Source organism: Leisingera sp. F5 (assembly GCF_001593695.1).
Map to the genome: position 1 here is coordinate 1 of NZ_LUKH01000014.1, position 55,110 is coordinate 55,110.

59 protein-coding genes (1 of these 59 only partly in view) are annotated in these 55,110 nt (G+C 62.0%); 23 read left to right on the plus strand and 36 right to left on the minus strand.

Annotated elements, in window-relative coordinates:
• Window positions 1-3: 3 nt before the first annotated feature.
• From A2I95_RS11530 to A2I95_RS42535, 3 genes are all read right to left on the minus strand, one after another.
• The gene (locus tag A2I95_RS11530; RefSeq protein WP_291729898.1) at window positions 4-465 is read right to left on the minus strand and encodes a transposase; all 462 of its coding nucleotides are present in this window, start codon (window positions 463-465) and stop codon (window positions 4-6) included.
• A 318-nt stretch (window positions 466-783) separates the two neighbouring features.
• Window positions 784-1,137, minus strand: coding sequence for an IS66 family insertion sequence element accessory protein TnpB (tnpB, locus tag A2I95_RS11535; protein WP_291729899.1), 354 nt, complete (start codon window positions 1,135-1,137; stop codon window positions 784-786).
• Window positions 1,076-1,690, minus strand: coding sequence for a transposase (locus A2I95_RS42535; RefSeq protein WP_367151358.1), 615 nt, complete (start codon window positions 1,688-1,690; stop codon window positions 1,076-1,078). Before A2I95_RS42535 ends, tnpB begins: the two co-directional genes overlap by 62 nt.
• Here A2I95_RS42535 and radA point away from each other — a divergent pair.
• The 12 genes from radA (at window position 1,678) to A2I95_RS11595 (ending at window position 13,840) form a co-directional block, all read left to right on the plus strand.
• Window positions 1,678-3,039: a DNA repair protein RadA gene (gene radA / locus A2I95_RS11540; protein WP_291729900.1), complete on the plus strand. Its 1,362-nt coding sequence runs from the start codon at window positions 1,678-1,680 to the stop codon at window positions 3,037-3,039. The genes A2I95_RS42535 and radA overlap by 13 nt on opposite strands.
• Before the next feature lie 42 nt (window positions 3,040-3,081).
• The gene (locus tag A2I95_RS11545) at window positions 3,082-3,636 is read left to right on the plus strand and encodes a CvpA family protein (RefSeq protein WP_291729901.1); all 555 of its coding nucleotides are present in this window, start codon (window positions 3,082-3,084) and stop codon (window positions 3,634-3,636) included.
• Window positions 3,637-4,022: 386 nt separating this feature from the next.
• Window positions 4,023-4,709 (plus strand): Hint domain-containing protein, encoded by a 687-nt coding sequence (locus A2I95_RS11550; RefSeq protein ID WP_291729902.1) that lies wholly within the window; start codon window positions 4,023-4,025, stop codon window positions 4,707-4,709.
• A gap of 300 nt (window positions 4,710-5,009) precedes the next feature.
• Entirely contained in the window at window positions 5,010-6,410 is a 1,401-nt protein-coding gene (locus A2I95_RS11555; RefSeq protein ID WP_291729903.1) for a selenium-binding protein SBP56-related protein, read from the plus strand.
• Window positions 6,411-6,425: 15 nt separating this feature from the next.
• Entirely contained in the window at window positions 6,426-7,082 is a 657-nt protein-coding gene (locus tag A2I95_RS11560; protein ID WP_291729904.1) for a hypothetical protein, read from the plus strand.
• A gap of 369 nt (window positions 7,083-7,451) precedes the next feature.
• Entirely contained in the window at window positions 7,452-8,972 is a 1,521-nt protein-coding gene (gene purF, locus A2I95_RS11565; RefSeq protein ID WP_291729905.1) for an amidophosphoribosyltransferase, read from the plus strand.
• A 158-nt stretch (window positions 8,973-9,130) separates the two neighbouring features.
• Window positions 9,131-9,673, plus strand: a complete 543-nt coding sequence (locus A2I95_RS11570) for a DUF2199 domain-containing protein (RefSeq protein ID WP_291730018.1) — start codon at window positions 9,131-9,133, stop codon at window positions 9,671-9,673.
• Between the two features lie 124 nt (window positions 9,674-9,797).
• Entirely contained in the window at window positions 9,798-10,058 is a 261-nt protein-coding gene (locus A2I95_RS11575) for a hypothetical protein (RefSeq protein WP_027258460.1), read from the plus strand.
• A 117-nt stretch (window positions 10,059-10,175) separates the two neighbouring features.
• The gene (locus A2I95_RS11580) at window positions 10,176-10,823 is read left to right on the plus strand and encodes an SDR family oxidoreductase (RefSeq protein WP_291729906.1); all 648 of its coding nucleotides are present in this window, start codon (window positions 10,176-10,178) and stop codon (window positions 10,821-10,823) included.
• Window positions 10,824-11,051: 228 nt separating this feature from the next.
• Complete coding sequence (gene surE / locus A2I95_RS11585; protein WP_291729907.1) at window positions 11,052-11,846, plus strand: 5'/3'-nucleotidase SurE; 795 nt, start codon at window positions 11,052-11,054, stop codon at window positions 11,844-11,846.
• Window positions 11,843-12,490: a protein-L-isoaspartate(D-aspartate) O-methyltransferase gene (locus A2I95_RS11590; protein WP_291729908.1), complete on the plus strand. Its 648-nt coding sequence runs from the start codon at window positions 11,843-11,845 to the stop codon at window positions 12,488-12,490. The genes surE and A2I95_RS11590 overlap by 4 nt, the downstream gene beginning before the upstream one ends.
• Window positions 12,491-12,592: 102 nt before the next feature.
• Window positions 12,593-13,840 carry a peptidoglycan DD-metalloendopeptidase family protein gene (locus tag A2I95_RS11595; RefSeq protein WP_291729909.1) on the plus strand — a complete coding sequence of 416 codons (1,248 nt, stop codon included), beginning with the start codon at window positions 12,593-12,595 and terminating at the stop codon, window positions 13,838-13,840.
• An 86-nt stretch (window positions 13,841-13,926) separates the two neighbouring features.
• Here A2I95_RS11595 and A2I95_RS11600 read toward each other — a convergent pair whose 3' ends face one another.
• Both A2I95_RS11600 and A2I95_RS11605 read right to left on the minus strand, forming a co-directional pair.
• Complete coding sequence (locus A2I95_RS11600) at window positions 13,927-14,769, minus strand: ATP-binding protein (RefSeq protein WP_291729910.1); 843 nt, start codon at window positions 14,767-14,769, stop codon at window positions 13,927-13,929.
• Window positions 14,770-14,838: 69 nt separating this feature from the next.
• Complete coding sequence (locus A2I95_RS11605) at window positions 14,839-15,387, minus strand: winged helix-turn-helix transcriptional regulator (RefSeq protein WP_291729911.1); 549 nt, start codon at window positions 15,385-15,387, stop codon at window positions 14,839-14,841.
• Between the two features lie 39 nt (window positions 15,388-15,426).
• Between A2I95_RS11605 and A2I95_RS11610 the strand changes: the two genes are divergently transcribed.
• On the plus strand, window positions 15,427-15,804 hold the full coding sequence (locus A2I95_RS11610) for a VOC family protein (RefSeq protein ID WP_291729912.1): 378 nt from the start codon (window positions 15,427-15,429) through the stop codon (window positions 15,802-15,804).
• Window positions 15,805-15,898: 94 nt separating this feature from the next.
• Here A2I95_RS11610 and tatC read toward each other — a convergent pair whose 3' ends face one another.
• The 3 genes from tatC to A2I95_RS11625 are packed head-to-tail and all read right to left on the minus strand — an operon-like array spanning window position 15,899 to window position 17,499.
• Window positions 15,899-16,801 carry a twin-arginine translocase subunit TatC gene (gene tatC / locus A2I95_RS11615; RefSeq protein WP_291729913.1) on the minus strand — a complete coding sequence of 301 codons (903 nt, stop codon included), beginning with the start codon at window positions 16,799-16,801 and terminating at the stop codon, window positions 15,899-15,901.
• Window positions 16,798-17,277, minus strand: a complete 480-nt coding sequence (gene tatB, locus A2I95_RS11620; RefSeq protein ID WP_291729914.1) for a Sec-independent protein translocase protein TatB — start codon at window positions 17,275-17,277, stop codon at window positions 16,798-16,800. Before tatB ends, tatC begins: the two co-directional genes overlap by 4 nt.
• Before the next feature lie 6 nt (window positions 17,278-17,283).
• The gene (locus A2I95_RS11625; RefSeq protein ID WP_291729915.1) at window positions 17,284-17,499 is read right to left on the minus strand and encodes a twin-arginine translocase TatA/TatE family subunit; all 216 of its coding nucleotides are present in this window, start codon (window positions 17,497-17,499) and stop codon (window positions 17,284-17,286) included.
• 224 nt (window positions 17,500-17,723) lie between these two features.
• Here A2I95_RS11625 and A2I95_RS11630 point away from each other — a divergent pair, with 224 nt between their 5' ends.
• On the plus strand, window positions 17,724-18,032 hold the full coding sequence (locus A2I95_RS11630; RefSeq protein ID WP_291729916.1) for a hypothetical protein: 309 nt from the start codon (window positions 17,724-17,726) through the stop codon (window positions 18,030-18,032).
• 80 nt (window positions 18,033-18,112) lie between these two features.
• A complete protein-coding gene (locus tag A2I95_RS11635; protein WP_291729917.1) occupies window positions 18,113-18,793 on the plus strand; it encodes a YafY family protein in 681 nt (226 codons plus the stop codon).
• A gap of 60 nt (window positions 18,794-18,853) precedes the next feature.
• Here the strand turns inward: A2I95_RS11635 and A2I95_RS11640 are convergent, their stop codons facing one another.
• The 5 genes from A2I95_RS11640 to A2I95_RS11660 all read right to left on the minus strand — a co-directional run bounded on the left by A2I95_RS11640 (window position 18,854) and on the right by A2I95_RS11660 (window position 24,182).
• On the minus strand, window positions 18,854-19,705 hold the full coding sequence (locus A2I95_RS11640; protein WP_291729918.1) for a GNAT family N-acetyltransferase: 852 nt from the start codon (window positions 19,703-19,705) through the stop codon (window positions 18,854-18,856).
• Between the two features lie 42 nt (window positions 19,706-19,747).
• Entirely contained in the window at window positions 19,748-20,854 is a 1,107-nt protein-coding gene (locus tag A2I95_RS11645; RefSeq protein WP_291729919.1) for an ABC transporter ATP-binding protein, read from the minus strand.
• A 79-nt stretch (window positions 20,855-20,933) separates the two neighbouring features.
• Window positions 20,934-21,983: a methyltransferase domain-containing protein gene (locus A2I95_RS11650; RefSeq protein WP_291729920.1), complete on the minus strand. Its 1,050-nt coding sequence runs from the start codon at window positions 21,981-21,983 to the stop codon at window positions 20,934-20,936.
• Between the two features lie 287 nt (window positions 21,984-22,270).
• The gene (locus A2I95_RS11655) at window positions 22,271-23,392 is read right to left on the minus strand and encodes a hypothetical protein (protein ID WP_291729921.1); all 1,122 of its coding nucleotides are present in this window, start codon (window positions 23,390-23,392) and stop codon (window positions 22,271-22,273) included.
• A 10-nt stretch (window positions 23,393-23,402) separates the two neighbouring features.
• Window positions 23,403-24,182 (minus strand): SDR family oxidoreductase, encoded by a 780-nt coding sequence (locus tag A2I95_RS11660; RefSeq protein ID WP_291729922.1) that lies wholly within the window; start codon window positions 24,180-24,182, stop codon window positions 23,403-23,405.
• A gap of 204 nt (window positions 24,183-24,386) precedes the next feature.
• Here A2I95_RS11660 and A2I95_RS11665 point away from each other — a divergent pair, with 204 nt between their 5' ends.
• The 3 genes from A2I95_RS11665 (at window position 24,387) to A2I95_RS11675 (ending at window position 27,824) form a co-directional block, all read left to right on the plus strand.
• Window positions 24,387-25,400: a Hint domain-containing protein gene (locus A2I95_RS11665; protein ID WP_291729923.1), complete on the plus strand. Its 1,014-nt coding sequence runs from the start codon at window positions 24,387-24,389 to the stop codon at window positions 25,398-25,400.
• 149 nt (window positions 25,401-25,549) lie between these two features.
• Window positions 25,550-27,352, plus strand: a complete 1,803-nt coding sequence (locus A2I95_RS11670; RefSeq protein WP_291729924.1) for a CHASE domain-containing protein — start codon at window positions 25,550-25,552, stop codon at window positions 27,350-27,352.
• A gap of 16 nt (window positions 27,353-27,368) precedes the next feature.
• On the plus strand, window positions 27,369-27,824 hold the full coding sequence (locus tag A2I95_RS11675; protein ID WP_291729925.1) for a response regulator: 456 nt from the start codon (window positions 27,369-27,371) through the stop codon (window positions 27,822-27,824).
• 116 nt (window positions 27,825-27,940) lie between these two features.
• Here the strand turns inward: A2I95_RS11675 and A2I95_RS11680 are convergent, their stop codons facing one another.
• The gene (locus tag A2I95_RS11680) at window positions 27,941-29,548 is read right to left on the minus strand and encodes a PAS domain-containing sensor histidine kinase (RefSeq protein WP_291729926.1); all 1,608 of its coding nucleotides are present in this window, start codon (window positions 29,546-29,548) and stop codon (window positions 27,941-27,943) included.
• Window positions 29,549-29,746: 198 nt separating this feature from the next.
• Between A2I95_RS11680 and A2I95_RS11685 the strand changes: the two genes are divergently transcribed.
• From A2I95_RS11685 to A2I95_RS11705, 5 genes are all read left to right on the plus strand, one after another.
• The gene (locus A2I95_RS11685) at window positions 29,747-31,354 is read left to right on the plus strand and encodes a peptide chain release factor 3 (RefSeq protein WP_291729927.1); all 1,608 of its coding nucleotides are present in this window, start codon (window positions 29,747-29,749) and stop codon (window positions 31,352-31,354) included.
• Between the two features lie 42 nt (window positions 31,355-31,396).
• On the plus strand, window positions 31,397-32,152 hold the full coding sequence (locus tag A2I95_RS11690) for a hypothetical protein (protein ID WP_291729928.1): 756 nt from the start codon (window positions 31,397-31,399) through the stop codon (window positions 32,150-32,152).
• A complete protein-coding gene (locus A2I95_RS11695; RefSeq protein WP_291729929.1) occupies window positions 32,142-33,086 on the plus strand; it encodes a glycosyltransferase family 2 protein in 945 nt (314 codons plus the stop codon). Before A2I95_RS11690 ends, A2I95_RS11695 begins: the two co-directional genes overlap by 11 nt.
• A gap of 181 nt (window positions 33,087-33,267) precedes the next feature.
• Entirely contained in the window at window positions 33,268-34,650 is a 1,383-nt protein-coding gene (locus A2I95_RS11700) for a DEAD/DEAH box helicase (protein ID WP_291729930.1), read from the plus strand.
• A gap of 213 nt (window positions 34,651-34,863) precedes the next feature.
• Window positions 34,864-35,043, plus strand: a complete 180-nt coding sequence (locus A2I95_RS11705; protein ID WP_027258435.1) for an RSP_7527 family protein — start codon at window positions 34,864-34,866, stop codon at window positions 35,041-35,043.
• Between the two features lie 201 nt (window positions 35,044-35,244).
• On the opposite strand, the gene A2I95_RS11710 is transcribed toward A2I95_RS11705, so the two are convergent.
• The 22 genes from A2I95_RS11710 to A2I95_RS11815 all read right to left on the minus strand — a co-directional run.
• Window positions 35,245-36,912 (minus strand): ribonuclease J, encoded by a 1,668-nt coding sequence (locus A2I95_RS11710; protein WP_291729931.1) that lies wholly within the window; start codon window positions 36,910-36,912, stop codon window positions 35,245-35,247.
• Complete coding sequence (locus A2I95_RS11715) at window positions 36,909-37,691, minus strand: type III pantothenate kinase (RefSeq protein WP_291729932.1); 783 nt, start codon at window positions 37,689-37,691, stop codon at window positions 36,909-36,911. Before A2I95_RS11715 ends, A2I95_RS11710 begins: the two co-directional genes overlap by 4 nt.
• 12 nt (window positions 37,692-37,703) lie before the next feature.
• Window positions 37,704-38,450 carry a biotin--[acetyl-CoA-carboxylase] ligase gene (locus A2I95_RS11720; protein ID WP_291729933.1) on the minus strand — a complete coding sequence of 249 codons (747 nt, stop codon included), beginning with the start codon at window positions 38,448-38,450 and terminating at the stop codon, window positions 37,704-37,706.
• Window positions 38,451-38,518: 68 nt separating this feature from the next.
• The gene (gene nuoN, locus A2I95_RS11725; RefSeq protein WP_291729934.1) at window positions 38,519-39,958 is read right to left on the minus strand and encodes an NADH-quinone oxidoreductase subunit NuoN; all 1,440 of its coding nucleotides are present in this window, start codon (window positions 39,956-39,958) and stop codon (window positions 38,519-38,521) included.
• 15 nt (window positions 39,959-39,973) lie between these two features.
• Complete coding sequence (locus A2I95_RS11730; protein ID WP_291729935.1) at window positions 39,974-41,521, minus strand: NADH-quinone oxidoreductase subunit M; 1,548 nt, start codon at window positions 41,519-41,521, stop codon at window positions 39,974-39,976.
• Window positions 41,521-43,614 (minus strand): NADH-quinone oxidoreductase subunit L, encoded by a 2,094-nt coding sequence (gene nuoL / locus A2I95_RS11735; protein WP_291729936.1) that lies wholly within the window; start codon window positions 43,612-43,614, stop codon window positions 41,521-41,523. Before nuoL ends, A2I95_RS11730 begins: the two co-directional genes overlap by 1 nt.
• Window positions 43,615-43,620: 6 nt before the next feature.
• Window positions 43,621-43,926 (minus strand): NADH-quinone oxidoreductase subunit NuoK, encoded by a 306-nt coding sequence (gene nuoK / locus A2I95_RS11740; RefSeq protein WP_008553673.1) that lies wholly within the window; start codon window positions 43,924-43,926, stop codon window positions 43,621-43,623.
• A gap of 4 nt (window positions 43,927-43,930) precedes the next feature.
• Window positions 43,931-44,533 (minus strand): NADH-quinone oxidoreductase subunit J, encoded by a 603-nt coding sequence (locus A2I95_RS11745; RefSeq protein WP_291729937.1) that lies wholly within the window; start codon window positions 44,531-44,533, stop codon window positions 43,931-43,933.
• Window positions 44,530-44,961, minus strand: coding sequence for a carboxymuconolactone decarboxylase family protein (locus A2I95_RS11750; protein WP_291729938.1), 432 nt, complete (start codon window positions 44,959-44,961; stop codon window positions 44,530-44,532). Before A2I95_RS11750 ends, A2I95_RS11745 begins: the two co-directional genes overlap by 4 nt.
• Window positions 44,958-45,452, minus strand: a complete 495-nt coding sequence (gene nuoI, locus A2I95_RS11755) for an NADH-quinone oxidoreductase subunit NuoI (RefSeq protein ID WP_027258426.1) — start codon at window positions 45,450-45,452, stop codon at window positions 44,958-44,960. The genes A2I95_RS11750 and nuoI overlap by 4 nt, the downstream gene beginning before the upstream one ends.
• Window positions 45,449-46,222, minus strand: coding sequence for a methyltransferase domain-containing protein (locus A2I95_RS11760; RefSeq protein ID WP_291729939.1), 774 nt, complete (start codon window positions 46,220-46,222; stop codon window positions 45,449-45,451). Before A2I95_RS11760 ends, nuoI begins: the two co-directional genes overlap by 4 nt.
• Before the next feature lie 6 nt (window positions 46,223-46,228).
• On the minus strand, window positions 46,229-47,266 hold the full coding sequence (gene nuoH / locus A2I95_RS11765; protein ID WP_129371392.1) for an NADH-quinone oxidoreductase subunit NuoH: 1,038 nt from the start codon (window positions 47,264-47,266) through the stop codon (window positions 46,229-46,231).
• A 6-nt stretch (window positions 47,267-47,272) separates the two neighbouring features.
• Window positions 47,273-47,659, minus strand: a complete 387-nt coding sequence (locus A2I95_RS11770) for a hypothetical protein (RefSeq protein WP_291729940.1) — start codon at window positions 47,657-47,659, stop codon at window positions 47,273-47,275.
• Window positions 47,656-49,674, minus strand: a complete 2,019-nt coding sequence (nuoG, locus tag A2I95_RS11775; protein WP_291729941.1) for an NADH-quinone oxidoreductase subunit NuoG — start codon at window positions 49,672-49,674, stop codon at window positions 47,656-47,658. The genes A2I95_RS11770 and nuoG overlap by 4 nt, the downstream gene beginning before the upstream one ends.
• Window positions 49,675-49,677: 3 nt before the next feature.
• On the minus strand, window positions 49,678-50,082 hold the full coding sequence (locus A2I95_RS11780) for a DUF5333 domain-containing protein (RefSeq protein ID WP_027258422.1): 405 nt from the start codon (window positions 50,080-50,082) through the stop codon (window positions 49,678-49,680).
• Between the two features lie 101 nt (window positions 50,083-50,183).
• Complete coding sequence (locus tag A2I95_RS11785; protein WP_291729942.1) at window positions 50,184-50,513, minus strand: hypothetical protein; 330 nt, start codon at window positions 50,511-50,513, stop codon at window positions 50,184-50,186.
• A gap of 32 nt (window positions 50,514-50,545) precedes the next feature.
• A complete protein-coding gene (locus tag A2I95_RS11790; RefSeq protein ID WP_291729943.1) occupies window positions 50,546-50,962 on the minus strand; it encodes an MAPEG family protein in 417 nt (138 codons plus the stop codon).
• A gap of 3 nt (window positions 50,963-50,965) precedes the next feature.
• The gene (gene nuoF / locus A2I95_RS11795) at window positions 50,966-52,264 is read right to left on the minus strand and encodes an NADH-quinone oxidoreductase subunit NuoF (RefSeq protein WP_291729944.1); all 1,299 of its coding nucleotides are present in this window, start codon (window positions 52,262-52,264) and stop codon (window positions 50,966-50,968) included.
• Between the two features lie 6 nt (window positions 52,265-52,270).
• Window positions 52,271-52,498, minus strand: a complete 228-nt coding sequence (locus tag A2I95_RS11800; protein WP_291729945.1) for a DUF5337 domain-containing protein — start codon at window positions 52,496-52,498, stop codon at window positions 52,271-52,273.
• 44 nt (window positions 52,499-52,542) lie between these two features.
• Window positions 52,543-53,724: an NADH-quinone oxidoreductase subunit E gene (locus A2I95_RS11805; protein ID WP_291729946.1), complete on the minus strand. Its 1,182-nt coding sequence runs from the start codon at window positions 53,722-53,724 to the stop codon at window positions 52,543-52,545.
• 82 nt (window positions 53,725-53,806) lie between these two features.
• The gene (locus tag A2I95_RS11810; RefSeq protein ID WP_291730019.1) at window positions 53,807-55,030 is read right to left on the minus strand and encodes an NADH-quinone oxidoreductase subunit D; all 1,224 of its coding nucleotides are present in this window, start codon (window positions 55,028-55,030) and stop codon (window positions 53,807-53,809) included.
• Window positions 55,030-55,110, minus strand: partial view of a hypothetical protein gene (locus A2I95_RS11815; protein WP_291729947.1) — the 3' portion only. It continues 66 nt past the right edge of the window; 81 of the gene's 147 nt are visible here — the last part of the coding sequence; its start codon lies beyond the right edge, outside the window — the gene reads right to left on this strand; the stop codon is at window positions 55,030-55,032. The genes A2I95_RS11810 and A2I95_RS11815 overlap by 1 nt, the downstream gene beginning before the upstream one ends.

A 55,110-nucleotide genomic window follows, 5' to 3' on the forward strand; every position in this document is an offset into this window, starting at 1 on the left:
GACTTACACTCGGAGCCAGTCCAGACCGCGATAAAGTGGAAAGAGCGCCCGTGTCGGAGCAATTCTACAGATCAGCTTCCAATGTTTCCAAACACTTAAAGAGGAGGTGTATAATGACCATCCGTTCGCGATAGGGCGGATCAGGTTCTCGCACCACTGTCCCGCAGGCGATTGCGAAGCAACCTGCCGGGAGGGGGCATTGGAGCCGGTCCCGACGCGGCCGTCGCGGAGGGAGGTCTGCAGGCCATTCCATTGGCGGTGGATGCAGGCCAGCTTCTCGCCCGGGCGCGACTTCGAGGAGATCCGGCGGCGCTGGAGCTGCAGCCATTGTCCGAACCCGGTCACCAGTGGCGCGGTGCGGGTCTGCCGGGCAGAAAGGCGCTGACCAGGATCCATGCCGCGGATCTCACCTTCGATGCGGTAGCACTCTGCGATTCGGCGCAAGCCTTCGGCGGCGATCGTCATGCCGGAGGCGTGCTTCCAGCACGACGCCGCCGCGGTCGAAGACCTCCTTGAGCTTCCTGCGGGCATGCGTCCAGCAATGCGCGACCGTGACCGGCGCGCCGCCTGTCCGCGAGGAGCCCGTCAGCCGTCTGTCACCCGGCAGGCGCATCCGCAGGATGCTGCCGAGAGGGCAGCTGCAGGATGCCGTCGAAGCCTTGCAGGATTTGTTCCGCGTTCTGCCCGGCACGCCCCGGGGCATAAGTCAGCTGGCGGGGCGCTGGACATGGCCGGATCATACTCTGCTCCGGTCTGCGGCGGGCTGCCTTTCCGCCCCCCGAGTCACTCTGCCGCAGCTGGGCGGCGTGCCTCCAGGGATCGTACCCGCCGCCAGTCCAGCCCGGCAAACAGCGCCCTGGATCGGGCGCGGTTCAATGTCACCGCCCCGTCGCTGATGGCAGGCCAGGTGAAGCTGCTCTTCTCCAGCCGCTTGCAGGCCATGACCAAGCCACTGCCGTCCCAGAACAAGATCTTCATCCTGTCTGCCCGCTTGGCGCGGAACACGAAGACCGCTCCGGTGAACGGATCCTCGGCCGGCGCTGACTGCACAAGCGCGGCCAACCCGTCATGGCCTTTACGGAAGTCTACCGGCTTCGCCGCCACCAGGATCCGGACGCCCTGGGACGGCATCAGCATGGCGGGGGCCCGGGCGCATGGGCAATCTCGGCGATCCGGACTGCGGGCGTGCCGGGCGCCAGCTCAATTCTGACTTGGCCCGAGAGGATCCGGATCTCCTCTTCGGATGCGGCAATGTCCGGTTCCGCCGGCGTCTCCGGCACATCGCGACCACCAACGGGGCGAAAACCGTGCCGTCAGCCTCCGCCGCTGGCAACACCAGTTTTCCCTGCTTTGCCAACCGGCGCCAAGCCGGCAGCTGGCTCGGAAGAACTCCATACCGCGCCGCCATGGCATTCACTGCCGCGCCTGGTTCAAGCGTATCCGCAACGGTCTGCGCTTTCACCGCATCGGGCCAACGCCGGTGACCAGACGCGCAGATCCCGACGCCCGACGATTTGAGAAACGAGTTTGCAGCGCACATTGCGAAACGCACTCCCCGCCATGAGATGGCTAAGATCTCGCAGGTGAGCTCCGCACCCGCAATGCAGGGCCGAGACAACGTTAACTCCCCGTTTGCAGCCCCTTGAACAAAACGGAAACATCTGCCACTGATCCAGCATGGCAAAAACATCTTTCTCCTGCTCGGCCTGCGGCGCGAGCTTTTCTAAATGGTCGGGCCGCTGCGAGGGCTGCGGCGAATGGAACACAATTTCCGAAGACAAGGGACTGAGTTCCGGCCCCTCGAAAAAGTCGCTGGGCGTCAAGCGCGGCCGCACCATCCCGCTGAGCGATCTCGCAACCCGGGAAATCCCGCCGCCGCGCGCCTGCTGCGGTGTGGGGGAACTGGACCGTGTTCTGGGCGGCGGCTTGGTGGCGGCCTCGGCCATTCTGGTCGGCGGTGATCCGGGGATCGGCAAGTCCACCCTCTTGCTGCAAGCGGCGGCGCGGTTTGCCAAGGCGGGTGTCAAAACCATCTATGTCAGCGGCGAGGAAGCCTCGGCCCAAGTGCGGATGCGGGCCCAGCGGCTGGGGCTGGCGGATGCGCCGGTGCAGCTGGCCGCCGAGACCAATCTGCGCGATATCCTGACCACGCTGGAGGCCGAGAAGCCGCAGCTGGCCATCATTGATTCCATCCAGACCATGTGGTCCGACCACGTGGACAGCGCGCCGGGGTCGGTCAGCCAGGTGCGGGCTGCAGCGCATGAGCTGACCACCTTTGCCAAACGCAACGGGGTGTCGATCATCATGGTCGGCCATGTCACAAAGGACGGCCAGATCGCCGGCCCCCGCGTGGTCGAGCATATGGTCGACACGGTGCTCTATTTCGAGGGTGAGCGCGGCCACCAGTTCCGCATCCTGCGGGCGGTCAAGAACCGCTTTGGCCCGGCGGACGAGATCGGCGTGTTTGAAATGACCGGCGGCGGGCTGGCTGAGGTCATCAACCCCTCAGCCCTGTTTCTGTCCGAACGCGGTGAACCGTCGCCCGGCTCGGTGGTGTTTGCCGGCATCGAGGGCACAAGGCCCGTTTTGGTCGAGATGCAGGCGCTGATTGCCCCTTCGCCCCATTCGCAACCGCGCCGGGCTGTGGTTGGCTGGGATTCATCGCGGCTGGCAATGATACTGGCGGTGCTGGAAGCGCGCTGCGGCATCCCTTTTGCAGGTCTGGACGTCTATCTGAACGTGGCGGGCGGCATGAAAATCTCGGAGCCGGCTGCCGACCTTGCGGTGGCCGCAGCACTGCTGAGTGCGCGGGAAGACGTGGCTTTGCCCGCCGATACCGTGGTTTTCGGAGAAATATCGCTGTCTGGAGCCCTGCGCCCGGCCCCGCAGACCGAAAATCGGTTGAAAGAGGCGCAAAAACTTGGTTTCACGGCGGCGATTGCCCCTGGCGGCAGCAAAACCGTGTCGGTGAATGGCCTGAACTTGAGAAAGTCCAGCGATCTGGCCGGTTTTGTTGGCGAATTCTTCGGGGCCGGCTAAGGTCGCAAAAATTTCGAAATCGCAGGCAAACGGGCGAGGGACATGGAAGGTTTCACAATCATCGACGGGGTCGTGGCCCTGGTCATTGTCGTTTCGGCGCTGCTGGCCTATTCACGGGGCTTCGTGCGCGAGGCGATGGCCATCGCAGGCTGGATCGCCGCGGGCGTGCTCGCCTTTATCTTTGCGCCGCAGGTGGAACCCCTGATGGCGGAAATTCCGGTGATCGGCGAATTCATCGCTGACAGCTGCGAATTGTCGATCATCGCGGCCTTTGCCGCGGTGTTTGCCTTGGCACTGATCGTGGTCTCCTTTTTCACGCCGCTGTTTTCCACCCTGGTGCAGCGCTCGGCGCTTGGCGGGCTGGATCAGGGCGCGGGCTTCTTCTTCGGGGTGCTGCGCGGCATTCTTTTGGTGGCGATTGCCTTTTTCCTCTACAATGTGGTGATGACCGGGCAGAGCTTTGCAATGGTTGACGAAAGCCGCTCGGCCGAAGTGTTCGAGCGTCTGATCGGCAAGATTGAGGACCGCAATCCTGAGCAGGCATTGGGCTGGGTCACCGCGCAGTATGAAGCGCTGATCGGATCCTGCGGCCAGTAATACGTAAGGATTACCACCTTAAGACGGACACACGGGCGCTCTTTGGGCGCCCGTTTTGCTTTGATTTCAAAGCGTTCACACAGTTATCCACAAGCAACAGGGCTGGATGGTTAACGAGACAAATTATGGTTAACATCTTGTTAACCAAAAGGAATCACGTGCAAAGCGAACAAAATTCAGATCATCAAACTTGCGGTAAATCTTAACAAATCCTCAGCCCGCACCGTCAATTGGTTAACAATCCCCCTGAAAACACGCCTTTTGTCCCGAAAAAATCACGGCATCCCGAAATGGGACGCACGCCCGCCCCAATTTGGTCCCAATTCCGGGGCCTGATGGCTTCAACGGCAAAACGCCGGGCTAAGACGCTCAGAAGGGACGACACCATGCAGCTGGACCACACCACAGATTTTGCTGACTATCAGCCGGTTGATGTGCTGCTGCTGACCAATCCCCTGCCGCAGAGTCTGACGCCGGCCCCGGCTGCGAAGCGCGCCCGTGTCCGCAGCGGCGGCTTTCTGCCCGCGACCCTGGTGGAAACCGAAGAAGGCTTTAAGCAGGCCCGCGACGTGAAACCCGGCGACATGGTGTTCACCTTCGACGGCGGTGCCCAGGAAGTGAAAGCGGTGCGCCACGCAGTGCCGCGTCTGACAACCTGCATGCACATCCCTGCTGGTGCGCTGGGAAATGACACCGGCCTGATGCTGCCGTCGGACCAGAAAGTAGCGCTGGAGATGGATACCGCTGAACGCCTGTTCGGCCTGCCGGTTGTCGTCGCCAAGCTGATTGCACTGACCGGCTACAAAGGCATTACTGCCGCCGCGCCGGAACGTCTGGGCCGCATCCATTTGGAATTTGAAGAAGAAGAGCTGGTTTGGGCCGAAAGCGGCATGCTGATGCCCGCTGGAGATGCGGCTGAAGATTCGGCCTTTCACCAGCTGTCGCTGACCGAGACCCGCCAGGTGCTGGCCAGCGACGAAGGCCGCGCCCTGTCGGCCACCGGTATGGGCGAGGTCGACGCCCGCCTGCCCGACCCGCTGGACAACCTGCTGGACCGTATTCTTGCGGCCTGATCCCAGGCCCCGGAACCCAAGTCACTCCTCCCCCCTCGGGCCCGCCAATGCGCGGGCCTTTTCTTTTGCGGACCGGCTATTAGCATTCTTTTGCGGACCGGCTATTAGCAAAATGGCAGGCCGTTCCCTGGAGCTTGGAAAAGGGATCCGGAGCTTTTCGGGAGATTTCAGAACGCATGTTCCGGACGCAAGGGAGTTTGGAGAAAAAGTTGCCCGGAAAATCGATGTATGCCAGCATCGTACACAGGCGCAGAATGCACAACAGAACACTTGGCGCCCGTTTCCAGGGAGGATTTAACGATGAACTTGCGGCCCGACCCCACATTCCATGCCACCCCCAAGCTTGCCATGGAAGCTCCGGCCGAGACGCTGGCTTTTACTCTGATGCTCAGCCCCGACGGATCGCAGCCTGATGGGCTGGCGGTTGTTGATGTTGATCCCAAGTCGGACAGCTACGGCGAAATCGTGCATCAGCTGATCATGCCCAACAAGGGCGACGAATTTCATCATTTCGGCTGGAATGCCTGTTCCTCTGCGTTGTCGCCGCTGACCGGCCACGCGTTTCTGGAACGGCGGTATCTGATCATTCCCGGCATCCGCTCCAGCCGCATTTATGTGATTGACGTGAAAGAGCCGCTGAAGGCGAAAATCCACAAGATCATCGAACCGGAAGAGCTGTTTGCCAAGACCGGCTATTCCCGCCCGCATACCATCCATTGCGGCCCCGAGGGCATTTATGTCTCCACCCTGGGCGGCGGCGGCGAGGACGGCACCGACGGGCCGCCGGGCATCTTCATCATGGATTGCGAGACCTTTGACATTCTGGGCCGCTATGAAATGGACCGCGGCGCGCAGGACAAGCATTATGATTTCTGGTGGAACCTGCCGCGCGATTACATGGTGAGTTCCGAGTGGGGCCTGCCGCCGCAATTTGAAAACGGCATCGTGCCTGAGGATCTGCTGAGCAACAAATACGGCCATTCGATCCATTTCTGGAACCTGCGCGAGCGCAAGAATGTGCAGACGATCGATCTGGGCGAAAACCACCAAATGGCGCTGGAAATCCGTCCCGCGCATGATCCCTCCAAGGACTACGGTTTCTGCGGCGTGGTGGTGGATACCACCAACCTGCAAGGCGCGATTTTCACCTGGTGGCAGAAGGATGACGGCACGTTTGAGGCCAAGAAGACCATCACCATCGACCCGCGCCCCGAAAAGCCGGAAAACCTGCCGCCGCTGCTGCAGGGGTTCGAGGCGGTGCCGCCGCTGGTCACCGACATCGACCTGAGCCTGGACGACAAATACCTGTATGTGGCCTGCTGGGGGCTGGGCGAGATGCATCAGTATGATGTCTCTGACCCGATGAACCCTGCACTGGCCGGCAAGGTTGAGCTGGGCGGCATTGCCCGCGGCGCCAAACACCCGAATGGCAAGGGATTTGCCTATGGCCCGCAGATGGTCGAGATCAGCCGCGACGGCAAGCGGGTCTATTGGACCAACTCGCTCTATTCCACCTGGGACGACCAGTTCTATCCCGATGATGAGGGCGGCCAGATGGTGATGGCCAATGTCGGGGCAAACGGCGGGCTGGAGCTGGACAAGGATTTCTATGTCGAATTCCCCAAAGGCTACCGCAGCCACCAGATCCGGCTGGAAGGGGGCGACTGCTCTACCGACAGTTTCTGCTATCCCTCCGTCTGACGGGCTGTCTGACTGGTGGCGGAAATTTCAACGGCGGCGGCCCTGTGGGGGGCCGTCGTAGCGTCGGGGCTCTATCACGGGGTGAACCCGGGGATGGGATGGCCGCTGGCGGTCTCTTCGGCGCTGATGGAACACCGCAAATCCAGCCTGTTCAAGGCGCTGCTGGCGCTGGCCTTTGGCCATTTGCTGGCGATGACCGCGATCCTGCTGCCGTTTTCGGCGCTGCTGTGGCTGACGGAATGGCATGTGGAAATCCGCATCGGTGCGGCCTGTCTGGTGATTGCGCTGGGGGTTTATCTGCTGATCAACCGCCGCCATCCCCGCTTTCTGGCGCGGGTGCCGCCGACGCGGCTGGCGCTGTGGTCGTTTCTGGCGGCGATGGCGCATGGCGCGGGGCTGATGCTGGTGCCGGTCTATCTGGGGCTTTGCGGCCCGGAGGAAGATGCAGGCCACGCCGCCGCCTTTACCCTGATGGGGCGCAATGCCACCATCGCCGCCGCCGTGGCGCTGGCCCATACCCTTGCCATGACCGCAGCCGGCGGCGCGCTGGCGCTTGGCGTCTATCACTGGCTGGGGCTGAAATTCCTGTCCAAGGGCTGGTTCAATCTGGATCTAATCTGGGCGCTGAGCCTTGTTCTGGTGGGGGGTGTTTCATTGCTGACGCTGCATTGATGCGCCCGCCTTGAACCGCCCTCCCCGGCCAGGTTGCCGCAGTGCGGCATCGGATTTGTGATCCTTTGATGACAGGCGCGGCGAAAGGCACTATGTGAGGGCCGAACAGGAAACGGATTCGGAGCCACACCGCCTTGCCGCTGCTGCAGACGCTGCCCGCCTGCCCTTGTGGACCTGACCTGACGCGTTTGGCGCCGGGCTTCGGGGATGCATTCGGCGCTTTGGCTCCGGCCGGCTGGCCGGCATGGCCCCTTGGCGCGGCCCGGTCAACCGGATTGGCGCAAGCAGCGCAAAATGCGCTAGACTTCCATCCGAGCCGCTTCCATCAGCAACCGAACAGCAAAGCCTAAGTGGGATTGGAGCCAGCCAATGTGCGGGATTTTGGGGATCGCAAGCCGGGACACGGATGTCTTTGCGGAGATATATGATGGGCTCTTGATGCTGCAGCACCGCGGCCAGGACGCGTCGGGGATTGTGACCTACACCGGCGAGTTTTTCCGTGAGCGCAAGGAAAACGGCCTGGTCAAGGATGTGTTCGGCCCGCAGGATGCCGACACACTGACCGGCAAGACCGGCATCGGCCATGTCCGCTATCCCACCGCAGGCTCGCTGAGCGCAGCCGAAGCGCAGCCGTTCTTTGTGAACGCACCTTATGGCATCTATCTGGTTCACAACGGCAATATCACCAACACCGCCGAACAGCGCGAGAAGGTGACCGGCAAGTACAGCCGCCATCTGCGCACCACGTCTGATTCCGAAATCATGCTGAACGTGCTGGCTGACAAAGTGGCCGACGCGATCAAGGTCAACGGCAACGCCGAGCCGGTCCGCAACATTTTTGCCGGTGTGAAGATGACCATGGAACGGATCCAGGGCGCCTATTCGGTGCTTTGCATGATCGCCGGTGTTGGCATGCTGGCCTTCCGCGACCCCAACGGCATCCGCCCGCTGTCCGTGGGCAAACGCCCGGCAGCAAGCGGCGGCGAGGATTTCAGCTTTGCGTCTGAGGACGTGGCGTTCGGCATCAACGGGTTTGAGAAGATCCGCGATGTGAAACCGGGCGAGGCCATTCTGGTTGATCTTGACGGCAACATGCATACCTTCCAGGCGGTCGAGGGCAAGCTGACCCCATGCATTTTCGAATATGTCTACCTGGCGCGGCCTGACTCGATGATGGACGGCGTGTCCGTTTACAAGACCCAGCTGCGCATGGGCCAGGCGCTGGCCAAGCAGATCCAGGAGTCGGGGCTGGAGATCGACAGCATCATCCCGGTGCCTGATTCGGCCCGCCCCGTGGCGCTGGAAGTCGCCAACTCCACCGGCATCCGATACCGCGAAGGCCTGGTAAAGAACCGCTATGTGGGCCGGACCTTCATCATGCCGGGCCAGGCAGAGCGGCAGAAATCGGTGCGCCGCAAGCTCAACGCGATCCCGCTGGAGTTCAAGGACCGCAACGTGCTGCTGATCGACGACTCGATTGTGCGCGGCAACACGATCAAGAAGATCGTTCAGATGTGCCGCGAGGCCGGCGCCAAGAAGGTCTATATCGCCTCGGCCTCGCCGCCGGTGAAATACCCGAACGTCTATGGCATCGACATGCCGACCAAGCACGAGCTGATCGCAAATGGCCTCAGCATCGAGGAAATCCGCGACGAGCTGGGCGCCGACGCGCTGTTCTATCAAAAGCTCGAAGACCTGATCTGGGCGGCCCAGGAAGGCAATCCGGATATCCAGGGTTTCGACTGCTCCTGCTTTGACGGCAAGTACATCACCGGGGTTACGGCCGAATATCTGGACGCGCTGGAAGGCAGCAGCCGGGTCAGCGCCAAGATCCAGGACATGCCTGCCCCCGGCGCCTCCTGGAACGCCTCGAAACTGGCCGCCGGCTGAAGGGGCGCGCGCCCGTCATCCATCGGGGTTTGAACTTCCGGCAGCATCCGCGTATGAGGGCCGCCAACAGTGCATGGGGAGGCGCTGGCCAAGACGGCCCGCGCCTTTTCCTATGCTTCCAGATGAAAGGCCGCCTTTTGGACGCGCATCTTGCCCGCATGCTGACCTCTCCGCGCCAGTGCCGCTGCTGCGGCGCCACCTTTGCGCAATTGCTGAGCCTCAGCTGCGACCGGCCCGATATCTGTTCCGAGGATATGGAGGTGGAGGACAACTCTGCCGTCCTGGCCACACGCGGCGACATCCTGACGGATGACTTCTGCCGCCTGGGCGAGCTGCGTTTCATCCGCGCGGTGCTGGCGGTGCCCTTGGCCAACAGCCGCGGCGAGGAGTTCATTCTGGGCACCTGGGCCAGCCTCAGCCGCGATGATTTCGATGCTTATCTCGACCTGTTTGAAATGCGCGAGACCGAAAAACTGGGCGACCGCCCGGCCTGGCTGGCCAATGCGATCCCGCCCGACATGCCAGTGCCTGCGGGCTGCATGCTGGAAATGCGCCCGGACGGCCAGTATCCTGAGCTGAAGGTCACCGAGCAGAATCACCCGCTGTATCCGTTGCAAAAGGACGGCGCCGATCTGGAGGAGCTGCTGGAGCTGCTCTATGCCTATGGGCACGACCTGCCGTCGCTGGTGTATGACGCCTGACACAAGCGGCCATCGGCGCACATCTTCTTACCTTCCTGCAGCTTTCCGCCGATACGGTTTGCGGTGCCTTGCAGCTTGCCCTGCCCGGCCCCAGATACCAGCCGGCAATCGAAGGACGGACAAGATGGCGAACGAACAGACATCTGCCAAGGTGGCAGGGCTTGCGACCCAGACCAATGCAATGAACCGCGGCAACCTGAGCTTGCTGGGGCTGTTCGGACCCGAGGACAGTATGACCGCGCTGATCCGGCTGCCGTCAGGCCGCACCCGCAAGGTGTCGCGCGGCAGCCGCCTGTCATCGGGCCAGGTGGTGGCAATTGACGCCAAGGGGCTGATCCTGAATTCCAAGGGAGAAAGCAAGCGCCTTTCCATGCCTGGCGGCTGAACCGGCCGGCTCTGCGGCACAAATTTCTTCAAAGAAATTTGCCAAGAATTTTCCAAAATTCTTGGTCTGCGCCGCCGCCTCTTGACCTGCCTGCGCGCGCGGCCCACAAGACGTGCCATGACAGACAAAATCGCTCTCATCACCGGCGCATCGCGCGGCCTTGGCAACGCCTTGGCCGAGGCGCTTGCGCCCACCCATCACATTGTTGCCGTGGCCCGCACCACCGGCGCGCTGGAAGAGCTGGATGACCGCATCAAGGCCGCAGGCGGCTCTGCCACTTTGGCGCCGATGGACATCACAGTGCCCGAGGCGATGGCAACGCTCTGCCGCGGCATCCATGACCGCTGGGGCAAGCTGGACTTGTGGCTGCACACCGCGATCCACGCAACCGCGCTCTGCCCGGCGCCTTCAGTGGCCGCCAAGGACTGGAGCAAGGCCGTGGCCATCAACGCCACCGCGACCTCGGTGTTGATCCCCTATGTCGCGCCGCTCTTGGGCCAATCAGGCCGCGCGGTGTTCTTTGACGATGCACGCGCGGGCGAGAAGTTCTACGGCACCTATGGCGCCACCAAGGCAGCGCAGATGGCGCTGGCCCGCAGTTGGCAGGCAGAGACCGAACGCACCGGCCCGCAGGTGCGCATCCTGGAACCGCAGCCGATGGCCACCGCCCTGCGCGCCCGTTTCCACCCGGGCGAGGACCGCGACGCGCTGGCAACCATCCAGGAAGAGGCCGCGCGCCTGCTGCCGCAGATCCTGGCAGACTGACGCTGACTGGCGGCCCGCGCCGCGCGCCAGCGCGGCGCTATGCCCAACACCCGGGACGGCATCTGAGATGCAGGCTCGGAGGGCGGGAGCCTGCCCCGGCGGCTTCGCCTGTTGCCTCCCTGCCCCGCTTTGCGGCTGATCCCGCTTCCATCCGCGAAAACCTTGCCCCGTTCCGGCACAGGTCCTATTCAATCGAAAACCCGGTTGAACACGGCAGGCGGACACCCCATGCGCATTCTGATCACCAATGACGACGGCATCAGCGCCGAAGGACTCACCATTCTCGAGGCCATCGCCCATGAGGTCGCAGGCCCGGACGGCGAGGTCTGGACCGTGGCCCCGGCGTTTGAGCAATCCGGCGTCGGCCATTGCATCAGCTACACCCGCCCCACGATGCTGAGCCAACTGGGGCCGCACCGCTTTGCCGCCGAAGGCTCCCCTGCCGACTGCGTGCTGGCGGGCATTCATGTGGTGATGCAGGGCGCAAAACCCGATCTGGTTCTGTCCGGTGTGAACCGCGGCAACAATTCGGCTGAGAACGCGCTGTACTCTGGTACTTTGGGCGGCGCGATGGAAGCCGCGTTGCAGGGCATCCCGGCAATGGCGCTGTCGCAGTATTACGGCCCTGCCAACCGCGAGACCGCAAACCCGTTTGAAGCGGCCGCCGTGCATGGCGCCGCATTGGTGAAGAAGATACTGGACGCCCAGCCGCAGGACAGCCAGGACTACCGGCTGTTTTATAATGTCAACTTCCCGCCGGTCCCGGCAGCGGACGTCAAGGGCACCCGCGTGGCCACCCAAGGCTTCCGCCGCGGCAGCCATTTTTCCGCGGAAGAACAGCTGTCGCCCACCGGGCGCCGCTACCTGTGGATCCGCGGCGGCAACCAGCAGGTCGAGACCGCTGCCGGTTCGGACGCCGCGGTCAACCTCGACGGCTATATCTCCGTCACCCCGATGCGCGCCGACCTGACCGCGCGCGATGCAATGGACGCGCTGAAGGCAATTGAAAGAGCCGGCGCATGAGCGGACCCGATGCGGAAACCAAAATGCAATTCCTCTACTCTGTGCGCTCGCGCGGGGTGACGGACAGCCAAGTGCTGGAAGCGATCGAACAAATCGACCGCGGCATGTTCGTGCGCGGCATCTTTGCGGAACGTGCCTATGAGGACGTGCCGCTGCCGATTGCCTGCGGCCAGACCATCTCGCAGCCGTCCGTGGTCGGCATGATGACCCAGGCGCTGCAGATCTCCCCGCGCGACACGGTGCTGGAGGTCGGTACCGGCTCTGGCTATCAGGCGGCAATCCTGTCGAAACTGGCACGCCGGGTCTATACCATCGACCGCCATGCAAGGCTGGTGCGCGAGGCGCGGGCTGTGTTCGAGCAGCTGCAGCTCTCCAATGTGACCTCGCTGGTCGGCGACGGCAGCCACGGCCTGAGCGAACAGGCGCCGTTTGACCGCATCATCGTGACCGCCGCCGCCGAGGATCCGCCAAGTCCCCTGCTGGCGCAACTCAAGACCGGCGGCATCATGGTGCTGCCGGTAGGGCAGTCCGACCATGTCCAGACCCTGATCCGGGTGCGCAAAACCGAAGACGGGCTGGACTATGACGAGCTGCGCCCGGTGCGGTTTGTTCCGCTGCTTGAGGGATTGGGCAAGGACACGTAAACTACCGGCGGATTTCAGCCGCCCCCCGGACGGCATGGGCTATAGTGATTGACGCGAGCGAACCCCCGCGAAAAAGGGGAAGCGTGTTTTGAGGAGAGCAAGATGACCCGGACCACCCCCACCCGGACCGCATTCCGCGGCCTGCCCCGTGCAAGGCTGCTGGCCGTATTGCCCCTGGCCGGGATGCTGACCGGGATGCTGGCCGCCTGCCAGGGCCCGCTGGACTACGATCTGCGCGGCCAGCTGGGCGCCTTCAACACCGCCGGCGCGGCACAGACTGCTACCGCGAACCGGCCCTCGCCGGATGCCCGCGGCCTGATCTCCTACCCCTCGTATCAGGTGGCTGTCGCCCAGCGCGGCGATACTGTTTCGGACGTTGCTGCCCGCATCGGCCTGCCGCCGGCCGAGGTGGCCCGGTTCAACGGCATGGAAACCGGCGACAAGATGCGCCAGGGCGAAGTGCTGGCACTGCCGCGCCGCGCGCCGGACAGCCTGCCCGCAGGGGCCGGCTCCACACCGGGCTCGGTTGATATTGCAACACTGGCCGGCCAGGCCATTGACACTGCTCCTTTGACCTCGCCTAACCCGGGGTCGGTAACCCCCACCGCGATCCAGCCGGTGCCCAAGCCGCAGCCGCCCAAGGTGCAGGCAGGCCCCGAACCGGTGCGCCACAAGGTGAAACGCGGCGAAACCGCCTACACCATCTCAAGGCTTTACCAGGTGCCGGTGAAATCGCTGGCGGAATGGAACGGCCTGGGCAGCGACTTTGCGGTGCGTGAAGGCCAGTTCCTGCTGATCCCCTTGAAAGAAGAGCCCGCGCCCCGGCTGGCCCCGGCGGCCGCTGCCGTGACCGTCACCGAACCGGGGGCCGGTTCTGAAACGCCGGTGCCACCAAGCGCCAGCCAGCCGCTGCCGGAAGAAAAGGTCGAACCCGCCGCAGTCAAGCCTGCGGCGGAAACCCTGCCCAAGCCGGAGCTGCCCAAGCCCACCCGCGCCAGCAGTGCTGCCATGGCCTATCCGGTGCAGGGCAAGATCGTCAAAACCTACTCCAAGGGGCGCAATGATGGTATCGACATTGCTGCCGCTGCCGGTGCGCCGGTGAATGCTGCCGAAGCGGGCACCGTTGCCGCCATCACCAAGGATTCCAACAATGTGCCGATTGTGGTGATCCGCCACAGCCAGAAGCTGCTGACCGTCTATCAGAATGTTGGCAATATCACCGTGAAGAAGGGCGAGAGCGTGGTCCGCGGCCAGCGCATCGCCTCGCTGCGCGGCGGCGACGACGCCTATGTGCATTTCGAAGTGCGCGACGGTTTTGAGAGCATCGACCCGCTGAGCTACCTGAACTGACGGCGGTAAGGGTCTGTGAACAAACGAAAGCCCGGCAAAATCGCCGGGCTTTTCTAATTTCGGGCCATTGCGGGGGCCGTTGCGGCCTATCGCAGCGCCACCCCGTGCCGCCCGGCCAGATCGGTAAAGAACTGCCAGGCCACCCGGCCCGACCGCGCGCCGCGGGTCGCCTGCCATTCAATCGCCCCGGCGCGCAGTTCTTCCGCATCCGCCTCGACGCCGTAGGCCGCGCAATAGCCCGCGATCATCGCCAAGTATTCGTCCTGATCGCAAGGGTGGAAGCCCAGCCACAACCCGAAGCGGTCGGACAGCGAGACTTTCTCCTCCACCGCTTCCGACGGGTTGATGGCGCTGGAGCGCTCGTTCTCGATCATGTCCCGCGGCATCAGGTGGCGGCGGTTGGAGGTGGCATAGAACACCACATTCTCGGGCCGCCCCTCGATGCCGCCGTCCAGCACCGCCTTCAGGCTCTTGTAATGCTGGTCGTCATGGCTGAACGACAGGTCATCGCAGAACAGGATGAACCGGTGCGCAGAGCCGCGCAGATGGTTCAGCAGGCGGGCAACGGAGGGCAGGTCCTCGCGCTGCAGCTCCACCAGTTTCAGCTGCGGATGATCCCCTGCCAGCGCCCCGTGCACGGCCTTGACCAGGCTCGACTTGCCCATTCCCCGTGCGCCCCACAACAGCGCGTTGTTGGCGGCAAACCCCTGCGCAAACCGGCGGGTGTTATCCAGCAGCGTATCGCGCGAGCGGTTGATGCCGACCAGCAGGTCCAGGTCAACCCGGTTCACCTGTTCGACAGGCTCCAGCCGTTCCGGCCCTACATGCCAGACAAAGGCGCTGGCGGCGTTGAAATCGGGTGCTTCCAAAGGGGCGGGCGACATCCGCTCCAGCGCCTCGGCAATGCGGGTCAATGCGATCTGATCCATGGGGGCCTCCGTCCGTCAGTTGCCAGTTTTCAAAACACGTTCAAGGCATGGCGGCAAGGGCCAGGTACCTTACCGGAGCGCAGATGTGACCGCTGCTCCGGCGATACGGCTGAGTAACCCGCCGGTGTTGACCGCCCGGTAGAGAGCGCGCGGCGGGCGTGCCGCTGCGCTGATGCTGCGTTCGATCCAGCTGCGCTGCTCCATCGATTTGAGCGACTGCGACAGGGCGCGGTCGGTGATCGTCAGCAGGCTGCGGCTGATGTCGTTGAAATACTGCGGAGATTGCAGAGACGCTAGCACCGGCACCGTCCATGCGCGGCGCAGCAGATCCTGCCCGCCCGCGCCAGCCGCCCGGTGTAGTCGGCTGGCGGTTTCCGCCGCCCGCTGCCCTGCCGGTGTCAGCCGGAACTCAGGCCTCAGCGGATGGCCGTGCCCGGGATTGCGCTCCACCAGCCCGATACGAATCAAATGATCCAGGCTTTGCCCCAGCGCAGTGCGGCCCGCGCCAGCGGCCTGCAGCAGCGCTGCCTGGCGTCCGGGCACGCCTTCGTGCAGATGCGCCAGAACCGGCAGCGCCCAGGCCCGGGCAGTGATATTGACAAGCGCGTTTATGTCCATAAAGTATAGTTAGTATATTTTCAGACAAAGGAAAAGATCATGCCGCTCATTTCACTTGAAGACACCATCACCATCGCCCTTTCGGTCAAAGACCGGCACGCCAGCGCGCGCTGGTATGAGGACATGCTGGGGTTCGAGGCGCTGTATCACGCCGATGAAGCGGGCTGGTCGGAGCTGCAGACACGGACAGCCGGCGTGACCTTAGGTCTGGGCGAGCAGGCCAAACCCGCCCCTGGCAACTGCGTGCCGGTCTTTGGCATTTCCGGCTTGGACGGCGCGCGGCACGCATTGGAACAGGCTGGTGTCGCCTTTGACGGGGACACCGAGGTGGTCGAAGACATGGTAAAGACCGCTACATTCTACGACCCGGACGGCAACGCCTTGATGCTGGCCGAAGACCTGAGCGGCGGCGCCTGAGCCGCCCGCATACCGGACATCTGCGCCCGATGTCTGCTGCGGACGAAAAAGCGCGCCCTTTCAGGCGCGCTTTCTGTTTCAAACCGTCACCGGCCTACTTATCCTTGCCGTCCTCAGCCTCGAACTCGGCCATCATCGGATCGTCAGGATGGGCGTCCATCCCGTCTTCATCGTCGTAATAGCCCTCGGCGCGCAGTTTGGCTTCGCGCTTGGCCTCGACACGGGCCACCAGGAAGATCGAGATCTCGTAGAGGCCATAGACCACCACAAACAGGATAACCTGGGTGATCACATCCGGCGGGGTCACCAGCGCGGCCAGCACCAGAATCGCCACCACCGCATATTTGCGGACCGCACCCAGCCCTTCGGCACTGACCAGCCCGGCCTTGCCCATCAGCGTCAGCAGCACCGGCAGCTGAAAGCACAGGCCAAAGGCGACGATGAACTTGATCGTGAGGTTCAGATACTCCTGCGCCGAGCCCTGAAACACCACGCTAAGCCCCTGGTTCACCTCTTCGCCGGTGACAGCCTCGCCGCCGGTTCCAAATTGCTGGAACCCAAGGAAGAAATCATAGGCCAGCGGTGTCACCACGTAAAAGGCAAAGCTGGCGCCCAGAATGAACATGAAGGGCGAGGCGATCATGAAAGGCAGAAACGCGCCCTTTTCATTCTTGTACAGCCCCGGCGCCACAAACCGCCACATCTGGAACCCGATATAGGGAAACGCCAGGATGAAGCCGCCCAGGAAGGAGATCTTGATCGCGACAAAGAAACCCTCCTGCGGGCTGATGAAGATCAGCGCACAGTCCTGGCCGCCTTCGGCCAGAACCTGACACAGAGGCGCGGTCAGGAAATTGAACACCGGTGTCGCCACGGTGAAACAGATCACCATGCCCACAATAAAGGCCGCAACCGAATGGATCAGCCGGTTGCGCAGCTCGGCCAGATGCTCGATCAGCGGCGCGGTTGAGTCGTCGATCTCATCCGTCTTGCTCATGATTTGGCCTCTTCTTCCGTTTGCGGCGCCGCAGGTTTCAGCGCCGCCTCGGCCTCTTCCGCCTTGGCCAGCGCTGCCTCGGCCTCACGCGCCTTGCGCTCGGCTGCGGCGCGCGCTGTGGACGCCTGGATCTTCTTGGCATCCTCGGCCCGCTCAGCGGCCAGCTTGCCGGTCTCGCTTTCGGGATCGAATTTGGTCGGGTCGATCGATTTGGCCATATCCTGCGCTGCCTGTTTCACCCCGTCCATGACAGAGCCCATGGGGTTCGATGCAGCCTTCAGCCCCTTGGCCATGTCATTGACCCCGGCCTCATCCGCCGCGTCATGCATCGCCCGGCTGAATTCCCGCGCCATCCCCTTGGCCTTGCCCACGAACCGCCCGACATTGCGGAACAGAACCGGCAGGTCCTTGGGGCCGACCACGATCAGCGCGACCACGCCGATGACCAGCAGTTCGGTCCACCCAAGATCGAACATCCGCGCTTAGGCCTTGTCTTTTTCGGTCTCGGGAGTGACGTCCTTGGCCTCGGCGGCCGAATCTTCCTCCAGCTCCTTGCTGCCTTCGCTGATGCCCTTCTTGAACGAAGTGATGCCTTTGCCGACTTCGCCCATCAGCGAAGAAATCTTGCCGCGGCCGAACAGGACCAGAACCACGACAGCGATGAGCAGAATGCCGGGAAGGCCGATATTGTTGAGCATGAGTATCTCTCCTTCTAGTTCCGGCACGGATCAGCGGCGCCGGTGAATTTGTTCACTACGGGTTTAGCGCGGGCAGCACTTTGAGCGAAAGCAACAGGCCCCGTGCAAAAGCTCCGCAAAGTGCAGAATCCGCGTTTTTTGCAGCGCACCCGCACTCAACTGACAGGTATATGTCAGTTGCGCCGCGGTAAATCCAGCCCATCACAGCACATAGGAGAAACGTGATGCGCAAACATGTGGCCGAAATCGTGACCTTCAAACTGGCCGAGGGCGTGAGTCCGGCGGAATTTGTCACCCTCAGCCAGGCCAGCGAAGCCTTTGTCCGCGCCCAGCCCGGCTTTCTGCACCGGCAGCTGAGCTGCGGCGAAGACGGGCACTGGACCGACTATGTCATCTGGAAGGACATGGAAACGGCGCACAGCGTGGCCGCCGAATTCCACAAGCAGGACTTCTGCGCGGATCTGATGAAGGCTATCGCGCCGGACAGCGCCAAAATACGCCACGAAGAGGTGCTGTGGGACATGGCCGCCTGATCTGACCCCGGCCGCGCCCGGCACCTCCGCCGGGCGCGGCCCTTGACCTTTGACCCTGCTCCGCGCCAAGGGTGGTTCCCATGCGCCGCACCGACCGCCTTTTCGAAATCATCCAGATCCTGCGCGACGGGAAGCTGCACCTTGCCCGGGACATTGCCGAGCGGCTCGAGGTGTCAACCCGCACCATCTACCGCGACATGGACACGCTGACGGCCTCCGGCGTGCCGGTGGAGGGCGAACGCGGCGTCGGCTATATGGTGCGCGAACAGATCAGCCTGCCGCCGCTGACCCTGACACCGGAGGAGCTGGAAGCGCTGAACCTCGGCATGGCCATCGTGGCCGAGGCGGCAGACCCGGACCTCAAATCCGCCGCGCAATCGCTGGCGGCCAAGGTGGATGCGGTGCTGCCGGAACAGACAATCGCCGAAGCCGACGCCTGGAAATTCGCGGTCTACCCGTTTTCGGACGCAGCGCGCGCCCTTGCCCATATGCCAGCCCTGCGCGCCGCCATCAAAGCCCGCCAGAAACTGCAGCTCAGCTACCGCCGCATCGACGGCACCCTGACAGACCGCAAGATCCGTCCCTTGCACATGGAGTACTGGGGCCGGGTCTGGACCCTCACCGCCTGGTGCGAGACCCGTGGCGCTTTCAGGGTGTTCCGCGTCGACCTGATCGAAGAGGCCAGCGCCCTGCCCGAGCTGTTCGTCGACGAACCCGGCAAGCGCCTGCAGGACTACGCCCCTTACGGGGACGAGGACTAAGCCTCTTCATCTTTTTCCAAATACTCGGGGGGAGGCCCGCAGGGCCGGGGGCCGCGCCCCCTACCCGAGTTCGAAACTGGTAACACCGAAAATCAAACCCGTCTCCAGACGCGGCGCAGTCCCGCGATACATCCGGGCGGTTTCAAACACCGGCGCCAACCCCATAGAACGCGCCAGATCCACCGCTTCAGCATGGGGTTCCGGCACATCCAGAAACACTTCCTGCCCTTCGGGCAGTTCTTGCAGCAGCCGCGCCAGCACCGCCTCTGCCGCCGGACGCGACGTGGCAACAAGCGGCCCGATCTTGCAGCCTCTGCCGCAGGGGCGCAGGGTGCCGAAGCCTGCGAGACTGCCATGCTGATACGCGGCACAGGAAACATGTCCCTCAGCCCCCAGCCAATGCTGCCAGAACACCCGGCGCGGCGCTGGGAAGACGCGGGCATCCAGCGCCTCCAAGCCTGCCCCCGTTTCTGTCAGCGGTGCCGCTTCATAGTCCTGCGAAACTGCCAGCCCTCCAGACGGCACCCCGCCAAAGCGGATGTTGCGGTACGCGAGCTCAAATCCGGAGCCACGGTAATTCCCTTGCTGGTCCACCACGCCATCGAGGCCGACACTCCGGCTCTCAGCGTGCTCCAGCGCCTTTTGCCACAGGGCATAGCCATAACCCTGTCCGCGGCAGTCCGGCACGACGATGTAGAATCCGAGGAAAGCAAAGGCGTCACTGTAGTTCACCACCGAAATGCAGGCGATCATCCTCCCGTCCAGAAAACCGCCCCAAAAGCCTTGCGGGTCAACAGCGCCAAAGCAAGCCGCATCCCAAGGACCGGGGTTCCAGCCCTCTCGCGCAGCCCAGTCCACGGCGGTCTGGATTTCCGCGCTGGCCAAGGGTCTGATTTGATAGCTGCCTTGCATCTGCACCTCCTGTTTCATCAGGTGCAGAATGACCCCTAGACGTCAGGCAGGAAAGACAAAACAGCGGTTACGGCGCACAGTCAGCCACATCACCCGGCCCGGCTCCGGCAGGAACACATTGGGCACCGTCGCCCTCAGAACTGAGCCGTCGAACTCCATGCGGAATTCCACCAGGCTCTCGCTGCCCAGGAACCGCGCGCGCTCCACCACCGCGCGGGCCGGCACACCGTCGCTGGAGGTGGGCAGCGGCCCCTGGCCGCCGCGGTCGAAGTCGATGCGCAGATGCTGCGGGCGGAATACGATCTCCACCGCGGTGCCGTCCGCCACACCCGGCGCCAGGAACTCGCCAAAGGCGGTCCGCGCCAAGGCTCCGTTCACCTCGGCCTTCAGCACGTTCACGTCGCTGAAGAAGGAAACCGCAGCCTTGTCCGCCGGGTGGGTATAAACGTTGTAGGGCGCGCCCTGCTGGACGATTCGGCCGCCGCGCATCAGCGCGATTTCATCCGCCATGCGCATCGCCTCTTCCGGCTCATGCGTCACCAGCAGCACCGCGGTGTCTTGTTCCTTCAGCAGGCTCAGCGTCTCGTCCCGGATGCCGTCGCGCAGACGGTTGTCGAGGCCCGAAAACGGTTCATCCATCAGCATGATACGTGGTCTGGGTGCAATCGCACGCGCCAAAGCCACCCGCTGCTGCTCGCCGCCCGACAGCTGGTGCGGGTAGCCGTCGATGAAGCGTTTCAGCGCCACCCGGTTCAGCAGCTCCTCGACCCGCGCGCGTTTCTCGTCCTTGCTGCCCTTCAGGCCAAAGCCGACGTTGTCGGCGACGCTCAAATGCGGGAACAGGGCAAAGTCCTGGAACATCAGCCCGATTTCGCGCCGCTCCGGCGGCACCCGGAACACGGTGTCGCAGATCAGCCTGCCATCGACAAAAATCTCGCCGCTGTCCTGCATCTCCACTCCGGCGATCATCCGCAACGTGGTGGATTTGCCGCAGCCCGATGGCCCCAGCAGGCAGGTCACTTGCCCGGCCTGTATCTGCAAGGAGACATCATCCACCACCGCGCGCCCTTCGAAGAAGCGCTTGATGTTGCGGATCTCCAGACGCGGCGGCGTTTGCGTGCTGATCAGGTCGGCGGGGGCAGTGTTCATGGGGCCTCGGGGCTGTTTCCGAGCAAAACGCTAGGGGTCACGCCGGGATAGCAATACCGCCCTTTGGCTGCAAGCGGCTCTAGCAGCAGCCCGGCGCAGCACCGTCCTGCTCCAGCCCGTTGAAGGGGGAATTGCCGCCGCAGCCGGCAAAGATCCCGTAATGTGTATCGAAATTGCCGATGAAATCGAAATGCGGCGCCAGACGGCTGTCCTGCAGCATCATCCAGGTGTTGCCGCAAACCGGAAACACCTTGCCCGTCTCGATCACGTGGTGATCATCCAGCGCAAAGACATGCGGTGCGTGTTCAATGGTCCCTTTGTAGATCACCGCTTGACCGTAATCCTCGCAGGCCGGTTCCAGAGCGGGCAATTTGAACAGCCGGTACGTCGCCGACAGGAAATTCAGCGGTTGCACCCGCTGTTCCAGCGCCGGATTCTCGATGGTCAGCAGTCGAGACGTCACCATCCGCGGGTCCTTGAACCCCGATGCCTTGGCAATCGACAGAAAGTCGTTCCAATAAAGCGCCCCGGACAGGCATTCGCCGTAGAGCACCTCATCCTCCGCCATTGCCTGCGGCACCCGGCGGTCCGCATAAACATCCGAGAAATACATCTCGCCGCCCTCTTTCAGCAGATGATACGCCCCGCGCAGCACCGCGCCCTTGTCGGTGGCCAGGTTGATCACGCAATTGGAAACAATGATGTCGAACGAGCCCGGCTCCAGACCCAGTTCCTCCAGCTGCTCAATGTAGCCGTGGTGGAACTCCGCATTGGATTTGGCATAGCCGAAGGCCTCGGCGTGGTAGTCCTGATGACGCCGCGCCACCTCCAGCTGGGCCGGGGTCATGTCGACGCCCACCACCTTGCCATGCTCGCCCACCAGCGCCGACAGCGCATAGACATCGCGGCCCGCGCCGCAGCCGAGGTCGAGAATTTTCGCACCTTCCAGCGCCTCCGGCGCAATCAGGCCGCAGCCGTAATAGCGGGTCAGCACCTCGTCATGGATTTTCGACAGAACCGCCTTCACATGGTCCGGCATGTCATCCGGCGTGCAGCAGGCGTTGGTCTGGAGGTCGTCGCTGCCCTGCAGCACCTCGCCGTAATAATTCTGCACGTTTTCATGTTTCATGGGGCCGCCTTTCCTGATGGTTCCACGCCAATGGGATACCGAGGCGCAGGCATCCCGGCAATCCGGGCGGCGGGTGGCCTGACGCAACTGTGATGGAGCGTGCGAACCAGTGCTGCAGTCAGCCGCAGGTCTCAATTGGGGAACGTGGATCAAACACTACCGACTGGCCCGGCGGCACGCCGGGCAGCGCCCGACCCTCCCCACGGGAGGGCGCTTCGCACCCGCCCAGGGGCGGGCGCTGCCCTCAGTTCATTGTTCCCGGCCTGCGAAAAGGCAGGTCAATTGACCTACCCCTCCGGCAGCAACTCAAACGCCGCCTCAGCCCGCACCTTGCCGTTCACCATCAGCTCGATCCGGTGCGGCCCCGGCACCAGCTTGAAGGTCGTCGCATTGCCCTTCAGCTTGTGCTTCTTGCCCAGCTCCAGCGTGCCGCCAGTGATCTTCGCCTGTTTCAGCTTGAACACCTTGGCCGAGGCCTTGCCGCCAGGGCGCTGAAAATGCAGGATATAATCCACCAGAACCGGCGCGCCCGCCGCCCCCTCCAGCCGGCAGGAGAAATCCAAGGCTTCGCCGATGCGCACCCGGTCCGGCGCCTGAATCAACGCCTGCAGCGCCAGATCCGGATCAAAACCCAGCATCGCCATCGCCCGCGGATGCCCCGCCTTGACCAGTCCGCGCAAGGCGTGCGAGGTCATCCAGTCCAGCTCCTTGCGGTCCTGCACCCCGGCCTCGCGCCAGCCCTCCAGCCGGTCCATCACCAGATCCGGATCCTTCTTGGCAATGTCGTTCAGATGGTTGGCAACCGAGCGGGTGACATAGCGGGTGCCGTCCCCGTGCAAACGGTCCACCAATGGCAGCGGCTCTGCCAGCTGCAGCCCGACCGCCTCGCCCCAGGGCAGCCGCGGCCGCGTGCCCTCGCTCACCAGCCGCCGCACATGATAGCTGGAATGCCCGGCCCAGGCCTGCATCCGCGCCAGCACTTCGGCAGGCCAGCGGTTCAGAAAAGGGCGGATCGCCCATTCCATGGAAAACCGCTGGGTGATTTCCTCCAGCAGGTCCAGCGACAGATCCCGGTGCGCCTCAACGCCGCGCGTAGCGACGTACTCCCCCAAGGGGGCAAAGATGAAATCGCCGAAGTCATCGTCCGTTTTGTCCGGGTCCAGCGGCGGCGGCAGCGCCTTCAGCAGGACCGGCGCGGCCTCCGGCAAGGCTTCGGGCAGATGGCCTGCCAGCACCTCAGCAATCAGCGTGATCCGCTGCTTCAGCTCCAGCGCCGGCAGCTCCGCCATGACCTGCGCTTCGAACGTATCTGCATCAAACCCAGGTTCAGCCGCGGAAAAAAGGCCCGCCAGGTAGCGGACCTTATCGCGGTTGAACAGCTGGTCCTTCAGGGAGAAACCGCTGGCCATGCTGCGCTCCTTACATCGTGGTGTTGGTGGCGCCGCCGTCCAGCAGGATGTTCTGCCCGACCATGAAGCCCGCGTGCTGCGAGCACATGAAGGCACAGGTGGCGCCGAATTCAGCCCGCGTGCCGTAACGCCCCGCCGGGATGGTTGCGCAGCGCTGCGCCTTGGCTTCCTCGGGCGTGATCCCCTGCGCCTTGGCCGCGCCGCCGTCCAGCGACACGGCGCGGTCGGTGGCATGAATGCCCGGCTGCAGGTTGTTGATGACGACACCCCGGCCCGCCACCTGCCGCGCGGTGCCCGCGACGTAACCGGTCAGGCCCGCGCGCGCTGCGTTCGACAGCCCCAGCACCGGGATCGGCGATTTGACCGACACCGAAGTGATATTGACCACCCGGCCCCAGCCGCGGTCGATCATGCCCGGCACCAGCGCCTTGATCAGCGCGATCGGGGTCAGCATGTTGGCGTCCAGCGCGCTGATGAAATCCTCACGGTCCCAGTCGGTCCACATGCCCGGCGGCGGCCCGCCCGCATTGGTGACCAGAATGTCCACGCCCTCAGCCGCATCCAGCACCTGTTGCTGCCCCTCCGGCGTGGTCACATCGGCGGCAACCGTTACCACATCGACGCCATACTGATCGCGGATCGCCTGCGCCGAAGCCTCCAGCGCCTCCGCCCCGCGGGCGTTCATCACCAGGTTCACCCCGGCCTCCGCCAGCGCCTCGGCGCAGCCCAGACCCAGCCCCTTGCTGCTGGCACAGACCAGCGCGCGCTTGCCTGAAATACCCAGATCCATTGTCGTCCTCCCTCGGGAATCTCCACCGTTCGCGCGGAGCTTGCACCGCCCGGACGCCGATGGCCAGCCCCGCGCGCCCTGCCCCAAACGTTAACCCGCCGGAAAATCAGCCCCTTCCGGACCCCTTTCCGCCACATTCTCACGGCAAATCTATTGGACGGGCTGCCCTGCGCACCCACATATGGACTCGAACAGCCGCCGCCCATGGGACAGACATTGACTGCCAGCCTCTCCTCCGTCCAGGCCTACCCGGCCGAACGCTTCCGCGTCGAATACGGCGCCAACATGGGCGACCCGCTGGGGGTGCTCGAGGATCTGGTGCTGGACGACATCTACATGCTTGCCCTGGCCCAGCCGCCGCGGCGGCTGGGCATCGCCGCCCACCATGACGGCAGCTTCCGCATCGCCGATGACACCGCTCTTGGCACCCCCGGCGCCGCGCTGCATCTCGACTGCCTCTTGACCCTGATGCCCGACAGCGGCCCCAACACCGAGACCCTGGTGATGGTCGAGGCCGACGCCGAGGGCTATATCGCCGTCATCTACCTGGTGCCGCTGGCGCCATTGCAGCCGCAGATGCCCTATACCCTGGTCAAGGCCGAACGAGAGCCGGCCCGGCGCAAACTGGCGCAGTCGGCCTGCGTCTCCTTTACCCGCGGCACCCGCATCACCCTGGCCACCGGCGCGCAGTGCCCGATCGAGGACATGCGCGCAGGCGACCGCGTCCTGACCCGCGACGACGGCATCCAGCAGGTGCGCTGGGTCGGCCAGTCTACCTTACGCGCCGTTGGCGACCTCGCCCCGATCCTGATCCGCAAGGGTGCGCTCAACAACGCCAACGACCTGATCGTCAGCCCCGCCCACCGCCTCATGGTCTACCAGCGCAGCGACGAGATCGGCGCCGGCGCCCCCGAAATCCTGGTCCGCGCCCGCGACCTGGTGAACGGCGATACTGTGGTGGTCCTGGACGGCGGCTTTGCCGACTATTTCCAGATCCTGTTCGACCGCCACCACATCATCTATGCCGAGGGGATAGCAGCTGAGAGCACCTTCCTTGATCCTGTGACACGCCCGGCTCTGCCGGAAGAATTCTGGTCCCTGCGCCCCGGCACCCTGCCCGCGCAGCACATGCGCGGCGCCCATGGCCTGGATGTAAGCCGGTCGCTGCTGGACAGACCCGACGCGGTAGGTCTGCTGAAACGGGCCTCGCTGCGGTAGCGGCCCTCTGCTTCGCGATTGCCTGGCACAGGCAATCGCAGCCAGGATTGCACCGACTGAACCTCACACAACCCAAGTGCGAATTTATCAATTGTTAAGGGCTGCAGAAGCAGAGTAAACCGGACGCATAGCGGGTTGTGAGTACACTGATGAAGACGTTTCTCAATCTTTACCAATGGCGCCGTTTCTTTCAGAACAGCCACCTCTCGCTGATCCATGCGCTGGTCATTGTCCTGTCGCTGACGATGACCATCGGCGCCTGGCTTTATGCCAGTGCACAGACGCAAAGCCGTGTCGAAAACGCCTTTAACGCAGCCCGCGACCAGGCCGCCGGCTTAATTGCAGCCCGTATGGAAAAATACGAGGACGCCCTGTGGGCTGGTGTATCCGCCATCCAGTCCAACGATGGCGACATGAGTTACGAGCAGTGGAAAACCTTCGCGCACTCCTTGCGTGTTGATGAAAGGTATCCGGGAATAAACGGGATCGGCGTCATCCATCATGTGGCTCCTTCGCAACTTGACGACTACCTGCAGACCCGGCGCGAGGAACGGCCGGATTTTTCAGTCTACCCGGCTCATGGCAACAGCATTTATTTGCCAATCTCGTTCATTGAACCGGAAAATTTGAATGCTGCAGCAGTGGGTTTGGATGTCGCCCATGAACTCAACCGGCGGGATGCCGCATTGGCCAGCCGTTCAACAGGCGAAGCCAGGATTACCGGTCCCATTGTTCTTGTGCAGGACGAAAGCAGCACGCCGGGTTTCCTGTTCTACGCCCCCTTTTATTCCGGAGGAGACGCTGACAGCCAATCAGAGCGCGAGAAGCGCTTTGACGGGATGGTCTATGCGCCGTTCGTAGTCCGGAAGCTGATGGCCGGATTGCTGTCCAAGGAGCTGAGGAATGTGCGGTTCAGCATCAGCGACCAAGGAGAGCGGATCTATGATGAGCATGATCCGGCAGATCCCCAATTTGATCCTGCTCCCAAATTTGCAGAGAAGGTGTTGCTGGAAGTTTACGGCAGGAAATGGACCATTGATATCCGCACCAACCTTGGGTTCCGCCAGGCAAATTCCTATTCTCAGCCGACGCTGATACTGATTGCCGGCCTGGTGATCGAAGCCCTGGTCATTTCGCTTCTGTTTTTCATGAGCCGGTCAAACCAGCAAGCCCGGGCTTATGCGGAAAGGGTTACAGCCGACCTGAAGGAGGAGACCGCGAAGCTGGCCAAGGCCAACGCGGAACTGGAGCAGTTTGTCTACATCACGTCCCATGACTTAAAGACGCCGGTTCGCGGCATCAGCACGCTGACTGAGATGATCCAGGAAGATCTGGAAGACTATTTTCAATCCGCGAATGCAGACCCCGAGGTTGCCGCCAATCTGGCGCGGATCACTGAACGCGTGGGCCGGATGAACGATCTGACCCAAGGTGTGATGGAATTCTCGCGCATCGGAAAACACGGGGAAGCTGAACAGGCACTCAACCTTGGCGAGGTGATTGAAACACTGATATCGGACTTCGGCCTTTCCGAAGGTCAGCTTGAGCGGCTAGGAGACGTGGAAACCATTGCCACGGACACATTCAACTTCCGCCGCGTCCTGGAAAACCTTGTTGGAAATGCGGTTAAGTACCATCCCGCACCGGACACCGCGAAGATATCCATCAGTATTGTGGACGCAGGCGACCGGTATGACATATCGGTCAGGGACGATGGTGACGGCATTGCGCCGGAGTTCCACACGAAGATTTTCGAAGTCTTTCAAACTCTGCGGCGCCCGAACCAGGCTGAGAGCACTGGCATTGGCTTGGCTATTGTGAAAAAAACGGTCGAACAGCATGGGTTTGAGGTCGAGTTGAAATCCGAGGTTGGACACGGCGCTGAATTCAGGTTTAGCTGGCCGAGCAATGGGGCTGAACACTCCTCTGCAAATAAAGAGAAAGCCGCCTGACGTGGAGAGCACGAAAATGAATATCCTTCTGGTCGAGGACAATGACCTGGATGCGCTTATCTTGGAGCGCACACTGAAGAAACTCTCCCCTTCTGCAAAAATTGTCCGGGCATGCGACGGGCTGGAAGCGCTGGAAATCCTGACCACCGACAAGCTGCAGGACATTCCGCACCCTTTTTTCATTCTGCTGGACATCAACATGCCGCGCATGAACGGGCATGAGTTTCTGGACGCCCTGAGGGCAAAGGAAGAGATTTCCAGTAACATCGTATTCATGTTCACGACCTCCGAAAATCCAAAAGACATATCGCGGGCCTACGCCCGAAACGTGAGCGGCTACATTGTAAAGCCGATCTCTTCAGCCGGTACACGGAAGGTATTGGGCGCGTTGCAGGATTTGTGGGATATCTGCACACCTCCTATCTGCGCAATGCCTAGTCCGGACGCACCGGACCTTCGGCAGGACAGCTGAATGTCTTCTGCCGCGGACGCTCGGCCTCATGGCGTGCCCTTCCCCTCACTGCCCCAAATGCTGGTGGTCCGGCCCAAGAAATAGCGCGCCGGCTCCTTTGCTGTACTGCAGCCCGCCTAACGCAGGATCCGCGCCAAAAGCTCGGCCTTGCGAAAGGGTTTGGACAGGAAATCGTTCATCCCCGCGGCCATGCAAGCCTCCACGTCGCTCGGCTGCGCATTGGCTGTCAGCGCAATGATCGGGCATTCCGGCAGCGCGGCGCCCTGCTCATACTGGCGGATTTTCCGGGTGGCTTCGAGCCCGCCCAGGACGGGCATCGACAGATCCATCAGAATCAGGTCGCAGCCAGCAGATATGTATGCCTCAAAAGCGAGCTGCCCGTTCACCGCAAACTGCAGGTCAGCGCCAGTGGGTTTCAGCATCTTCTTGACGACCAGCTGGTTGGTCTTGTTGTCCTCGGCAACAAGGATCCTCATCCCCTTCAAGGCCTCTGCCGGCAGCTCCAACGGGGTGCTTGCGGCCTGTGTGTTCAACGCCATTCTTTGATCCTGGACGCGGGGGGCGCCGTCTTCCTGGCTGGCGGCGCAATCCTTTGCATCCACCTGTTGCAAATCCAGATGGACCGTAAAGACCGCCCCCTGCCCGGGCGCCGATGCCACGTCGATCCTGCCGCCCATCCGCTCAACCAGCGCCCGGGTGATCGCCAGCCCCAGGCCGGTCCCCTCTACCACCCTAGTGGTTTGGCGGTTGACCTGTTCGAACGCAGAAAAAATCTGTTCGATCTGCGACGGATCAATCCCTGGGCCGGTGTCGCTGACCGAGATGCGCAGCGGCAGTTTCGCAGCGCCAGGGTCATAGGATGCACTGACGGTGACATGCCCGGCGCCGGTGAACTTGATCGCATTACCCAGCAGGTTCATCAGGATTTGCCGGATCTTGCTGGCGTCACCGACAAACTCCCACGGAGCGTCCGCCGGGTAATCGGTGCGAAGATCGAGCCCCTTGTAGGCCGCCTTTGCCCACAGCAGGGTTCCCACATCCTGGACAAGGTCCAACAGGGAAAACGGCGCATCCCGCAATGAGATCTTGTCCGCCTGAATTTTGGAAAAATCCAGAACATCGTTGATCACGCTCAGCAAGGCGGTGGCCGAATTGAAAATCGTGTCCGCGAACAAAGCCTGCTGGTCATCAAGTTCGGTTTCTTTCAGCAATTCACACATCCCGAGTATGCCGTTCATCGGGGTTCTGATTTCGTGGCTCATATTGGCCAGAAAACGCTCTTTTGCCTGGCTTGCCTCCTCCGCCTTGTCCAAGGCCAGCCGGGTGAGTTCCAAAGCCTCGTCCCGCTCGCGCTCAGATGTGATATCAGTGGAGGAGCCAACGAGGTAGACCAGCCTGCCATCATCATTGAAGACAGGCCGCAATGTCGTGCTGAGGTACTTTGTTTCCTGAACAGCCGGAAGGACGATGTCGTAGGTGGCTTCCCTGCCTGCGGCTATGACGTCAAGGTGATGGTTCAAGGCGCGGCGGCCAGTCGCCCCGCCATAAAGCTCAAGCGCGGTTTTACCGGAAAAATCGCCGAACCCGAGCTTGGTGAATTCCCGCGCCTTTGCATTCATCGCCACATAGCGCGGAAGGCCGTCGCCTCCCACTTTCAGGACGATCACTGCAATTTCAACCGAGTCCAGAACTTCAAAATGATCGGAAAATTCATTCTGTTGCACGTGTTGTTCCTGCAGTGGCAAAGTTTTCAAATCCGGTTGCCCGCATTCATTCAAATAGACTTACAAGATATTCGTTAGCGAAACATAGGCAAACCGGAATTTGGGTCTGCCCGCTGACCTTCTGTTGACCAGCGGCTTGTCCGGCGGCGGCCCCTGTTTTCCTTGCCACGCTTGCGGATTGTGGATACAGCCACCCCCATGTTGGACACCGCTTCGAACCACCCCGAACTGCCGCCCGAAATTGCCCGGCGCCGGACCTTTGCGATCATTTCGCACCCGGACGCCGGCAAGACCACGCTGACTGAAAAATTCCTGCTGTATGGCGGTGCGATTCAGATGGCCGGGCAGGTGCGCGCCAAGGGCGAGGCGCGGCGCACGCGGTCGGACTTCATGCAGATGGAAAAGGACCGCGGGATCTCGGTTTCGGCTTCGGCAATGTCGTTTGATTTCAGCGGCTTCCGGTTCAACCTGGTGGACACGCCCGGCCACAGCGATTTCTCCGAGGACACCTATCGCACCCTGACAGCGGTGGATGCAGCGGTGATGGTGATCGACGGCGCCAAAGGCGTGGAAAGCCAGACCCAGAAGCTGTTTGAAGTCTGCCGTCTGCGTGATCTGCCGATCCTGACCTTCTGTAACAAGATGGACCGCGAAAGCCGGGACACCTTTGAGATCATTGATGAAATCCAGCAGAACCTGGCCATTGACGTGACACCAGCCAGCTGGCCGATCGGCGTGGGCCGTGAATTCATCGGCTGTTATGATATGCTGCGCGACCGGCTGGAACTTATGGACCGCGCCGACCGCAACAAGGTTGCGGAAAGCATTGAGATCAACGGCTTGGATGACCCCAAACTGGCTGAACATGTGCCGGAACACCTGCTGGAACAGCTGTTGGAAGAGGTCGAGATGGCCCGCGAGCTGCTGCCGGCCTTGGATCCGCAATCAGTGCTCGAAGGCCACATGACCCCGATCTGGTTCGGTTCGGCGATCAACTCGTTCGGTGTGAAGGAGCTGATGGACGGTATCGGCGCCTATGGCCCCGAACCGCAGCCGCAATCCGCCCAGCCCCGCCAGGTGGCGCCGGAAGAAAAAAAGGTCGCGGGTTTCGTTTTCAAGGTCCAGGCCAATATGGACCCCAAGCACCGTGACCGGGTGGCCTTTGTCCGCATGGCGTCGGGGCACTTCAAACGCGGCATGAAACTGACCCATGTGCGCACCAAGAAGCCGATGGCGATTTCCAACCCGGTGCTGTTCCTGGCCTCTGACCGCGAACTGGCGGAAGAAGCCTGGGCCGGCGATATCATCGGCATTCCGAACCACGGCCAGCTGCGTATTGGCGATACCCTGACCGAGGGCGAAGCGATCCGGGTGACCGGCATCCCGTCGTTTGCTCCGGAATTGCTGCAAGGTGTGCGGGCGGGCGATCCGATGAAGGCCAAGCATCTGGAAAAGGCGCTGATGCAGTTTGCCGAAGAAGGGGCTGCCAAGGTGTTCAAGCCCTCGATCGGCTCCGGCTTCATCGTCGGCGTTGTCGGCCAGTTGCAGTTCGAGGTTCTGGCCTCACGGATTGAGATGGAATACGGACTGCCGGTACGGTTTGAGGCCAGCCAGTTCACCTCGGCCCGCTGGGTCAGCGGTGACCGAGCGGCGGTGGACAAGTTCACAAACGCCAACAAGCAGCACATCGCCCATGATCACGACGGCGATGTTGTGTACCTGACGCGGCTGCAATGGGACATCGACCGGGTGGTGCGCGACTATCCGGACTTGAAACTGACCGCGACCAAGGAAATGATGGTCTGACAGAAACGCCGCATTTTTGAAAACAGCGCATTGAAGCTCGCCATGGATCTGGATCAAGAGAACTACCCTGGCGGTTTTTTTGCGCTGATGCGGCGGCTGGAGACGCGCGAAACGCCTTTTGACGATCCGCTGTCGGTGCTCCCGCCACCGGACGTTGATCTGAATGCACCTAAGGCAACGTTGGTTTCCTGCGCACCTGACATGAACGGCGTGCAGGAAAACCGCAGGAATGCGTCGCGCAAACAGGCAGTTATACGCGCTGAGTTTCTCGGCCAGTCTGAACTTTGGGCGCTTCATGCAGTTTGCATTGCCATTCTGCGCAGGCGCGCCGCCCCGCCGCAAGCGCGGCAGTTGTTTCTGCGGATCTGGTCGGAACAGGGCGACGCGCTGGCTCGCGAACTGCCAGTGCGCTGGATGATATCGGCAGCGGCCACATTTGCCGATCATGGGGAAACCCTGGACCAGCGCTTGGGCGGACAGGGGCTGATGCTGCTGTTCGACCTGATCAAGCTGCACGACAGTGAGCGCCGTCAGAGTGGATGGAAAAACAGCGTTGGCTTTCCCTGGACCCGCGGCGGTTCAAAGCCGGATGATTTGGGTTTTGGTTTGGAACCCTATTCGCTGCCAAACGGGGATTTGGACAGGAACATGCTGGCCCTGCTGTGGCGCTATGCCGAGAATGACGCGGTTCTTCGGCCTTTGGGAACACGCATGCTGCAGATGGTCATGGCCGACCCTCGCAGCATCTTCGCCCGCATTCAACGCTACAAGGTCAGGCCCGCTTCTGATGAGCAGTGAGCAGATCAAATGGGGCATCGTCAGCACCATCAAAGCAGACGCAAGCGATATCCTGACCTTTGCGGCCCATTACCTTGAGGCCGGGGCGCACAGGCTGTTTCTGTATCTGGACGCTCCCTGCCCGGACGCTTTCCCGCATTTGAAAGCACACCCGAAGATCCGGATCACCGAATGTAACGAGACTTACTGGCGGCGGATGGGCAGACGGCCGGTCAAGCACCAGGTGCGGCAATCGGCAAACGCCAGCCGCGCCTATCATCGTCAGGCCGGGGATGTGGACTGGCTGTTGCATTGTGACGTCGACGAATTTCTGTGGTCTGCTGAATCCGTTGCCACCCGGCTGGCTGCGCTGCCGTCTGACGTCTGCTGTGCCCGGGCGCGCCCGGTTGAAGTGCTGGCGGGCGGCGACGGCACGGCTTTCAAAGGATGCGTCCCGGCCGCTGGCCAGGACGCCCGCGCGGCGCGGCTGTACCCGCAGTTCGGCAAGCATCTCAAGGGTGGCTTTCTGAGCCATGTCCAAGGCAAGCTGTTCACCCGTACCGGCATCGACGGCCTGGAGATTCGGATTCACAATGTATTGCAGGGCAGCGGCACGAACCCTGGCCAGGCCGAACTGGACGGCATGGATTTGTGCCATTTCCATGCCGCAGACTGGCACAACTGGATCAGCCACTACCGGTACCGGCTGCAAAAAGGCTCTTACCGGGCCGGGCTTGCCCCCTTCCGGCCCCGTAGCACTGGGGGAATCACTGTGCATGAGCTGCTAAGCGCCATCGAAGCTAACCAGGGCGAAGCCGGTTTGCGCATCTTTTTTGACGAAGTTTGCGCCGACAGCCCAAGCCTGCGGGACCGCCTGCGGGCTGAGGGGCTGCTAAAGATCCGAAAACTGGATTTGGCCTCAAAACGGCGGAAACACTTTCCGGAATTCGTCTGAATTGTCTCTCTGTTACAAAGGACCGGGACAAAAGCACTGCAAATTCCGGCATTAATTGACGATCGCACGGGATTTTGCTATGCCGCCCACGAGCCGGCAGCTGCCATCCCGCATGACCTTTGCGGAGCCGGCTGCAACACACACGCGCGGGCCAGGTCAGTGTCCGCAATGACGGATGCATATGACAAAATTCACCGATCTGAACCTCAATCCCAAGGTCCTCAAGGCTATTGAGGAAGCTGGATACGAAACCCCCACCCCGATTCAGGCGGGTGCAATTCCGCCTGCGCTGGAGGGCCGCGACGTGCTGGGAATCGCCCAGACCGGCACCGGCAAGACGGCGTCTTTCACGCTGCCAATGATCACAATGCTGGCGCGCGGCCGCGCCCGCGCCCGGATGCCGCGCAGCCTGGTGCTGTGCCCCACCCGCGAGCTGGCGGCCCAGGTGGCGGAAAACTTCGACACCTATGCCAAGCATGTAAAGCTCACCAAGGCGCTGCTGATCGGCGGGGTTTCGTTCAAGGAACAGGACGCGCTGATCGACAAAGGCGTCGACGTGCTGATCGCAACCCCTGGCCGCCTGCTGGACCATTTCGAGCGCGGCAAGCTGCTGCTCACCGGTGTGCAAATCATGGTGGTGGACGAGGCCGACCGGATGCTCGACATGGGCTTCATCCCGGATATCGAGCGGATCTTCTCGCTGACGCCGTTCACCCGTCAAACGCTGTTCTTCTCAGCCACCATGGCGCCGGAAATCGAGCGGATCACCAACACATTCCTCTCGGGTCCGGCCCGGATTGAAGTGGCCCGCCAAGCCACCGCGTCGGAAACCATTGAACAGGCTGTCGTGCAGTTCAAAGCGTCCCGCCGCGACCGCGAAGCAACCGAAAAACGTCGGGTTCTGCGCGCGCTGATTGACGGCGAGGGTGACAAGCTCACCAATGGCATCATTTTCTGCAACCGAAAAACGGATGTGGATATTGTAGCCAAATCGCTCAAGAAATACGGTTACGACGCCTCTCCGATCCATGGCGATCTGGATCAAAGCCAGCGGACCAGGACATTGGACGGTTTCCGCGAAGGGGCCTTGCGGATTCTGGTCGCGTCGGATGTGGCCGCGCGCGGCCTTGATGTGCCCAGCGTCAGCCACGTGTTCAATTTCGATGTGCCTGGCCATGCCGAGGACTACGTCCACCGGATCGGCCGTACCGGACGCGCCGGCCGCGAGGGCAAGGCCATCACCATCTGCATTCCACGCGATGACAAGGCTTTGGATGCAGTGGAAAAACTGCTCCAGAAAGAGATCCCGCGCCTGGAAAACCCGGTGAAGCCGGAACCCAGGGCGGAAAAACCCGCCCGCGCAGCCAAACCGGAACCGGAAGCCCGCGAGTCCCGCAAGGAGACGCCCCGCAGCCCCCGCAAGGACGAAAAGCCTGCGCAGAAACCCGAACGCGCTTCTGGCCGCGGGAAATACGGCAAACGCGACGACAAGTCCGTGGTCGGCATGGGCGACCACCTGCCCAGCTTCATCGCCCTCAGCTTCGCGGAACGCCGGGCCAGCTGACCAACACCCCCGCCAGACGCGTTACAGGCCGTTCCATTCTGGAGCGGCCTTTCTTTATTGCAGCTACAAAAGGGCGGATCACCATGCAGCTGCCGCATGGCGACCTTTGCACTTGCAGCATAACGGGTCTTCGATCTTGGGTGGCGTCAACCTGTGCAAACAGGCGTATTGCATCCGCAACACTGTAACGCGCCATTGAAATTGGGCCTCGCCATGAACACCACCGAAACCAATACCCTGACCATTGCACAATTCCAGGCCATCGAAGCCCGCGCCCATGAGCTGCGCGCCGAGGCTTTTGCCAACGTGATGCGCCGCCTGTTCCGCGCCCTGTTCAGCGCCCCGCGCAAGGTGGTATCCTGCCCCAGCTGCGCTCGTCCGCTGCACGGCTGAACCTGCTGCCGGCTCCACAGGGCCAGCCCCCGAATTGACAACGCCGCGTGCCCTAAGGGCCGCGGCGTTGTTGTTTCGTGCGGTGCTGTTCAGCGGCAGCGCCGCGGACCCGTCAGGGTGCGCGGCGCTTGGCCCAACGGGGCCCGCTGCATCTTTGATGCCGCTTGAGCCGGGCGGGAGCACCGCCCTGCCCTCGCTGGGTCAGCGCATGCGGCTGACCACCACCGTCACCTCGGGCTTCTTGCCGATCTCGCTGTGCGCGCTCTGGCGGGCGATGCGGCGCAACTCCTGTTCCAGCTTGTCCTCATCGCGCAGGGTCTTGGCGCCCGCACGCATCAGGAACTGGTTCAGATCCGCTTCCATAATCTCAACCAGGGCGGCGTTTGAACTGCCGGTCTCGGGCAGGCCCTTGACGTCGCACCAGGGTTCGCCCAGCGGCTCGTCTTCCTCGTCCAGCAGCACCGTCACCACCACATGGCCATTCAGCGCCATGCGGATGCGGTCGCGCACGACGCCGTCCATTGCGCCGTATTTGACCGAACCGTCCAGATAGGTGCGGCCGGTATCGACATAGCCGGCACTCGTGGGCGCATCGCCGGTCAGATCCATCATCATGCCGTTGACCACAACCGCGCTGGCAATGCCTTTTGCCTCCCCCAGACGGGCGTGCTGGCGCAAGTGACGGTGCTCGCCATGCATCGGCACCAGCATCCTGGGCTTCAGCAGATTGTGCATGGTTTCCAGATCCGGGCCGTTGGCATGACCGGACACATGGTAAAGGCCGGAACTGTCATCGACCACATCCACACCCATTTCCGAGAACTGGTTGATAATGCGGATCACGCCTTTTTCATTGCCCGGGATGGTCTTGGAGGAGAACAGGAAGGTGTCGCCCTCCTTCAGCTCCAGCCCGCGGTATTTGCCGCGCGCCAGCTGTGCAGAGGCGGCGCGGCGCTCGCCCTGGCTGCCGGTTGTGATCAGCATCAGGTTGTCGCGCGGCACATTGTTGGCATCTTCGGGGCTGATCACCTTGGGGAAATCCACCAGCACGCCGGTTTCCGTCGCAGCCTCGATCATCCGGCGCATCGCACGGCCCAGCAGCACAATGGACCGCCCGGCCCGCACCCCGGCCTCGGCCAGGGTTTTCACCCGGGCAACGTTGGAGGCAAAGGTGGTGGCGGCAACCAGGCCCTTGGCTTCGGAAATCAGTTTGGTGATCTCATCCGGCAACTCTGATTCCGAGCGGCCCGGATGGGTCGAGAACACATTGGTGGAATCGCAGACCAGCGCCTGAATGCCGTCTTTGGCGATCTCTGCCCACATGTCCGGATCGAAAGGCTCCCCGACCAGCGGATTGGAGTCCAGCTTGAAATCGCCGGTATGCACCACCCGCCCTGCCGGGCTGTCGATCACCAGTCCGCCGCTTTCGGGGATGGAATGGCTCATCGGGGCGACGCCGATGGTGAAAGGGCCAAGTTTGGTCACTTCTGGCCAGGCCTGCACGATGTGCACGTTGGCCGGGTCGTGGCCTGCTTCCTCCATCTTGCGCCGGGCCAGGTTGGCGGTGAAGGCGCGGGCGTAAACCGGCACGTTCAGGCTGGAATACATATGGGCGATAGCGCCGATATGGTCTTCGTGGCCGTGGGTGACGAAAATCCCCTCCAGCCGGTCCACCCGCTCTTTCAGCCAGGTCATGTCCGGCATGATCAGGTCGACACCTGGGGTGGTGTCCATGTCGGGGAAGGTCACGCCCAGGTCGACCAGAATCAGGCGTTCCTTATCCTTCGGTCCGTAGCCGTAGACATAGGCGTTCATGCCTATTTCACCCGCCCCGCCGAGGGGCAGATAGATCAATCTTTCACTGCTCATGCGTCAGTACCATTATCCTTGTTGTATTTATGAATGATCTGCAGCCCATGCATGGTGAGGTCATCCTCAAATGCGTCAAACAGATCAGCGGATTGCTGGAACAAAGGCGCCAGCCCGCCTGTCGAGATTACTTTCATCGCTACGCCGCGTTCCGCTTTGATCCGGGTGCAGATCTCGCGGACGAGGCCGACATAGCCCCAGAACACGCCGGACTGCATGCAGGCGACGGTGTTGGTTCCGATGACATTTTCTGGTTTGGAAATGTCCACATGCGGCAGCGCGGCGGCGGCCTGATGCAGGGCTTCCAGGCTCAGGTTCACGCCTGGCGCAATTACCCCGCCGACATAGGCGCCGTCCTCGGCCACCACGTCGAACGTCGTTGCGGTGCCGAAGTCCACCACGATCAGATTGCCGCCGTGGGCGTCGAAACCGGATACCGTATTGACCAGCCGGTCGGGGCCAACGGCGGTGCCTTCGTCCACCCGCACCGCGACGGGCAGCAGGCAGCCGGGCTTACCCACCACCAGCGGCCGGGTGTTGAAATAGCGGTCCGCCAGAACCCGCAGATTGAACACCACGCGCGGCACAGTGGAGGAGATGATCATGTCGGTGATATCCGCCTCGATCCCCTGCAGCCGCATCAGCGTGTTCAGCCAGACAAAATACTGGTCAGCCGTGCGCTGCCAGTCGGTGGCGGTGCGCCACAGGCCGATGAACTTCTCGCCGTCGTAGATCGAGAAGACGGTATTGGTATTGCCGCAATCAACTGCCAGAAGCATTGCTGCCCCTTCCTAGAAATAGATGTCCGCAGCGGGAATGCTGACACGGCCCTTGGCGGTGTTTAGGACAAGGTTGCCGCTGCCGTCCACCGTTTCAAAGGTGCCTTCGGTTTCGGAGTTTGCAGTGCGGGCGGTGATCACCTCGCCCAGCTTGGCTGCGCGCGCCAGCCAGGCGGTGCGTATCGGCTCGAACCCGTAGGTGCTGAACTGTTGCTCAAAGCGGGCAAAGGCGTCGGCCACGGCTTCCAGAAACTCCTCGGGCGTGACCTGCACGCCGGTTTCCGATAGCAGCGATACCGGCCAGACCGCTCCGGGCTCCAGCCATTCCTTCATCGGGGTTTCCACCAGGTTGACGCCGATGCCGACAAACAGATGGTTGACCCCCTGCCCGTTGCCTGCGCTTTCCAGCAATATGCCGGCCAGTTTGCCGCCCTTCAGCAGCACGTCGTTGGGCCATTTCAGCGACAACCCCTCGCTGCGCCCCGTCACGGCGACGCAAGCGTCATAGACGGCAAGTGCGGCGACAAAGCTGCGCAGCGCGGCCTGGTCCGGGGCGCCCTCGGGCCGCATCACTAGAGTCGCGGCGAAATTGCCCTTTGGGTCCTTCCAGTCACGCCCCCGGCGGCCGCGCCCCTGGGTCTGGCGCAGCGCCAGGATCCATTCCGGGCCTGCCAGCTCACCCGCGATGCGGGACGCCTCGTTCAGGGTGCTGTCCACCTCGTCGAGCACCCGTTTTCCATATCCTGCTGGCCAGCTCATGTGTGCTCCTTAGATGCGGAAAGGCCCGGTCGCAAGACCGGGCCTTTTCAGCCTGCCTGAAAAGCAGATCAATTTACAAGGGTTGCTGCGGCGGCAGCCGCGGCGCCGTCGATGCCGAACTGGTAAACCACGCCAACCAGCATCAGCGCGGCAGAGGCCATCAGCGCCACGCCCAGGATCGGTGAGCCCTTGGCTTCAACGTCGTCCTCGCCAGTGCCGAAGTACATGTAGAAGACAATGCGGATGTAATAGAACGCACCGATGACTGAGGCCACGGCGGAGGCAATGACCAGCCCCATCAGCCCTGCATCAACACCCGCCTGCCAGACGCCGAGCTTGGCAAAAAAGCCCAGCATCGGCGGCACACCGGCCAGCGAGAACATCAGGATCAGCACCGCCAGCGCCTTGCCCGGCTCGCGGGAGGCAAACTGGTTCAGCGCCATGATGTCCGTGACCGGCTTGCCGTCCTTCTCCAGCATCAGGATGAAGGAGAAAGTACCGATGTTCATGGTGACGTAGATTGCAAGATACACCAGCATGGCGGTGACGCCCTGTTCAGTGCCCGCTGCGAGGCCGATCATCGCATAGCCCATATGGGCGATCGAGGAGAAGGCCATAAGGCGTTTGATATCGCGCTGGCCGATTGCCGCGATGGCGCCCAGGAACATCGACAGGACCGACAGCACGACGATGATCTGCTGCCAGTCTGCCACTGCACCGCCAAAGGCGTCATGCAGCACCCGGGCGAACAGACCCATCGCCGCCACCTTGGGCGCGGTGGCAAAAAAGGCCGTTACCGGCGTCGGCGCGCCCTCATACACATCCGGGGTCCACATGTGGAAGGGCACAGCAGAGACCTTGAACGCCAGGCCGGAAATCATGAAGACCAGGCCGAACAGCATGCCGATGGACATATGGCCCTGCTCTGCAACCTGGATGATGCCCGCGAACTGGGTGGTTCCGGCAAAGCCGTAGACCAGCGAGGCACCGTACAGTAGCAGCCCCGAAGACAGCGCGCCCAGCACGAAGTATTTAAGGCCCGCCTCGGTCGACTTGACGCTGTCGCGGCGCATGGCGGCCACGACATAGAGCGACAGCGACTGCAGCTCCAGCCCCATGTAAAGGGACATCAGGTCGCCGGCGGAGACCATCATCATCATGCCGACAGCGCTGAGCGCCACCAGGATCGGGTATTCAAACCGCAGCATGCCGCGGCGCGCCATGTAGTCCTGACCGATCAGCAGCACCGCAGCTGCACCCAGCAGCAGCGCCACCTTGGCAAAGCGGGCAAAGCCGTCATTGATGAACATGCCATTGAAGGCAGTCTGGGTCGCCGCCGGGCTTGCCGCGATCCAGAAGGCAAGTGCCGCCAGCAGCGCGGCAGTGCTCCAGACCAGCGGGGCGGCCAGTTTGTCCTTGCTGGTGTAGACCGCGCCCAAGAGCGCGCCCATTGCATAAAGTGCCAGAACGATCTCTGGCAGGACTACGGTAAGATCAGCTTGGATCATCTGCCTGATGCTCCCTTAATGCGAAGCAATCTGGGTGGCTGCCGAGGTGTCGGCCGCTGCCAGAGATTGGTTGAAGTTTGCAATCAGCGCCTCGGTCGAGGGGGCGATGATGTCGGTGACCAAAGACGGGTAGACGCCCAAGAGCAGGGTCATGACCACCAGCGGCGCAAAGACGAAACGCTCGCGGGCGGTCATGTCGCGGATGCCGGCCAGGCTGCCCTTGATCAGGTCGCCGAATACCACCCTGCGGTAAAGCCACAGCGCATAGCCGGCCGAGAAGATCACCCCGGTTGCCGCCACTGCAGTCACCCAGGTGTTTTTCTGGAAAGCGCCCATCAGGGTCAGGAATTCACCGACAAAACCAGAGGTGCCCGGCAGGCCGACGTTGCCCATGGTGAAGAACATGAACACAAGCGCATATGCGGGCATCCGGATCACCAGGCCGCCATAGGCCTCGATATCGCGGGTGTGCATCCGGTCATAGATCACCCCGACACACAGGAAGAGTGCTGCGGAGATGAAGCCATGCGACAGCATCTGGAAGATTGCGCCGTCGATACCCTGCTGGTTGGCGGCAAAGATGCCCATGGTGACAAAACCCATGTGCGCCACTGAAGAATAGGCAATCAGCTTCTTCATGTCTTCCTGCACAATCGCCACCAGCGAAGTGTAGACAACCGCGATGGCCGACATCCATAGGACCACATCGGTCATCACATCCGCACCCACCGGGAACATCGGCAGGCTGAAGCGCAGGAACCCGTAGCCGCCCATCTTCAGCAGGATCGCCGCCAGCACCACGGAGCCCGCGGTCGGCGCCTGCACGTGCGCATCCGGCAGCCAGGTGTGCACCGGCCACATCGGCATCTTCACCGCAAAGGAGGCAAAGAACGCCAGGAACATCAGCGTTTGAGCGCCGCCCACGACGTGAACCCCCAGCACGTCAAAGGACGCCGCCGAGAAACTGTGGGTCAGCAGGACCTCGATATCGGTGGTGCCGGCGTCCACATACATGAAGACCATTGCCACCAGCATCAGCACCGAGCCGAAGAAGGTATAGAGGAAGAACTTGAAGGAGGCGTAGATCCGCTCCTTGCCGCCCCAGATGCCGATAATCAGGAACATCGGAATGAGGCCCGCCTCGAAGAACAGGTAGAACAGCACCAGATCCAGCGCCATGAAGACGCCCAGCATCAGGGTCTCCAGCAGCAGGAAGGCAACCATGTATTCCTTCACCCGGTCAGTAACCGACCAGCTGGCCAGAATTGTCAGCGGCATGATGAAGGTGGTCAGCATCACGAACAGCACCGAGATGCCGTCAACGCCCATCTTGTACTTGAGGCCCAGGATCCAATCCCGGTCCTCGACGAACTGGAAGCCTGTGTTGGCGGGGTCGAACTCGAAATAGATGCCAAGGCTCACCAGAAAGGTGACCGTGGTGGCAAAGAGCGCAACAAACTTGGCGTTGCGCTGCGCCGCCTTGTCCTCGCCGCGCAGGAACAGGGCCAGAATGCCTGCTGCAAGCGCCGGGATGAAGGTGACAATAGAAAGGAGATTGTCCATCAGTGCGTTCCTCCGCCGATCGACATCCAGGTGACCAGGGCTGCGATGCCCAGCACCATCCAGAAGGCATAAGTGAAGATGTACCCGGACTGAGCGCGTCCGGCGAGGCGGGTGAAGAAGGGCACAACGCCCATGGCCAGGCCATTGAGGAAGCCGTCAATGGTGCCCCCATCGCCGCGTTTCCACAGGAAGCGGCCAATGGCCAAAGCGGGTTTCACGAAGATCACATTGTAGATCTCGTCAAAGTACCACTTGTTCAAGAGGAACAGATACAGCGGGCGCTGCTGCTCGGCCAGACGCTTGGGCAGCGACGGGTTCCAGATGTAGAACCACAGCGCCAGCACCAGGCCGCCCAGCATCGCCATGAACGGCGACAGCTTCACCCATTTCGGCGCCGCATGGGCATCCTCCAGGATGTGGTTGTCCTTGCCGATATAGATCGCGCCCTCGCCCGGCTGGCCGGCAAACACATAGTGATGCTCGCCTTCTGCCGCAGCGTCGCCATGCGAGGCTTCTTCGCCATGACCCTCGGCTTCGCCATGGGCGTCCGCCGCGGCCTCTGCCACCGGGATGCCGTAGAACTTGCCGACCTGATCGGCGTGGCCGAAGAAGCTGCTGTACCAGATCATGCCCGCGGTTATAGAACCCACCGCCAGCACGCCCAGCGGCACCAGCATGGTCCAGGGGCTTTCATGGGCGTGGTCGTGGGTGTGCTTGTCACCGCGTGCCTCACCATAGAAGGTCATGAACATCAGGCGCCAGGAATAAAACGAGGTCATGAAGGCCGCGATCACCAGCGCCCAGAAGCCGAACATCGAGCCGCCTGCATAGGCGCTTTCGATGATCGCATCCTTTGAGACGAAGCCGGCAAAGCCAACCCAGCCGCTCAGCGGGATGCCAACGCCGGTAATGGCCAAAGTGCCGATCATCATCGCGGCAAAGGTATAGGGGATCTTCTTGCGCAGCGCGCCATAGTTCCGCATGTCCTGTTCGTGATGCATCGCGTGGATCACCGAACCGGCTCCCAGGAACAGCATCGCCTTGAAGAAGGCGTGGGTGAACAGGTGGAACATCGCCGCCGAATACATGCCGACGCCAGCCGCCACGAACATGTAGCCCAGCTGCGAGCAGGTCGAATAGGCGATCACGCGCTTGATGTCGTTCTGCACCAGACCCACGGTTGCCGCAAAGAAAGCAGTCGCAGCACCCAGCACGGTGATGAAGGCCGCGGCCTCAGGCGCGAACTCGATCAGCGGCGACATGCGGCAGACCAGGAACACGCCCGCGGTCACCATGGTTGCGGCGTGGATCAGCGCCGACACCGGGGTCGGGCCTTCCATCGCGTCCGGCAGCCAGGTGTGCAGGATCAGCTGCGCCGATTTGCCCATCGCGCCGACAAACAGCAGGAAGGCAATCAGGTTCGCCGCGTTCCATTCAGACCACAGGAATGAGACCTGGGTTTCCGCCAGCGTGGGCGCCGCGGCAAATATGTCCGCCAAGTTGATGCTGTCGGTCAGGAAGAACAAGCCGAAGATCCCCAGCGCAAAGCCGAAGTCGCCGACGCGGTTGACGATAAAGGCTTTGATCGCCGCCGCATTGGCCGAAGGCTTGCGGTAGTAGAAACCGATCAGCAGATAGGAGGCGACGCCGACGCCTTCCCAGCCGAAGAACATCTGCACCAGGTTGTCGGAGGTCACCAGCATCAGCATCGCGAAGGTGAAGAACGACAGATACGCAAAGAAGCGCGGTTTGTAGCTTTCGCCCTCTTTCCACTGCGGGTCATGGTCCATGTAGCCGAAGGAATAGAGATGCACCAGCGACGACACCGTGGTGATCACGATCAGCATGATCGCGGTCAGCCGGTCCAGGCGGATCGCCCAGTCGGTCGACAGGGTGCCGCTTTCGATCCAGCGCAGGATCTGGATGGTTTCCGTCTGTCCGTCAAAACTCAGGAAGGTGATCCAGCTGAGCAGCGCTGCCAGGAACAGCAGCGCCGTGGCGGTCACGGTGGCGGCTTTCTCGCCGATGAATTTCCAGCCGAAGCCGCAGATCACGGCCCCCGCCAGCGGGGCAAAGAGGAGGATGGTTTCCATGGTTCTTCAGCCCTTCATCACGTTGACGTCTTCGACAGCAATGGTGCCGCGGTTGCGGAAGAAGCAGACCAGGATCGCAAGGCCAATGGCGGCCTCGGCGGCGGCCACGGTCAGCACGAACAGGGTAAAGACTTGCCCCACCAGATCGCCCAGGAAACTGGAGAAAGCCACCAGGTTGATGTTCACCGCCAGCAGCATCAGTTCGATGCTCATCAAAAGGATGATTACGTTTTTGCGGTTCAGGAAGAGCCCGAAGATGCCGATGACAAACAGCGTCGCCGCGACGGTCAGATAATGTTCAAGTCCGATCATGTGCTCACAGCCCCTGCCCCGGTTTCACATCCCTAAGCTCCATCGCCACGGCCGGGTCGCGCATCATCTGGGCAACCACGTCCTGGCGCTTGACGTCCTGGCGGTGGCGCAGGGTCAGCACAATCGCGCCGATCATCGCCACCAGCAGGATCAGGCCAGACAGCTGGAACAGAAGGAAATATTGATCATAGATAATGAGGCCAAGCGCCTCGGTGTTGTGGCGGTCGGCGGGCACCGGGTTGGCCAGCAGTTCCGGCGCCTTGTGGGCGGTTTCCCAGACTCCGAAAGCCATCACAAACTGCATCAGGATCACCAGGCCGATCAGCAGCGCCAGCGGCATGTATTTCGCCATCTCCGCCTTCAGCGCGGCAAAATCCACGTCCAGCATCATCACCACAAACAGGAACAGCACAGCGACCGCGCCTACGTAGACGATGACCAGCAGCATGGCGACGAATTCGGCGCCCAGCAGCACAAACAGTCCGGCCGAGGAAAGGAAGGCCAGGATCAGCCACAGCACCGAATGCACCGGCTGGCGGCTGATCACGGTGAACAGCCCGCCGGTGATGGCGCTGACGGCGAAGAGGTAGAAGGCAAAAACGCTCATGTCTCATCGTCCTTGTTGTCGTCCATGACCGTCTGCGCCAGATCCAGCGCCCGGTTCATGGCCGGAATGCCGGCAAAGACCGACATCTGTCCGATCGTTTCCACGATCTCTTGTTTCCTGGCGCCCGCCGCAAGTGCGTGGCGCACGGTCTGGCGCACGGCACTGTCAGCCTGCGCGCCCTGCATTGTCAGCCCGGCCAGAGTCAGCAGCAGCCGGGTCTTGGCATCCAGCCCGTCTTTGTTGACGGTGTTGCCGAACATCATTTCCATGACCTCTTTGGGCATGGTGGGCCACAGCGCCTCGAACTCCTTGAAGGCCTCGGTCGGCGAGAAGTTTTCCAGCGCCGGATTGAAGGCCTTGGCCATCTCCTGCGCCTGGGTCTGCATCTGGGCCATCATGGCCTCGAAAGGGTTCTTGGGATCAGTCATCGGTACGGCGCATCAATTTCAAGGTTGCGGGCAATCTCGGCTTCCCAGCGTTCGCCGTTCGCCAGCAGCTTGTCCTTGTCGTAGAACAGCTCCTCGCGGGTCTCAGTCGCGAATTCGAAATTCGGGCCTTCGACGATGGCATCTACCGGGCAGGCTTCCTGGCAGAAGCCGCAGTAGATGCATTTGGTCATGTCGATGTCATAGCGGGTGGTGCGGCGGCTGCCGTCCTCGCGCGGTTCCGCGTCGATGGTGATCGCCTGCGCCGGGCAGACCGCCTCGCACAGCTTGCAGGCAATGCAGCGCTCTTCGCCATTCGGATAACGGCGCAGCGCGTGCTCGCCGCGGAAACGGGGCGACAGCGGGCCCTTTTCGTGCGGGTAGTTCAGGGTGGCCTTGGGGGCAAAGAAATACTTCAGCCCAAGTTTGAAGCCGACCCAGAAATCCTGCAGCAGGAAGTATTTGGCGGCGCGGGTGTAGTCGATTTGGGTCATTGCGGAGCCATTTCGTCATCAAGCCGGGTTGCGCCGGCGTTTCCGTGGCTGTGCCACTTGGTTTCATAGTCGCTTTGCAGCACCAGGTCCTTCATTGCTGAATCGCTGGTCTTTTCGATTTCATAATAGAGGTACATGCGCCCCTCCGGTATTTTGCCCTTCAGCCGCATCCGCTTGCCGGTCTCGGCAGGGTCCTGGAACTCAATATGATAGTCGCCTCCGCGCGGCCGTTTGTGGATGCCGCGGCAGTCATGCACGGTGCAGCCGCAGTTGCGACCCCAGAAGGTCCAGACCAGTTCGGGATTGAACTGGTAGATGCCATGCGCAGGCCAGCCATTGAACCCGTTTGCGGAAATGAACCGCCCGCCCGGTTTCAGCATCCGGAACACCGTTTCCAGCGCCATCGGCACGTTGAAGACATGCTCGATTGTGCCGCCGTCGAATATCAGATCGAACTGCCCTTCCAGCTCGGCAGCCACCGGGCGGTTCAGGTCATGAAGAATGGTTGCGCCTTCATAGTCGGAAAAGTCCATCGTTTCCATGTCGCCGAACCCCAGCTTTCGCATCAAGGTTTCGCAGTACCCGTCCTCCTGCAGCAGCTCCGTATGGGTCAGATCGAGCCCCTTCTTGCGCAGGATCCGGTTAAACTTGTGTTTGATATGATCCTCCACCCGGAAGGAATGGCGCCCAAGCATAAGCGTCCGGCCTTCCGGCTGGAAACGGGCCGACAAGTCGGCCAGCCGTTCAAAGAGCTCGATATCGACGCCCATTGCTGATCAGCCCCCCACGGTCCAGCGGGCGAAGATGCCCCAGAACCAGTCGAATTTTGCAGCAAAGGACACGAAGACCACCCAGGCCAGCGAGAACGGCAGGAAGACTTTCCAGCCCAGGCGCATCAGCTGGTCGTAGCGGTAGCGCGGGGTGATCGCCTTGACCATCGCGAAGAGGAAGAAGAAGAACGCCATCTTGGCGACCATCCACAGCACGCCATCGGGCAGGCCCGGGATCGGCGACAGCCAGCCGCCGAAGAACAGCAGCGAGGTCAGCGCGCACATCAGGAAGATGGCGATATATTCACCGGCCATGAACAGCAGGAACGGCGTCGCCGAGTATTCCACCTGGTAGCCCGCAACCAGCTCCGATTCCGCTTCCGGCAGGTCGAAGGGCGGGCGGTTGGTTTCTGCCAGCGCCGAGATGAAGAACAGGAACACCATCGGGAAATGCGGGATCCAGTACCAGTTCAGAAGGCCCAGATCGCCATCCTGCGCGCGCACGATGTCGCCAAAGTTCATCGAACCGGTGGAGATGATGATGCCGATGATGATCAGGCCCAGCGATACTTCGTAGGAGATCATCTGAGCGGCGGAGCGCAAGCTGCCGAGGAACGGGTATTTCGAGTTCGACGCCCAGCCGCCCATGATCACGCCGTAGACCTCAAGCGAAGAAACCGCAAAGACATAAAGAATGGCGACGTTGATGTCTGACAGCACCCAGCCGTCGTTGAACGGGATCACCGCCCAGGCGATCATCGCCAGCACAAAGGAGGTCAGCGGTGCAAGGATAAAGACCGGGCGGTCGGCGCCGGCCGGGATCACCACTTCCTTGACCACATATTTCAGCGCGTCGGCCACCGATTGCAGCAGGCCGAAGACACCCACCACATTCGGCCCCCGGCGCATCTGGACCGCGGCCCAGATCTTGCGGTCCCCGTAGACGAGGAACAGGAGCGAGATCATCACAAAGGCAACAACTGCAAGCACTTGCGCCAGGATCAGAACAGCGATGCCGCCTGGAGTGTTAAAGAAATCAGCCATAGGTCCTCACACCGTCGGTATTCCGTTTGCCGCGCAATCCGCGACCACGACTTCGGCGTCGATGGTGCGCAGCCCGCGCGGCAGAGAGGGCGAAATCAGATAAACCGCATCAGCGGTCCGGCTGCCCCCTGCCTGTTTCATTGTTGTGCGCACATGGCGCGCAAACCCGTAACCCCGGATCAGCGCGTATTGCGCGGCGGCACATTCCGCATAGTTATCGAGGTCTTCCTGCACGGTTGCGCCGCGCATAGAGACGTGAAATTGCACCAGATCGCCCTCCAGCAGGCTGGTTTCCACCCCTTCATGGATCGGGGCAGGCCGCTCCCCTTCGCTGCCGGGCGCCATTGCACAGGCGGCCAGCAGGAAGGGCGTTATGAGGGCAAAGCGGATCATTCGGCGGCCAGTTTCCCGGTTTCGCGGGCTTTCACGCCTGCCGACAGTTCCGCCATCAACTGGGATGCGCGGGCGACCGGGTTGGTCAGGTAGAAATCCTTTACCGCGGGCAGGAAGTCTGCCTTGCCGAGCTTGTCCAGCTCCAGCGCGTCGCCTGTTTTTTCAGCCACTTCGTCGATCCTGGCCAGATGAGGCACTTCGGAAACCAGCGCTTGGCGCAACTGCGCCAGAGAGTCATAGCCCAGCTTGGCATCAACTTCGGCGCTGAGGGCGCGCAGGATGGCCCAGTTTTCCTTGGCTTCACCCGGAGCGAACGCTGCACGCATCGCCAGCTGCGGACGGCCTTCGGTATTTACAAACAACCCGTTTTCTTCGGTATAGGCAGCACCCGGCAGGATCACGTCAGCACGGTGTGCGCCGCGGTCACCGTGGGACCCCTGATAGATCACGAAGGCGCCTGCGTCGATTTCGACCTCATCCGCGCCAAGGTTATAGATCACTTCGGCGCCGTCGATGGCTGCTTCCATGCCGCCTTCGGTGACAGCCCCCACATCCATTGCCCCCACACGGGACGCAGCAGTGTGCAGGATCAGCAGTTTGCCGTTGGTGCGTTCGGCCGCGTGCATGGCATGAGCCAGAACGGCAAGCCCGTCCGCTTCGCGCAGAGCGCCCGCACCCACGACAATCACCGAGGGCTTTTCCAGGATGTCGCTGAACTCGTGCTTTTCCAGACCGGCAAGCGCGTCGCGCCCTGCCCCCATCTGGAACACTTCATAGGTCAGATCCGCCGGCTGCCCGATATTGCCGATCTTCGCACCATTCAGCCAGGCCTTGCGGATGCGCGCATTCAGCACCGGGGCTTCATCACGCGGGTTGGTGCCGACCAACAGAATGTATTCGGCGCTGTCGATGTCTTCGATGGCCGCGGTGCCGGCATAACCCGCCCGGTTGCCGATCGGCAGGCGGGCGTTGTCGGTGCGGCATTCCACCTTGCCGCCCAGGCTCTCGACCAGCTGTTTCAGTGCAAAGGCTGCCTCAACCGGGGCCAGATCGCCGATCAGGCCGGCAACTTTCTTGCCCTTCATGGCATTGGATGCGGCAGACAGCGCTTCCGGCCAGGAGGCTGGTTTCAGCTTGCCATCGACACGCACATAAGGGCGGTCAAGGCGCTGGCGGCGCAGCCCGTCCCAGACAAAGCGGGTTTTGTCGCTGATCCATTCCTCGTTCACGCCGTCATGGTTGCGCGGCAGAATCCGCATCACTTCACGGCCTTTGGTGTCAACGCGGATGTTCGATCCCAGCGCGTCCATCACATCGATGGTCTCGGTCTTGGTCAGCTCCCAAGGCCGTGCGGTGAAGGCATAAGGTTTCGACGTCAGCGCGCCAACCGGGCAAAGGTCGATGATATTGCCCTGCAGATTCGATTGCAGCGTCTGGTTCAGGTAGGAGGTGATCTCTGCATCCTCGCCGCGCCCGGTCTGGCCCATCTGAGTGATGCCGGCCACTTCGGATGTAAAACGCACACAGCGGGTGCAGCTGATGCAGCGGGTCATTGCGGTGCCGACCAGCGGGCCGAGATCCAGATCATCCACCGCACGCTTGGCTTCCTTGAAGCGACTGTCAGAGATGCCATAGGCCATTGCCTGGTCCTGCAGATCGCACTCGCCGCCCTGATCGCAGATCGGGCAATCCAGCGGGTGGTTGATCAGCATGAACTCCATCACGCCTTCGCGGGCTTTCTTGACCATCGGCGAATTGGTTTTCACCTGCGGCGCCTGGCCTTCGGGACCGGGGCGCAGGTCGCGCACCTGCATCGCGCAGGAGGCGGCGGGTTTCGGCGGGCCGCCGACAACTTCAACAAGGCACATGCGGCAGTTGCCGGCAATCGACAGGCGCTCGTGGTAGCAGAAGCGCGGGATCTCGACACCCGCCTCCTCACAGGCCTGGATCAGGGTCATCGCCCCTTCCACCTCGATCTCGGTTCCGTCAATGTTGATCTTGCGGAGGTCAGACATGGTCTATTTCGCCCTCAGTAACACGCCGATCGCGCTGTTCTTTTCGATTTCCGCGCGGCCGTAGGCGCAGAAGGTTTCCGGTTGTTCATACGAGACGCCGTTCTGCGCCAGCAGCCGCTCGCCCTTGGCACGCATACGGGCCTTCTCGGCATCCGAATCGATGTAGGCCCGGATTTCCGTGTCCGAGTATCCCAGCTCATTCGCCCGTGCTTTGAGCCGGCGCAACTCGCCCAGCCCCTTGAAGTAGCGCGGCGCAAGGCGGTCGCAGTGGTCAGAGACTTCCTTGGCCATGGCCACCGCAAACAAGGGGTCTTCGATTTCGGCGACATCGCGCAGCGACGGTTTGGCCAGTGCCGAAACCGGCAGGGCAACAAAGGCAGACAGAGCAACAGCAATCAGGGCACGCATGGCAAAGAACTCCTTCAGTTTGAAGCTCCCACTGCTCAAGCGCGCGGCGCTGCTATTCAATAGCAGCCGGGCCGGCCAGCCCTGATATGCTGGAAATCCGCTCACGGTGTGCAAGTTCCCTGGAAAGTGGCCTTGCCGTCGGTCAGTGTCAGCTGCGCATCCTGATCGGCCGGGTCCACCGCCCAATCGATTTTGGACGAGCCGTAGTTCACAACGCAATAGGTGGTGCCGGCATGTGCAGCAGCCTCGCGCGCACCTGTGACAGAGCGCTCCGCCCCCTTGATTTCGATTGAGAAATCAGCGCGGTTCACCTTCTTGTCCACCGGCTTGGCCTTGGCCTTGAACGGGACGCCGTCATACAGTTCCCTGTTCTTATTGGTGGTGCTGGAGCCGCAGGCTGTGACCAGCGCCGCAACTGCCAAACAAGCCATCGGCACAGCCACCCGGTATGTCGTTAGAATTTTCAAAATACTGCCACCAAAGTCAAAATTGCTAAGCCGCCCATACAGGACCAGCCAATCACATAAAAAACCGACCGCAACCCGCCATGCGGTTTGCCGCTGCCGCGAAGATGGATGAGGATCATGATCACCCGCGACACCAGCACAAGCGAGGCCAGAAAATTCACCCAGAACGGTGCAGTGCCTGCCAGGATCGCCGCCAGTGTCACCGTCAGGAAAGCCGGCAGCGTCTCGCAGCCGTTCAAATAGGCCCGGTTCAGCCGGTACGCCTTCTCCGCGTAATCCTCCTGCGGTGTGGCGCCGGGGGCAAGACCTGCCTTCTGCTTAGCCAGCGCCGAAAACGGCGACAACGCCAGGGTGATCAGGGTAAAGATCACCAGCGCAGCCAAAGCGTGGGAATATGCGGCGAAGGCTTCCATCAGTTATTCCGCCGCCATCGCGCCCATGCGGCCCGTTTTCTGGGCCTTGATGCGGTCTTCGATTTCTTCGCGGAAGTTCTTGATCAGGCCCTGGATCGGCCAGGCGGCCGCGTCGCCAAGGGCACAGATGGTGTGGCCTTCGACCTGTTTGGTCACGTCCCACAGCATGTCGATCTCTTCCAGTTCCGCCTCGCCCTTCACCAGACGGTCCATGACCCGCATCATCCAGCCCGTGCCTTCGCGGCAGGGGGTGCACTGTCCGCAGCTTTCGTGCTTGTAGAACTTGGACAGGCGCCAGATCGCCTTGATGATGTCGGTCTGCTTGTCCATCACGATCACCGCCGCGGTGCCAAGACCCGAGCCCAGCTCGCCGCGCAGGTAGTCAAAATCCATGATCGCATCGCGCATGTTCTCGCCGCGCACGCATGGCACCGAAGAGCCGCCGGGGATCACGGCCAAGAGATTGTCCCAGCCGCCGCGGATGCCGCCGCAATGCTTTTCGATCAGCTCCTCGAAACCAATCGACATCGCCTCTTCCACCACGCAGGGGTTGTTGACGTGACCGGAGATCGCAAACAGCTTGGTGCCTGCGTTGTTCTGGCGGCCAAAGCCTGCAAACCAGTCGGCACCGCGGCGCAGGATGGTGGGCACAACGGCGATGGATTCCACGTTGTTCACAGTGGTCGGACAGCCGTAAAGGCCCGCACCTGCCGGGAACGGCGGCTTCATCCGGGGCATGCCCTTCTTGCCTTCCAGGCTCTCGATCAGGGCTGTTTCCTCGCCGCAGATATAGGCCCCTGCCCCGTGGTGCAGAAAGACATCGAAATCCCAGCCGGAGCCGGCTGCGTTCCGGCCCAGCAAGCCCTTATCGTAGCATTCGTCGATTGCCGCTTGCAGCGCCTCGCGCTCGCGGATGTATTCGCCACGAAGATAAATGTAGCAGGTATGCGCGTTCATCGCGAAGGAGGCGATCAGCGCGCCCTCGATCAGCGTATGCGGATCATGGCGCATAATCTCGCGGTCCTTGCAGGTGCCCGGCTCGGATTCATCGGCGTTGATCACCAGATAGGCCGGGCGGCCATCGCTTTCCTTGGGCATGAAGGACCACTTGAGGCCGGTCGGGAAGCCCGCGCCGCCACGGCCGCGCAGGCCGCTGTCCTTCATCGTCTGAATGATCCAGTCGCGGCCCTTCTTAACGAGACCCGCGGTGCCGTCCCAGTGGCCGCGCGCCTTGGCGCCTGCCAAAGTACGTTCGTGCATCCCGTAAAGGTTGGTAAAGATCCGGTCCTGATCCTTCAGCATGTGTGCCTACCTTTGGCTGTCCTGACGCATGCGCCAGAGTTGAAATATGTTGACCAAGGCATAGATCATGCCTGCCAGCGCGGCGAAGTCGAACAGCAAGGCATAGCGCCCCGGCAGCCCCAGCATGGGGCCGATGAACAGCGACACGGCAATCCACAGCAAAATGGTCCCGGCAATCACAAGCGCGATATGCCGGCCCTTTGCAGCGATAGCCTGGTCCTGTTCCTTGCTCATCTGTTCCCTATCACCTGGGCGCGGTCCCTGCGGGCCGCTGCCCGTTATTGGTCGTTTTCGTAGATGCCTTCGGCCTTGGCGCGTTTGGCAAATTCGGTCTCGTCACCCACCTGCAGGCGCTTGGCCTGTTCGATCCAGCCGTCGCGGGTGATGCGGCCCTTGAACTTGAGCCGCGCATCAACCCAGGCAACCTCGGCTTCGGTCCAGTCAGCGATCTGTTCGAAGTGAAAGAAACCCAGCTCATTCAGTTTTTCTTCCAGCTTCGGGCCGACGCCCTTCAAAAGCTTCAGATCATCCGGCAGGCCGCCCAGGGCTTCTTTCAGCACCATCGGCTGGCTTTCTTCCGCCGGAGCATCCTCAGCATCTGCTGCTGCACCTTCCGGCGATGCAGGTTCAACCGAAGCGGCTTTCTTAGGCGCGGCCTTGGCCGCTTCCTCCGCCTGTTTGACCGCAGGTTTGGGAGCTTCCGGAGCCTTGGGCGGCACATCCGCTGCGGCGCGGCCAGCAACAACACCGTCCTTGCCGACCCAGGGGGTCAGCAGCGGCACTTCATCCCCCTGGATGCGCTTGACGCCGTCCTTGATGTCGGTCGACAGTTGCACGCTTGCATTGTACTGGGTTTTGCCGCTGTCGAAATCAGTCAGCGAGGTCAGGCCTGATTTCGGCTCAGCAGCATAGCGCCCGTTCTGCGGGCCGGGTGTAACCGCTTTGCCAGCGGCCAAATCGTCAAGCAGCCGGGTAAAGCTCTCAACCGTCAAGTCTTCGTAATAGTCCTTGCCGATCTGGGCCATAGGCGCATTGGTGCAGGCGCCCAGGCATTCGACCTCTTCCCAGGAGAACTTGCCGTCCGCCGACAGGGTGTGCGGCTTTTCAGCAATCTTTTCCTTGCAGACTGCAACCAGATCCTCGGCCCCGCAGATCATGCAGGAGGTGGTGCCGCAGATCTGGATATTGGCAACAGACCCGGTCGGTTGCATCTGAAACATGAAATAAAAGGAAGTGACTTCCAGCACCCGGATGTAGGCCATGCCCAGCATATCGGCGATGTGCTCGATTGCGGGTTTGGTAACCCAGCCTTCCTGCTCCTGCGCGCGCCACAACAGCGGTATAACCGCCGAAGCCTGGCGGCCTTCGGGATATTTGGTGATCTGCGCCTCGGCCCAGGCCTGGTTGGCCGGAGTGAAGGCAAAGCTGTCGGGTTGTTCTGAGTGGAGACGGCGCAGCATCAGATCACCTTTTGGTGGGCGTTGCCCGCTCGGATGCCTCCGGCGGGAGTATTTTTGAAAAGATGAAACAGGGCAGGCAGTTTCAACGGTCAATCTCCCCGAACACGACATCCATTGTGCCGATGATGGCGGCGACGTCGGCCAGCTGGTGGCCGCCGGCCACATGGTCCATCGCCTGCAGGTGCAGGAACCCGGGCGCGCGGATCTTGGAGCGGTAGGGTTTGTTGGACCCGTCTGCCACCAGGTAGACGCCAAACTCGCCCTTGGGGGCCTCGACGGCGGCGTAAACTTCGCCTGCCGGGACGTGGAAGCCTTCAGTGTAGAGCTTGAAGTGATGGATCAGGCTTTCCATCGAAGTCTTCATATCGCCGCGCTTGGGCGGGGACAGCTTGCCGCGGGCCATCACGTCGCCGGTGGCCTCGCGCAGCTTGGCAATCGCCTGGCGGATGATAGAGGTCGACTGGCGCATCTCTTCCATGCGGCAGAGGTAGCGGTCGTAGCAGTCACCGTTTTTGCCGACGGGCACCTGGAACTCGAACTCATCATAGCATTCATAGGGCTGCGCGCGGCGCAGGTCCCAGGCGAGGCCGGAGCCGCGCACCATGACGCCGGAGAAGCCGTATTGCTGGATCTCTTCCTCGGTCACCACGCCAATGTCGCAGTTGCGCTGCTTGAAGATGCGGTTTTCGGTCAAGAGGCCGTCGATGTCGTCCAGAACCTTGGGGAATTCCAGCGCCCAGAGGTCGATATCGTCCAGCAGATCATCCGGAAGATCCTGATGCACGCCGCCCGGGCGGAAGTACGCCGCATGCAAGCGCGCGCCGCAGGCGCGCTCGTAGAACACCATCAGCTTTTCGCGCTCTTCAAAGCCCCACAGCGGCGGGGTCAGCGCGCCGACATCCATCGCCTGCGTGGTGACGTTCAAAAGGTGGTTCAGCACCCGGCCGATTTCCGAGTACAGCACCCGGATCAGCTGGCCGCGGCGGGGAACCTCGACACCGGTCAGCTTTTCGATGGCCAGGCACCAGGCGTGTTCCTGGTTCATCGGCGCCACGTAGTCGAGGCGGTCGAAATACGGCAGGTTCTGCAGGTAGGTGCGGCTTTCCATCAGCTTTTCGGTGCCACGGTGCAGCAGGCCGATATGCGGATCGCAGCGCTCGACGATCTCGCCGTCGAGTTCGAGCACCAGACGCAAAACCCCATGCGCCGCAGGGTGCTGCGGGCCGAAGTTGATGTTGAAGTTGCGGATCTTCTGCTCGCCGCTCAGCGCGTCAACGCTGCCGTCATCGAATTTGGAGCCGTCCATCATTTGCGGGCCTCCATGCGTTTAACAGTGACGATGCCATAATTTGTGGCATCGTAAGATTTTTTAAAAAGGGGCAGAGC

Coding starts and splice junctions, on each gene's coding strand:
- A2I95_RS11690 (WP_291729928.1), top strand. CDS start 31,397: ATGGATCTGGATCAAGAGAACTACCCTGGCGGTTTTTTTGCGCTGATG.
- A2I95_RS11730 (WP_291729935.1), bottom strand. CDS start 41,521: ATGGACAATCTCCTTTCTATTGTCACCTTCATCCCGGCGCTTGCAGCA.
- A2I95_RS11530 (WP_291729898.1), bottom strand. CDS start 465: ATGACGATCGCCGCCGAAGGCTTGCGCCGAATCGCAGAGTGCTACCGC.
- nuoF (WP_291729944.1), bottom strand. CDS start 52,264: ATGCTGAAGGATCAGGACCGGATCTTTACCAACCTTTACGGGATGCAC.
- nuoN (WP_291729934.1), bottom strand. CDS start 39,958: ATGATCCAAGCTGATCTTACCGTAGTCCTGCCAGAGATCGTTCTGGCA.
- A2I95_RS11805 (WP_291729946.1), bottom strand. CDS start 53,724: ATGCTGCGCCGTCTCCACTCAGAACAACCCGACAGCTTTGCCTTCACT.
- A2I95_RS11645 (WP_291729919.1), bottom strand. CDS start 20,854: ATGAACACTGCCCCCGCCGACCTGATCAGCACGCAAACGCCGCCGCGT.
- A2I95_RS11800 (WP_291729945.1), bottom strand. CDS start 52,498: ATGAGCAAGGAACAGGACCAGGCTATCGCTGCAAAGGGCCGGCATATC.
- A2I95_RS11720 (WP_291729933.1), bottom strand. CDS start 38,450: ATGAGCTGGCCAGCAGGATATGGAAAACGGGTGCTCGACGAGGTGGAC.
- A2I95_RS11625 (WP_291729915.1), bottom strand. CDS start 17,499: ATGCTCAACAATATCGGCCTTCCCGGCATTCTGCTCATCGCTGTCGTG.
- A2I95_RS11790 (WP_291729943.1), bottom strand. CDS start 50,962: ATGGAAGCCTTCGCCGCATATTCCCACGCTTTGGCTGCGCTGGTGATC.
- A2I95_RS11705 (WP_027258435.1), top strand. CDS start 34,864: ATGAACACCACCGAAACCAATACCCTGACCATTGCACAATTCCAGGCC.
- nuoK (WP_008553673.1), bottom strand. CDS start 43,926: ATGATCGGACTTGAACATTATCTGACCGTCGCGGCGACGCTGTTTGTC.
- A2I95_RS11780 (WP_027258422.1), bottom strand. CDS start 50,082: ATGCGTGCCCTGATTGCTGTTGCTCTGTCTGCCTTTGTTGCCCTGCCG.
- A2I95_RS11750 (WP_291729938.1), bottom strand. CDS start 44,961: ATGACTGATCCCAAGAACCCTTTCGAGGCCATGATGGCCCAGATGCAG.
- A2I95_RS11640 (WP_291729918.1), bottom strand. CDS start 19,705: ATGCAAGGCAGCTATCAAATCAGACCCTTGGCCAGCGCGGAAATCCAG.
- A2I95_RS11580 (WP_291729906.1), top strand. CDS start 10,176: ATGACAGACAAAATCGCTCTCATCACCGGCGCATCGCGCGGCCTTGGC.
- A2I95_RS11545 (WP_291729901.1), top strand. CDS start 3,082: ATGGAAGGTTTCACAATCATCGACGGGGTCGTGGCCCTGGTCATTGTC.
- A2I95_RS11550 (WP_291729902.1), top strand. CDS start 4,023: ATGCAGCTGGACCACACCACAGATTTTGCTGACTATCAGCCGGTTGAT.
- A2I95_RS42535 (WP_367151358.1), bottom strand. CDS start 1,690: ATGTTTTTGCCATGCTGGATCAGTGGCAGATGTTTCCGTTTTGTTCAA.
- nuoG (WP_291729941.1), bottom strand. CDS start 49,674: ATGTCTGACCTCCGCAAGATCAACATTGACGGAACCGAGATCGAGGTG.
- A2I95_RS11655 (WP_291729921.1), bottom strand. CDS start 23,392: ATGGCCAGCGGTTTCTCCCTGAAGGACCAGCTGTTCAACCGCGATAAG.
- nuoI (WP_027258426.1), bottom strand. CDS start 45,452: ATGACCCAAATCGACTACACCCGCGCCGCCAAATACTTCCTGCTGCAG.
- A2I95_RS11810 (WP_291730019.1), bottom strand. CDS start 55,030: ATGGACGGCTCCAAATTCGATGACGGCAGCGTTGACGCGCTGAGCGGC.
- A2I95_RS11785 (WP_291729942.1), bottom strand. CDS start 50,513: ATGGCTTGTTTGGCAGTTGCGGCGCTGGTCACAGCCTGCGGCTCCAGC.
- A2I95_RS11745 (WP_291729937.1), bottom strand. CDS start 44,533: ATGAGCGTTTTTGCCTTCTACCTCTTCGCCGTCAGCGCCATCACCGGC.
- nuoH (WP_129371392.1), bottom strand. CDS start 47,266: ATGGCTGATTTCTTTAACACTCCAGGCGGCATCGCTGTTCTGATCCTG.
- A2I95_RS11650 (WP_291729920.1), bottom strand. CDS start 21,983: ATGAAACATGAAAACGTGCAGAATTATTACGGCGAGGTGCTGCAGGGC.
- A2I95_RS11590 (WP_291729908.1), top strand. CDS start 11,843: ATGAGCGGACCCGATGCGGAAACCAAAATGCAATTCCTCTACTCTGTG.
- A2I95_RS11660 (WP_291729922.1), bottom strand. CDS start 24,182: ATGGATCTGGGTATTTCAGGCAAGCGCGCGCTGGTCTGTGCCAGCAGC.
- purF (WP_291729905.1), top strand. CDS start 7,452: ATGTGCGGGATTTTGGGGATCGCAAGCCGGGACACGGATGTCTTTGCG.
- A2I95_RS11570 (WP_291730018.1), top strand. CDS start 9,131: ATGCTGACCTCTCCGCGCCAGTGCCGCTGCTGCGGCGCCACCTTTGCG.
- radA (WP_291729900.1), top strand. CDS start 1,678: ATGGCAAAAACATCTTTCTCCTGCTCGGCCTGCGGCGCGAGCTTTTCT.
- tatB (WP_291729914.1), bottom strand. CDS start 17,277: ATGTTCGATCTTGGGTGGACCGAACTGCTGGTCATCGGCGTGGTCGCG.
- A2I95_RS11715 (WP_291729932.1), bottom strand. CDS start 37,691: ATGCTTCTGGCAGTTGATTGCGGCAATACCAATACCGTCTTCTCGATC.
- A2I95_RS11770 (WP_291729940.1), bottom strand. CDS start 47,659: ATGATCCGCTTTGCCCTCATAACGCCCTTCCTGCTGGCCGCCTGTGCA.
- A2I95_RS11605 (WP_291729911.1), bottom strand. CDS start 15,387: ATGGACATAAACGCGCTTGTCAATATCACTGCCCGGGCCTGGGCGCTG.
- surE (WP_291729907.1), top strand. CDS start 11,052: ATGCGCATTCTGATCACCAATGACGACGGCATCAGCGCCGAAGGACTC.
- A2I95_RS11710 (WP_291729931.1), bottom strand. CDS start 36,912: ATGAGCAGTGAAAGATTGATCTATCTGCCCCTCGGCGGGGCGGGTGAA.
- A2I95_RS11675 (WP_291729925.1), top strand. CDS start 27,369: ATGAATATCCTTCTGGTCGAGGACAATGACCTGGATGCGCTTATCTTG.
- A2I95_RS11695 (WP_291729929.1), top strand. CDS start 32,142: ATGAGCAGTGAGCAGATCAAATGGGGCATCGTCAGCACCATCAAAGCA.
- A2I95_RS11595 (WP_291729909.1), top strand. CDS start 12,593: ATGACCCGGACCACCCCCACCCGGACCGCATTCCGCGGCCTGCCCCGT.
- A2I95_RS11665 (WP_291729923.1), top strand. CDS start 24,387: ATGGGACAGACATTGACTGCCAGCCTCTCCTCCGTCCAGGCCTACCCG.
- A2I95_RS11630 (WP_291729916.1), top strand. CDS start 17,724: ATGCGCAAACATGTGGCCGAAATCGTGACCTTCAAACTGGCCGAGGGC.
- nuoL (WP_291729936.1), bottom strand. CDS start 43,614: ATGGAAACCATCCTCCTCTTTGCCCCGCTGGCGGGGGCCGTGATCTGC.
- A2I95_RS11610 (WP_291729912.1), top strand. CDS start 15,427: ATGCCGCTCATTTCACTTGAAGACACCATCACCATCGCCCTTTCGGTC.
- tatC (WP_291729913.1), bottom strand. CDS start 16,801: ATGAGCAAGACGGATGAGATCGACGACTCAACCGCGCCGCTGATCGAG.
- A2I95_RS11635 (WP_291729917.1), top strand. CDS start 18,113: ATGCGCCGCACCGACCGCCTTTTCGAAATCATCCAGATCCTGCGCGAC.
- A2I95_RS11700 (WP_291729930.1), top strand. CDS start 33,268: ATGACAAAATTCACCGATCTGAACCTCAATCCCAAGGTCCTCAAGGCT.
- A2I95_RS11760 (WP_291729939.1), bottom strand. CDS start 46,222: ATGGGCGTCGATATCGAGCTCTTTGAACGGCTGGCCGACTTGTCGGCC.
- tnpB (WP_291729899.1), bottom strand. CDS start 1,137: ATGCTGATGCCGTCCCAGGGCGTCCGGATCCTGGTGGCGGCGAAGCCG.
- A2I95_RS11685 (WP_291729927.1), top strand. CDS start 29,747: ATGTTGGACACCGCTTCGAACCACCCCGAACTGCCGCCCGAAATTGCC.
- A2I95_RS11575 (WP_027258460.1), top strand. CDS start 9,798: ATGGCGAACGAACAGACATCTGCCAAGGTGGCAGGGCTTGCGACCCAG.
- A2I95_RS11600 (WP_291729910.1), bottom strand. CDS start 14,769: ATGGATCAGATCGCATTGACCCGCATTGCCGAGGCGCTGGAGCGGATG.
- A2I95_RS11670 (WP_291729924.1), top strand. CDS start 25,550: ATGAAGACGTTTCTCAATCTTTACCAATGGCGCCGTTTCTTTCAGAAC.
- A2I95_RS11555 (WP_291729903.1), top strand. CDS start 5,010: ATGAACTTGCGGCCCGACCCCACATTCCATGCCACCCCCAAGCTTGCC.